Here is a 56102-nt window from a genome sequence, read left to right as displayed (position 1 = left end):
AGTTACTCGTACCGCGCCAATCGCCTTTTTTGGGATGGCGCTGCTCGGAGCCAGGAAATGTCTAATGAATTGACCATGCACGCCACGACCATCGTGACGGTGCGCAAAGGCAACAAGGTGGTGATCGCCGGCGACGGCCAGGTCAGCCTTGGCCAGACCATCATGAAGGGCAACGCCAAAAAGGTGCGCCGCATCGGCAAGGGCGGCAATGTGATCGCCGGTTTCGCCGGCGCCACCGCCGACGCCTTCACGCTGCTGGAGCGGCTCGAGGCCAAGCTCGAACAATATCCCGACCAGTTGACGCGCGCCTGTGTCGAACTCGCCAAGGACTGGCGCACCGACCGCTATCTGCGCCGGCTGGAAGCAATGATGCTGGTTGCCGACAAGTCGGTCTCGCTGGCGCTGACCGGCACCGGCGACGTGCTCGAACCCGAATTTGGCGTCATGGCCATCGGTTCGGGTGGCAATTACGCGCTGGCCGCGGCACGCGCGCTGATGGACAGCGATAAGGACGCCGAGGAGATCGCCCGCAAGGCGATGCAGATAGCGTCCGACATCTGCGTCTACACCAACAACAATTTTGTTGTCGAAACGCTCGATGTCGCCTGAAAAGGCCGATCATGATCCCGAAAAGTGGAAACCGGTTTTCGGAGAAGATCATGGTCAAACAGGAAGATAGAGCCCCATCCCGGTCTCATCGGGATGAATCGGGCTCGCTCTACGATTTTCGGCCGGTGACCGAGAAAGACCTGCCGATGATAGCCGGCTGGTTGGCAGAGCCGCATGTTGCGGAGTGGTGGGACGATCCGGAGACTGAAATCGCTGGGATTCGCCAGCACATCGATAGCATTTCCGTCGAGCCGCTGATCGTCGAGCTCGACGGCAAGCCGATTGCCTATCTGCAAAGCTACGATCCGCATCTGGAAGACGACCATCCCTATGCCGACCAGCCGTTCGGGACGCTCGGCATCGACCTTTCGATCGGCCGGCCGGAGCTGGTCGGGCTCGGCCATGGCTCTGCGATCGTGCGTCAGTTCGTCGAACAGCTTTTCGGGGAAGGCGTCCCGCGCGTCATCATTGACCCGAATCCGGCCAACGGACGGGCCATCCGCGCCTATGAAAAGGCTGGATTCACGCCTATCGACCGCAGGCAATCGATCTATGGCGACGTCGTTCTGATGGCCGTCGATGCCGAAGCGAGCGACGCGGAAGAGGGGAAATGATCCGATGACGACACCGGTCAGGGACGGCAGCTATTCGGCCTATGAAGACAGCTGGCGGATGGGGCTTCTGCTCGTGCTCGCGATGATCATCTTCCAGGCCGGGGCGCTCTACGGCATGGGCCGGACACCGATCTGCACCTGCGGCTACGTCAAGCTCTGGCAGGGTGTCGTGCAGAGTTCGGAGAATTCCCAGCACATTTCGGACTGGTACACCTTTTCGCACCTCATCCACGGCTTCCTGTTTTACGCTCTGGCGCGATTCCTGTTCCCGCGTTCGCCGATCGGGCTCCGGCTGGCCTTCGCCGTCCTCATCGAGGGCGGCTGGGAATTGCTCGAGAACAGCCCGTTCATCATCGACCGGTACCGCGCAGGCACCATCTCGCTCGATTACTACGGCGACAGCGTCATCAATTCGGTGTCCGACACACTGGCCATGGTGCTGGGATTTGTGATGGCGCGAAGGCTACCTATATGGGTGATCGTCAGCCTCGCCATCCTCTTCGAACTCGGTACCGGCTATCTCATCCGGGACAATCTGACACTCAACGTGATCATGCTGCTGCATCCGTTCGAGGCCATCAAGCAGTGGCAAAGTGGAATTTAGTGATATGAGCACATTTTCTCCCCGCGAAATCGTTTCGGAACTCGACCGCTTCATCATTGGCCAGAAGGACGCCAAGCGCGCCGTGGCTATTGCCTTGCGCAACCGCTGGCGCCGCCAGCAGTTGGAAGGCCAGATGCGCGATGAGGTGATGCCGAAGAACATCCTGATGATCGGGCCGACCGGCGTCGGCAAGACCGAGATCTCGCGTCGCCTGGCGCGTCTTGCCGGCGCGCCTTTCGTCAAGGTCGAGGCGACCAAGTTCACCGAAGTCGGCTATGTCGGCCGCGATGTCGAGCAGATTATTCGCGACCTGGTCGAGATCGCCATCGGGCTGGTGCGCGAGAAGATGCGCGAGGACGTCAAGGCGCGCGCCCACGTCAACGCCGAGGAACGCGTGCTGGAAGCGCTTGTCGGCAAGACGGCGAGCCCGGCCACCCGCGATAGCTTCCGCAAGAAATTGCGCGACGGCGAGCTCGACGACAAGGAGATCGAGGTCGAGGTCGCCGACACCGGCAATGGCGGCATGCCCGGCTTCGAAATCCCCGGCATGCCGGGTGCCAATATCGGCGTGCTGAACATCAACGACATGCTGTCGAAGGCGATGGGCGGCAAGAAGACCAAGACGCGCAAGACGACGGTGAAGGAATCCTACGACCTGCTGGTCAATGACGAGTCCGACAAGCTGCTCGACCAGGACGAAGTGGTGCGCCGGGCGCTCGATGCGACGGAGAACGACGGCATCGTCTTCCTCGATGAGATCGACAAGATCGCGTCGCGTGAAGGCGGCATGGGCGCCGGCGTTTCTCGCGAAGGCGTGCAGCGCGACCTGCTGCCGCTGATCGAAGGCACGACGGTGGCCACCAAATACGGACCGTTGAAGACCGACCACATACTCTTCATAGCCTCCGGCGCGTTCCATGTCTCGAAGCCGTCCGACCTGCTGCCGGAATTGCAGGGCCGCCTGCCGATCCGCGTCGAGCTGCGGGCGCTGGAGAAGGACGATTTCGTCCGCATCCTGACCGAGACCGAAGCCAGCCTGATCAAGCAATATATCGCCCTGATGAAGACCGAGGGCGTCGACCTGACCTTCACCGACGATGCCATCGATTCGCTGGCCGGCATCGCTGTCGACCTCAACGCCAGCGTCGAGAACATCGGCGCAAGGCGGCTGCAGACGGTGATGGAGCGGGTGCTGGACGAAATCTCCTACGACGCGCCCGACCGCAACGGAACGAGCGTCACCATCGACGCCGCCTATGTGGAAAAGCATGTCGGCGACCTGTCGCGAAACACGGATTTGTCGCGATTCATCCTTTAAACGACGGCGCCGGGTTGTTCCGGCGCCGGCTCAGGCACATTTTCCGGCAAACAAAATCATGTGTGGCCAGATGGTACCATCTGGCCACCTTTCGTAGTGCCGGGTGAAGGGGTGCTCTCGACTCGACCAAGAGCTTTACCTAGTTTGCGCGACAATTCTCGATCTCTTGGTTTGACGCAATTCCGGACGGAAAACCGTTTCACACTTTCCTGGAATTGCTTGGGCGGCGGCGCATGAAAAAACTGATCTTGATCATTCTCGGCTTGACGCTGGCGGCGACGCTGTTCGCGACTGAGGCGGCAACATTGGTGCCGCCGGGAAACCGCAATGCGGAGCAGCCTGACATTCCCGGCGCCTCCAGCCGGCGCACCCAGGCCACCAACACCACCTTCCAGGCAAAGTACCGCAAGGTTTACGCCCTGCTGCAGAACGACGCCGATCTGCGCGGCAAGATTAAGAAGGCAGCAGCCACCTACGGCATCGATCCGATGCACATAGTCGGCGCCATCGTCGGCGAGCATACCTACAATGTCGACGCTTATGACCGGCTGCAGACCTACTACGTCAAGGCGATCTCCTACCTCTCCAGCAAGCTGTCCTTCGCCTATGACGGCGAGGACATCACGGATTTCGTGCAGCGGCCGGAATTCAAGAAATGCGCCGCAATGTCGGACAGCTATGATCTATGGGAATGCCGCGAGCAGGTGTGGAACCATTCGTTTCGCGGCAAGTCCGTCGGCGGGACAAGCTTTCCCGACGACCGCTTCGGCGCCACCTTCTTCCAGCCATATTATGCCGGCCAGACCTTCGGCCTCGGCCAGCTCAACCCGCTGACGGCCTTGCAGATGAGCGATCTCGTGCACAAGGTTTCGGGCCTGCCGAAGCTTGACGTCGCCGATCCCAATTCGGTCTACAAGACCATCATGGATCCCGACCTGACGCTGCCTTACGTGGCGGCAACGATCAGGAAATCGATCGACGCCTACAAGCGCATTGCCGGCTTCGACATTTCGGGCAATCCGGGGCTGACCGCCACGCTCTACAATGTCGGCAATCCGGAGCAGCGCGCCGATGCGCTAAAGGCGGAGAACGACAGGCGCCGCGCTACCGGCGAGCCGGAAAAGCTGCCCGAGGAGAATTACTATGGCTGGCTGGTCAACGACAAGCTGCCGGAGCTGAAGGCGCTGTTTTAGGGGCTTCGGCTCTCTGTTCCCAGCTGTCGCCGCCTTCGCAAGCTCAGGCCGCCAGCAACGACTTCAGCTTGACGGCCTGCGAACCCAGTGCCTCCGGCGCCGGCTTGGCCCACTTGCCGATCAGCATTTCGGCCAGCCTGATATCGCGGGCGACCGCGTTGCCGGGGCCGATGCCGCTGGCCGCCACCAGCCTGCCGTCCTCGGCCAGGTGAAAGAGAATGAAGGCGCCGTCGTCGAGGTCGCGGCGCACGATGCTGCGGCCTTCGTCGGAAAGCCCGGCAATCTGCAGGGATAGACCATATTGATCCGACCAGAACCAGGGCACCGCCGCGTGAGCCTCGCCGGCGCCCAGCATGTTCCTCGCCGCCAGCGCGCCCTGCTCCTGGGCGTTGCGCCAGGCTTCCAGCCGCACGCGGCGGCCACCATAGACGGCGAGCGGAAACGAGCAGCAATCGCCGGCGGCAAAGATGTCGGGATCGCTGCTGCGCAGTTCGGCATCGACAGCGATGCCGTTGTCGATCGTCAGCCCCGCTTCGGCCGCAAGCCCGGTCACCGGCACGGCGCCAATGCCGACGACGGCGAGATCGGCTGATATCTCCTGTCCGCCGGCAAGCGTCACCCGCACCTCTTTGCCATCGTCGGCGATGGACGCGATGCCGTCGCCGCACAGGATCTTCACGCCTTCGGCGACATGCGCCTCATGGATGATCTCGGCGATCTCGGCCGGAACACCGCGCATCAGGATGCGCGGCTGCGCCTCGATGACGGTGACCGCGGCGCCCAGTTTGCGGGCGGCGGCAGCAAGTTCGAGGCCGATGAAGCCGCCGCCGATAACGGCGATACGGTTGCCGGCGGTGAGATGCGCGCGAATGGCGAGCGCGTCAGTGAAGGTTCTGAGATAGACGCAGCGCGGACCCAGCCCCGGCATCGGTAGCTTGCGCGGCGTCGAACCGGTTGCCAGCAGGAGCTTGTCATAAGGCAGGACCGAACCGTCCGACAGGCGCACCGCATGCGCCGCGCGATCGATCGCCACGGCCTGAACGGAATGGATATGCCGGATCGATTTCTCGGCCAGAATTGCGTCGCTGGCGATCGCCTTGATTTCAGGCGCTTCGCTGACCATCGCGTCCTTGGACAGCGGCGGGCGCTCGTAGGGCAGATGCGGCTCATCGCCGACCAGCGTCACCGCCCCGTCATAGCCCAGCTCGCGCAGTGCCAACGCTGCGCGCCCACCGCATTCGCCGGCGCCGATGATGACCATTCCCCGCGCCATATCAGTCATCCGATCTGGATCAGGACTTTGCCGGCGTCGACCTTGACCGGGTAGGTTTTCAGATTGACGCAGACCGGCGCGCCGCGGGCGGCACCCGTCTTGTAGTTGAAGCGGCCATTGTGCTTGGGGCATTCGATGATGTCATCCATCACCAGCCCGTCGGCCAGGTGCACCTTTTCATGCGTGCACAGGCCGTCGGTGGCGAAGAACTCATCGTCCGGGCTGCGATAGATGGCGAAGGTGCGGCCGCCATGGTCGAAGCGCATCACATCCTCCTCGTCGATGTCGCCGGCGGCACAGGCCTCGACCCAGTCGCTCATTAAGTCCTCCCCTGGAAATCGGATAATCACACGATCATTCCGCCGCGGCAGCGGCGGCATTATCGTGGAATTCTTCGCGGTATGGCCTGGCGGTCAGTGGCAGCTCGCGCTTGAGGAAATAGTCCTCGTTGCGCAGTTGGCGCAGGAAGGCCGGGATCATTTCGCGGTAGCCGGCCAGGATCGACGGTGTCGGCGCCGGCAGATCGTGCTTGATCAGTTCGTGCAGCTTCGGCAGCGCATGATAGGGCACCATCGGGAACATGTGATGCTCGACATGGTAGTTCATGTTCCAGTAGATGAAGCGGCTGATCGGGTTCATGTAGACGGTGCGGCTGTTGAGCCGGTGGTCGGTGACGTTGTCAGCCAGGCCGCCATGCTGCAGCAACCCGACCATGACGTGATGCCAGGCGCCATAGAGCCTGGGCAGGCCGACCAGCATCAAGGGCAGGAACGACCCGGTGTAGAACGCCAGCGCGATGGTGGCGGCGTAGATCGCCGTCCAGATGCGGGCGATGCGGATCGACTTGGGCTGTTCCTGCTCGGGAATGAAGGTTTTTTCCGCCGCGCTGATGTTGCCGGCGGCGTTGCGCAGCATGTCGCTCATCGCATGCCAGGCGTCGAGCAGGCCGACGAAGCCGAGGATGGCTCGAACCAGGTCCGGCGGCCGCATGACCGAGATTTCCGGGTCGCGGCCAACGATGATGGTGTCGGTATGGTGGCGGGCGTGGCTCCAGCGCCAGGTCACCGGATTGCGCATGATCATGAAGCAGGCGATCTGATAGACCACATCATTCATCCACTGCGTGCGGAAGGCGGTGCCATGGCCGCATTCGTGCCAGCGTGAATCCGTCGACGAGCCGTAGAGCACGCCATAGACGAAGAAGAACGGCACGCACCACCAGCTACCCCAGAACCAGGCACCGCCGGCACCGCTGACGATCAGTGCGGCGAACCAGATGATGGTATCGCGGATCGCCGGCCCGTCGGAGCGCTGCATCAGCGCCTTCATCTGCTTGCGCGGAATCTCGGTGTGGTACCATTCGGCCGCCGACAGGCCCGTCTCGACGGCGAGCTTGGCGTCGCGGCCGATCAGGCTGTAGTCACGCCGGGATGGCGCAGCATTCATGGTTGCCTCCCACGGCAAGGCACTCGCCGGAGCGAATGCTGGAATCCCTTCACTTCGAGCCTCAAAATAACGCCGACCGATGATAGACTCAACATCACAAAGATGGTTTCTATCATTTCCTATCATAATGATGTAGGAAACCTCAGGCGATCCAATGAGGCAAGCATGGCGAAACGGCCGACCATATCAGACCTGGCGCGCATCTCCGGTGTCAGCGTCGCCACGGTTGACCGCGTGCTCAACAGCCGCCTGCCGGTCCGCGAGGAAACGGCGCGCCGCGTCTACGAGGCGGCGACCGAGATCGGCTATCACGCGGCCGGCCTGATCAAGCAGCGGATGCGCCATGAATTGCCCGAGTACCGGCTCGGCTTCCTGCTGCTCAAGGGCAATTATGTCTTCTACAGCGAGCTCGCTCGCGAGCTTGAACTTGCCGTGTCGCGATCGTCGCGTTTCCGCGGCGTTGCCACAATCGACTTTGCCGATTCGCTAGCCCCCGACGAGATTGTCGAGCGCGCGCGCAGGCTGGCGGCCAAATGCAGGGCCGTCGCCCTAGTCGGGCCGGATCATCCGACATTGACGGTCGCCGTCGAGGAGATGAAGACGAAAGGGTTGCCGGTGTTTTCCCTGCTGTCCGACTTCGCCGCCGGCATTCGCGAAGGTTATGTCGGCCTCGACAACCGCAAGGTCGGCCGCAGCGCGGCCTGGATGATCTCGAAGGCGGCGAAGCGGCCGGGCAAGGTCGCGCTTTTCGTCGGAAGCCATCGCTTTCACGGCCACGAACTGCGCGAGATCGGCTTTCGCTCTTTCTTTCGCGAGCAGGCGCCGGAATTCACCTTGCTCGAGACATCGGTCAATCTGGAGGCCAACCAGATTACCCAGGACACGCTGCTCGATCTCCTTGGCCGCCACCCTGATCTGGTTGGCTGCTATGTCGCCGGCGGCGGCATGGAAGGCGCTGTCGCGGCGCTCAGGCAGGCAAAGCCGGCCGAGATGCCCGCGGTCATCTGCAACGAGATCAACGCGACATCGCGTTCCGCCCTGGCCGATGGCATCCTGACGATGGTGATCTCCACGCCGCTGGCCGCCCTGTGCCGCGAACTGGTTGACCTGATGGCGCACGCCATCGAGACGGGTGCTGCGAACGCGCCTGGCCAGACCTTCCTGCCGTTCGACATTTATCTGCCCGAAAATATCTAGGCTCTCGAGCTTCGGTTCGGCCGCAGTGCCAGTGACGATGCTGCCAAGCATGGGCTGATCGCCGGCGACCGGCGGCAAGCGCCCGTCATCCGGAAATCGCGCATCGGGTCTTGGAATCTCCCTTGACGTCTCACCGCAAAATGGAATAAATATTTCACCAACTGTGTATTTTGGTTCTTTCGTTCCGGAGCTTCTTTTTCAAACGGATAGCTTGGCGTTCCAGCAAACGGCAAGGCGTCCCCGGAACGAGACGATATTAGGGAGAGATTCCCCGGGGAGATCGGGGATTCCGGATAAATCGGTGAAACCGGACACCAAAATGTGGAGGAGAAACACAATGAAGAAACTGATTTTGGGCCTCGCTTTCGCGGCGCTGATGAGTTCATCCGCCATGGCCGCCAAGATCGGCGTGTCGATGGCCAAATTCGACGACAACTTCCTGACCGTGCTGCGCAACGGCATGATCGAGCAGGCCAAGGGCATGAGCGGCGTGGAACTGCAGGTCGAGGACGCGCAGAACGACGTCGCCAAGCAGCTCGACCAGATCAAGAACTTCGCCGCTTCGGGCGTCGACGCCATCATTGTCAACCCGGTCGACACTTCGGCCACGCAGGCGATGTCGGACGCAGCTGCCGCGGCCAAGATCCCGCTGGTCTACGTGAACCGCGAGCCGGTCAATGTCGACACGCTGCCGGACAATCAGGCATTCGTTGCCTCGAACGAGGCCGATTCCGGCACGCTCGAGACCAAGGAAGTCTGCCGCCTGTTCAAGGAAGCCGGCAAGAAGGAGGCCAATGTCTATGTGATCATGGGCGAGCTCTCCAACCAGGCCGCCGTGCAGCGCACCAAGGACATCGACGACGTGATCGCCACGCCGGATTGCAGCTTCATCAAGATCATCGACAAGCAGACGTCGAACTGGAACCGCGACGAAGCGCAGAACCTGATGACCAACTGGCTGTCGACCGGCAAGCCGTTCGATGGTGTGATCGCCAACAATGACGAAAGCGCCATCGGCGCCATCCAGGCGATGAAGGCCGCCAACATCGACATGAAGACGGTCGTGGTCGGCGGCGTCGACGCCACGCAGGACGCGCTTGCCGCCATGCAGGCGGGCGACCTCGACGCAACCGTGTTCCAGGACGCGGCCGGCCAGGGCGCGGGTGCACTGGACGCGGCGCTCAAGCTCTCCAAGGGCGAGAAGGTCGAGCACAAGGTCTACGTCCCCTTCCAGCTGGTGACGCCGGCGAACATCGACAAGTTCCTGAAGAAGAACTGAGCGGCGGACTACGGAGCGGCGCCCACAGCGCCGCTCCTCTTTCCCTCGGCGCCGGCAAGGCAGCAAGGGGCGACTGCGGCTGACGGAGGACAGAATACGTGGCACAGACATCTCATGGCGTCGGCGGGGCCGGCTATGACGCGAAGAAGCGCGCATGGCCTGCCGAAATCAACGTCTTCCTGGCGCTCGTCATTCTTGTTGTCGTCTTCGAATTGATCGGCCGCATCTTTCTCGGCGACAGTTTCCTGTTCAACACCCGCAGCGACGTCAGCGCGATCTTCAACGAGGCACGCCTGCAGATCATCATCCTGCAGGTGTCGATCGTCGGCATCATCGCCATCGGCGTGACGCAAGTGATCATCACCGGCGGCATCGACCTGTCCTCGGGCTCGATCGTCGGCGCGACCGCGATGATCGCCATGAGCTTCGCCCAAGTGGCGACGGTCAACGGCAACCCCAACCCGAAGGCTATGTTCCTTGCCCAGGGCTGGACCGACCTGCCTGTCATTGTGCCCGTGCTGGTCGCGATCGGCTGCGGCCTGTTTGCCGGCCTGGTCAACGGTGCGTTGATTGCCTACACGCGCATTCCGCCGTTCATCGCCACGCTGGGCATGATGGTCACCGCGCGCGGCATCGCCAAATGGTGGTCCAAGGGTCAGCCTATCTCGTTTCCCACCGAGGGTTTCGCGGCCATCGGCAAGGGCCTGATGCCCGTCATCATCTTCCTGTCGCTGGCCGTGCTGTTCCAGCTGATCATGACCTACACCAGGTACGGCAAGCATTGTTACGCGATCGGCTCCAACGAGGACGCCGCGCGCATGTCCGGCATCAAGATCGCCAACCACAAGATCCTCGTCTACGTCATCGCGGGCGTGCTTGCAGCACTCGCCGCCGTGGTGCTGAGCTCCAAGAACCTGACCGCGCAGTCCGGTATGGGCGTGATGTACGAACTCGACGCGATCGCCATGGCGGTGATCGGCGGCGTCTCCTTGTCGGGCGGCCGCGGCTCGATCATCGGCACAGTGATCGGCTCGCTTATCTTCGGCGTCATCATCTCCGGCTTCACCTTCCTGCGCCTCGACGCCTACTACCAGGAGATGGTCAAGGGCGTGATCATCGTCGGTGCGGTCGTTCTCGACCAGTGGCGCCAACGCCTGCGGGCAATGAGGGCTTGACCATGTCAGACATCGTCCTGAAGACCGAAAACCTGACCAAGCGCTATGGCGGCGTGCATGCGCTGGAAGGCGCCAACTTCGAACTGCGCAAGGGCGAGCATGTCGCCATCATGGGCGACAACGGCGCCGGCAAATCGACCTTCGTGCGCCAGATCACCGCCGTCGAGCAGCGCACCAGCGGCCATATCTGGTTCGACGGCAAGGAAGTGAATTTCACCGGCCCGATCGAGGCCCGCACGGCGGGCATCGAGACCGTGTTCCAGAACCTCGCGCTGGCAGACGATCTCGACGTGCCGTCCAACCTGTTCCTCGGCCGCGAAAAGGTGCTGTTCAACCTCGGGCCATTCTCGATCCTCGACCGCAAGTATATGCGCAAGGCGACCGAAGCGGCGCTGATCCGCACGGCGGTAAAAATCCCCAATCTGTCCAACACCATCCGCCACATGTCTGGCGGCCAGCGCCAGTGCGTGGCGATCGCCCGGACCGCGACCTTCGCCTCCAAGCTGATCATCATGGACGAGCCGACGGCGGCCCTTGGCGTGCAGGAGACAGCGCAGGTCGAAAACATCATCCGTACGCTGAAGGACAATGGCGACCCGCTGATCCTGATCAGCCACAACATGCGCCAGGTGTTCGACCTCTGCGACCGCATCGTCGTGTTCCGGCGCGGCCGCATCGTCGCCAACCTGCGCAAGCAGGACACCGACGGAAACGATATCGTCTCCTACATCACCGGCGCCAAGACTGGCGAGGCCGAACTCGCGGCTTGAGGCCGGGCGCGGAGGCGGTGGTCACCGCCTCCCTGTCGATCTTGTCTTGACCGCAAATCACCCGCGCCGATGACCGGCGCCCCGCTTCGAACCACTCAAAGGACATTCCATGACTCTCCGTTTCGCCCTCCTCGGTGCCGGCCGCATCGGCAAGGTCCACGCCCGCGCCGTCGGCTCCAACCCGCAGGCCAAACTGGTTGCCGTCGCAGATGCGTTCGAGAAGGCGGCAAAGGAACTGGCATCGGCCTATGGCGCCGAAGTGCGCACGATCGACGCCATCGAAAAATCGAGGGATATCGACGCCGTCGTCATCTGCACGCCGACCGACACCCATGCCGATTTGATCGAGCGTTTCGCCAAGGCCGGCAAGGCGATCTTCTGCGAGAAGCCGATCGACCTCAACGTCAAGCGCGTCGAGAAGTGCCTGGCCGTGGTCGAGAAAACCAAGGCGACGCTGATGGTCGGCTTCAACCGCCGCTTCGACCCGCATTTCGCCGCCGTGCGCAAGGCGATCGACGACGGCGCCATCGGCACCGTCGAGATGGTCACCATCACCTCGCGTGACCCGGGTGCGCCGCCGATCGACTACATCAAGCGCTCGGGCGGCATTTTTCGCGACATGACCATCCATGATTTCGACATGGCGCGCTTCCTGCTCGGCGAGGAGCCGGTGGCGGTCAGCGCCCATGCCTCGGTGCTGGTCGACAAGAAGATCGGTGCGGCCGGCGATTTCGACAGCGTCAGCGTTATCCTCGAAACCGCTTCCGGCAAGCAAGCCGTCATCTCCAACTCGCGCCGCGCCACCTATGGCTACGACCAGCGCATCGAGGTGCATGGCTCGAAAGGCATGATTGCTGCCGAGAACCAGCGGCCGGTGTCGATCGAACTTGCGAACGAGAAGGGCTACACCCGCCCGCCGCTGCACGACTTCTTCATGACCCGCTATCTCGACGCCTATGCCAACGAGATCGCTGCCTTCATCACCGCGGCGACGTCAGGCAAGAAGGCGGCGCCGAGCGGCACGGACGGGCTGGTGGCGCTGAAGCTGGCGGATGCGGCGCTGAAGTCGGCGACGACAGGCAAGACCGTTCGTCTCGACAAGTAAGAACCCTTAGGAAGAACCCACAGGAGCAGAGCGATGAGCGGAACTGCCGATCGCAATTCAAAAACACGCGCCATCGTCACCGGCGGCGCGCAAGGCATCGGCTTTGCTGTTGCCGAGGCGCTGGCCGACGAAGGCTGCCGGGTGCTGGCGCTCATCGGCCGGTCGCAGGAGAAGGGCGACAGGGCTGTCGCCCATTTCAAGAAATCGGGGGTCGACGCGATCTTCATCAGCGCCGACGTCTCTAATGTTGCCGACTGCAAGCGTGCGGTCGCCACCGCGATCTCGCATTTCGGCGCCATCAACGCCCTGGTCAATGCCGCCGCCACGTCGGCGCGCGGTTCATTGGTCGAGACGAGCGAAGAGCTTTTCGATACGATTTTCGACACCAATGTGCGCGGGCCGTTCTTCCTGATGCAGGGCGTGGTGGCGCATCTGCTGGAGAAGAAGGCGCCCGGCTCCATCGTCAACGTGTTGTCGATGTCGGCGCATACCGGCCAGTCGTTCCTGACCCCCTATTCGACCAGCAAGGGGGCGCTGATGACGCTGACCAAGAACGTCGCCAATGCCTATCGCTACAACCGCATCCGCTGCAACGCGGTGCTACCCGGCTGGATGGACACCGAGGGCGAGGACATCGTGCAGAAGAAATGGCACGATGCACCCGACGACTGGCTGGCAAAGGCCGAAGCCGCGCAGCCGATGGGGCAGTTGGTCAAGCCGGACCAGCTTGCGCGGCTGATCAGCTACATGGTCAGCCCGCAGTCGGGCGTCATGACCGGGTCGCTGGTCGACTACGACCAGAGCATTGCGGGGTCGTCACCCGAGTAGCATTAGTTGCGTCGCCCCATCAGGGCACGTGACAAACGCCTTCGCATCGACTATATGACCCACATGATCAACCTGACCGCCACGTATTGGTACTTTAGGAGCTCGCTGGCGGCGGGAGGATTGCGCTCGATCTGAAGATTGCAGCAACAAGATCCGAACAGCCGCCATACCTGGCGGCTTTTTTGTTTTCAGCCGGCAGGTTTCCCAAACAGGAGCAGAAAGCCGTGTTGACCACCACAGATGATCTTCGGGTCAAGGAAATCAGGGAATTGAGTACGCCGGACCAGGTGATGCGGGAGATACCGCGCACGCTGACGGCGACGCGCACCGTCACCGCGTCGCGCAACGCGATCCACGCCATTTTGAACGGCACCGACGATCGGCTGCTCGTCATCGTCGGCCCCTGTTCGATCCACGATCCGGTCGCCGCCGTGGACTATGCCAGCCGTCTGGCAGCGCTGCGCGAGAGCCTGTCGGACCGACTCGAGATCGTGATGCGGGTCTATTTCGAAAAGCCGCGCACGACGGTCGGCTGGAAAGGCCTGATCAACGATCCCGACCTCGACGGCAGCTTCAACATCGACAAGGGACTGAGGATGGCGCGCAACGTGCTCTCCGCCGTCAACAATCTCGGCCTGCCGGCAGCGACCGAATTCCTCGACATGACCACGCCGCAATACATTGCCGACCTCGTCGCCTGGGGCGCGATCGGCGCGCGCACGACCGAGAGCCAGATCCACCGCGAGCTTGCTTCCGGCCTGTCCTGCCCGGTCGGCTTCAAGAACGGCACCGACGGCAATCTGCGGATCGCCGCCGAGGCGGTAAAATCCGCCGCCCAGCCGCATCATTTCATGGCGGTGACCAAGGGCGGACGCAGCGGCATCGCGACGACCACCGGCAATGAGGACTGCCACGTCATCCTGCGCGGCGGCGTTCAGCCGAACTATGACGCGGCGAGCGTCGAGGCGGCCTCGGCGGAGCTTGCCCGCATCGGTGTCGCGCCCCGTTTGATGATCGATGTCAGCCACGCCAATTCAGCCAAGAAGCCCGAGAACCAGCCCAAGGTAGCGGCCGATGTCGCCGGCCAGGTCGCGGTGGGCGACGAGCGCATCATCGGTGTCATGATCGAGAGCAACCTCGTCGCTGGCCGGCAGGACGTGGTACCCGGCAAGCCGCTCGTCTATGGCCAGAGCATCACCGATGGCTGCATCGACTGGGCGACCACCGAGACGGTGTTGCACGGCCTTGCCGGCGCCGTCGAGTGGCGCCGCTCAGCGCGCCGCGCCATGATCGAGAGCCGCCAGGGAGCAGCCTGATACGGATGGCGGCATGGAAAGGGCGGCGCGTGCAAGGATCACGCCGCCCTTAGCCCCTCCCACGCAGTGAGCACGGAAACCGCAACCAGAAGCAGCCCCGCCGCCCGGCCGGCAAATGCGGTCGCTCGGGGATTGGCGACCAGCAGATTTCGGCTGCGGCCGGCTGACATGGCAAGTCCGCCGTAGACGGCAAACTGCATGGCGATGGTCATCGATCCCATGATGGAAGCCTGGATCCAGATCGGACCGTAGTCCGGCTTCAGAAATTGCGGATAGACCGCGAAGACGAAGAGATAGGCTTTTGGATTGATCAGGCAGATCACCAGCCCCTGGCGAAACGCCTTCCATGCGGAGCGGCTGCCGGCAGGTCCATCATGGCCGACCTTGATCGAACTGCGCATCAGCGTCAGCCCGATAAAGGCCATGTAGGCGGCGCCGACGATCAGCAGCGGATTGTAGAGGATCGGCACGAAATGCATCAGCAGGCCGACGCCGAGCGCGCCGTTCAGCGTATGCACCATCCCGCCGACCATGATGCCGCCGGTCGCGGCAAGTCCCCTGTTGCCGCCACCGGTCAGCGCATTGGCAAGCACGAAAAGCATATCCATGCCGGGCACGATGATGATGCCGAAGAGGAGGAGACAGAAGAGCCAGAGATTTTCCGCGTAGTCCATGTCAGTTGCCTGTCGCCCTCGCTCGGCCAGGCCGCAGCGGAATGTGTTGATTCTCAACTCGATAGGCGCTCCTATAGGTCAGCCCAACTGACGATGGTGTGTCAGTTGCGATTGGAACCCCGGGGAAAAATGCGCAAGGCGTCACGCCTGTTCGAGATCATCCAGATCGTGCGGCTGGCGCGGCAGCCGGTGACGGCGGCAACGATTGCCGAGCGGCTGGAAGTGACGGTGCGCTCGATCTATCGCGACATCGCAGCACTGCAGGCGATGCGCGTGCCGATCGAAGGCGGGCGCGGCATCGGCTACATCCTGCGTCCCGGCTTCGACCTGCCACCGCTGATGTTTTCGATCGAGGAGATGGAGGCGATCGTCCTGTCTCTCGCGCTGCTGGAGCGCACGGGAGACAGCGAGCTCAAGCAGGCGGCCAAGCGCGTCAGTGCCAAGATCGCCGGCGCGGTGCCGCCGCCCTTGCGACAGGCGTTCGACGCCAATGCGTTGCATGCGTGGGGGTTCGCCGCGCCTTCGACCGGTGCGATCGACCTGGCGCTGGTGCGCCGCGCCATCCGCGACGAGGAGAAGCTCGACCTCTCCTATCGCGACGAAATGGGCCGCGCCTCCGAGCGCCTCGTCCGGCCGATCGCCCTGATCTACTACGCCGAAACCGCCAACATCGTCGCCTGGTGCGAGCTGCGCCAGGCGATCCGCAATTTCCGCAGCGACCGGATCGAGGATTGCCAGGCGACGGGGCTGCGCTTCAAGGGCGAAGGCGACCGCTTGCGGCAGGTCTGGGTCAACGGCTGGGAGACGAACGCCTCGACCGCCAGCTAAAGCGGCCATCGCGAAGCGCGATATCGGAAGCGGATGCGAGGAGAGAAGACTACCGCACATCGACCCAGCGCTTCTCCTCGAATGAGCGCGCCATCGCATGCACGGTGCGTTCGATCTCCAGCCCTTCGGCAAACTCGATGAGCCGCGCCGGCTTGCCGGCAAGCCGCGTCAGCAATTCGTGGCACTCGATGATCTTGAGGTCGTTGAAGCCGAGGCCATGGCCGGGTGCCGGCAGGAAAGCGTCGTAGGGCCTGTGATGCGGCGCCACCAGGATGGTGCGGTAGCCCTGCTCGGTCGGGCGATCTGATGTGACATAGAGCTGGATTTCGTTCATCCGCTCCTGGTCGAACAGGATCGAGCCCTTCGAGCCGAAAATCTGGATGGCAATGCGGCCCTTGCGGCCCCAGGCGGAACGATTGACCAGCAGCGTGCCGGCAATGCCGTTTTCCAGGTGCATCAGCACGCTGGCGATGTCGTAGGTCTCCACCGCGCGACGGCCGCCGCTGGCCACCTTGCGGTCGGCATAGGGTTTGGCCATGTCGCAGATGACGCTGGCGACGCGGCCGAACAGGGCGGAAACCAGCGACAGCGGATGCACGGCGAAATCGTCGAGCGCGCCATAGCCGGAAGCAGCCTCGTGCTTCCAGAAGAACAGCGCTTCGGGATCGGCCATGAAGTCCTCGTCCATCTCGATGCGCAGATGGTTGACCTCGCCGATGATCTTCTCGTCGAGCAGCGCGCCGATATGGCGGATGGCCGGGCTCTGGATGTAGTTGTAGCCAAGGGCTGCGACCTTGCCGGACTTTTTCGCGGCGGCTGCCATCGCCTCGGCCTCAGTAAAGCTCGGCGCCATCGGCTTTTCGCACCACAGATGCTTGCCGGCCTCGAGGACGGCGATGGCCATTTCCGGATGGAACTGGTTGGGCGTGGTCAGCGAGACGATATCGACATCCGGATCGTTGACGACGGCGCGCCAGTCGCCGGACGCCTTGGTGAAGCCGAACTCGCCTGCCTTGCGTTGGGCGAGATCCTCAGTGACCTCGCCGAGATGCACAAGCCGTGGCTTGGCCACGTCGGGGAAGACAGCGCCAACGGCACTCCATGCGATGGCGTGACACTTGCCCATGAAACCCGTGCCGATGAGACCGACGCCGACCATTTTCCGTTTCTCCACTGCCTGAAGCATCAGGTGGATGAATTAGTCCATTTCTTCCTGGAATGGAATGTCTGCCTCATTTTTTATGGCGTTCTTGCGCAGGCTCGGTATGATGAGGCAGAGAGGGTGCCGGCAAATGAACCTGAGCAGACCGACGATGGACGAACGGGTACCTCGCGACTTCGAGACGCTGCGCGCAACGATCCTCGATCGGCGCGAAAGCCTGCCGAAGCGCATTGCCCAGATCGCCGCCTATGCGCTCGACAATCCCGACGACATCGCCTTCGGCACCGCCGCCAGCATCGCCGCTTCGGCCGGCGTGCAGCCGTCGACCTTGATCCGCTTTGCCCAGCAGCTTGGCTTCGACGGATTCACCAGCCTGCAGCAGGTGTTTCGCGAGCGGCTACGCGAGCGCAACTCATCCTATGACGAAAGATTGCAGGCGCTGCGCGCCAAGGCCGAGGGCGGCGCAGGCCACCGGGCGATCTTCGACGGCTTCGTCGCTGCCGCCAGCACCTCGCTCAACGACATTTCGCGCACGCTGGACGAAGCGCATCTGGAAGACGCGATCACCCTGCTGGCGAAGGCAGAGACTATCTATGTGCTGGCCAAGCGCCGCTCCTATCCGGTGGCGTCCTACATCGCCTATGCACTGGGCAAGCTCAAGATCCGAAACCAGTTGATCGAATCGGCGGCCGGGCTGAATGCCGAGATGATCGGCTTCGCCACGCCAGCGGATGCCGTCATCGCCATCTCGTTTTCGCCCTACGCGCCCGCCACCATCGAGGAGGCGCGCGGCATTTCGGAGCAGGGCGTGCCGATCGTCGCCATCACCGACAGCTCGTTTTCGCCGCTCGCCCAGTTCGCCAAGGTCTGGTTCGAGGTTGCCGAGGCGGATTTCGCCGGCTTCCGCTCGCTGTCGGCAACGATGGCGCTGGCCATGGCGCTGACCGTCGGCGTCGGTGAGAAGCGACGGGACACGAGCCGCAAGCGCAAGGCCTGATCCGCCGCCAGAAAAGACACTTTCCATCAAAGGAATGCTCATTCCATATTGACTATGGATTGGAATTATTATTTCATATTCCCGGCGCCACGCTGCCGCTCGCGCGTGTACCCAAAAACAACAAGGCCGACGGGAGGTTCCAATGAGCGAAGCCGTGGACGCGAAACAGGCGCCGCTCGACGTCATCACCATCGGTCGCGCTTCCGTTGACCTTTATGGCCAGCAGATCGGCTCGCGGCTGGAGGACATCACCTCCTTCGCCAAGTCGGTCGGCGGCTGCCCGGCCAACATTTCGGTCGGCACGGCGAGGCTCGGCCTGCGCTCGGCGCTGCTCACCCGCGTCGGTGACGAGCAGATGGGCCGCTTTATCCGCGAGCAGCTGACGCGTGAAGGCGTCAATGTCGACGGGCTAAAGACCGACAAGGAGCGGCTGACCGCTTTGGTGCTGCTGTCGGTAGAGGACGAAGGCGTCTCGCCGATGATCTTCTACCGCTCGGACTGCGCCGACATGGCGCTGGCGCCGGAAGACATCAACGAGGCCTTCATCGCCTCGGCGCGGTCAATCGTCGTCACCGGCACGCATTTTTCCCGCCCCAACAGCGATGCCGCGCAGCGCAAGGCGATCCGCATCATGAAGGCCAAGGGCGGCAAGGTGGTGTTCGACATCGACTATCGGCCCAATTTATGGGGTCTCGCCGGCCATGCCGAAGGGTTCGAGCGCTATGTGAAATCGGACCGGGTCTCGGCCCAGCTGAAGACGGTGCTGCCCGATTGCGACCTGATCGTCGGTACCGAGGAAGAGATCATGATCGCGTCGGGCGCCGACGATTGCCTGAGCGCGCTGAAGACGATCCGCTCGCTGTCGTCCGCCACCATCGTCTTGAAGCGCGGCGCCATGGGCTGCATCGTCTATGACGGGCCGATCAGCGACGACCTCGAAGACGGTGTCGTCGGCAAGGGCTTTCCGATCGAGATCTACAATGTGCTCGGCGCCGGCGACGCCTTCATGTCCGGCTTCCTGCGCGGCTGGCTGGGCGGCGAAGACCATGCCACGGCGGCGACCTGGGCCAATGCCTGTGGTGCCTTCGCCGTATCGCGGCTGCTCTGCGCGCCGGAATATCCGACCTTCGAAGAGCTGCAGTTCTTCCTCAAGAACGGCAGCAAGCATCTGGCCTTGCGCAAGGACGAGGCGATCAACCACATCCATTGGGCGACGACGCGCCGGCGCGACATTCCCTCGCTGATGGCGCTCGCTTGCGACCACCGCGTGCAGCTCGAGGACGTTGCCGCGAAGGCCGGTGCCGATCCCGCACGCATCCATGACTTCAAGGTGCTGGCGGTGAAGGCCGCGGCGAAGGTCGCCGCCGGACGCGACGGCTACGGCATGCTGATCGACGAGAAACATGGCCGCAAGGCGATGTTCGAATTCGCGCATCATCCGTTCAGCTGGCTTGGCCGGCCGGTGGAGCTCCCGGGATCGCGGCCGCTGCGCTTCGAATTCTCGCAGGACATCGGCTCGCAGCTGACCGAATGGCCTGTCGATCACTGCATCAAGTGCCTGTGCTTCTATCATCCCGACGATCCGGCGGCCTTAAAGGACGAACAGCAGCAGAAGCTGCGCGCGCTGTTCGAAGGCGCGCGGAAAGTAGGCAGAGAACTTCTCATCGAGATCATTGCCGGCAAGCATGGCAAGCTCAACGACACGACCATCCCGCGCGCGCTGGAGGAACTCTATGCGCTCGGCATCAAGCCGGACTGGTGGAAGCTCGAGCCGCAGGCGTCGGCCGGCGCGTGGGCGAAGATCGAAGCCGTCATCCTGAAGCACGATCCGTGGTGCCGTGGCGTCGTGCTGCTCGGCCTGGAGGCGCCGCAGGACGAGTTGGAAGCGGCTTTCGCCGCCACCGCCAAGGCACCCATCGTCAAGGGCTTTGCCGTCGGCCGCACCATCTTCGTCCACGCGGCCGAACAATGGCTGGCCGGCAAGATGTCGGACGACGAGGCTGTCGCCGACATGGCCTCGCGCTTCGAACAGTTGACCGAAGCGTGGCTTGCCGCGCGTGGCCGTAAAGCAGCATAAAGGCGCGGTATAGGACTGCGGAGGGAAAACAGCATGAGCAAGACAATCCGCCTGACGATGGCGCAGGCGCTAACCCGCTTCCTCAGCCGCCAGATGACCGACATCGACGGCAATAAAGTCCCGATCTTCGGCGGCGTCTGGGCAATCTTCGGTCACGGCAATGTCGCCGGCATCGGCGAGGCGCTCTATCAGGTGCGCGACGAACTGCCGACCTTCCGCGCCCACAATGAACAGGCGATGGCGCATGCGGCGATCGCTTACGGCAAGGCCAATTTCCGCCGCCGCTTCATGGCGGTGACCTCTTCGATCGGTCCCGGCGCGCTCAACATGGTGACGGCGGCGGCGCTCGCCCATGTAAACAGGTTGCCCGTCCTGTTTCTGCCCGGCGACGTCTTCGCCAACCGCATTCCCGATCCGGTGCTGCAGCAAGCCGAGGATTTTTCGGACGGCACGGCGACGGTCAATGACTGCTTCCGTCCGGTGTCGCGCTATTTCGACCGCATCACAAGGCCGGAGCAGATCATTCCTGCGCTCAGCCGTGCCATGGCCGTGCTGACCGATCCGGCCGAATGCGGCCCGGTGACGCTGTCGCTGTGCCAGGACGTCCAGGCCGAGGCCTATGATTATCCCGAGAGCTTTTTTGCCGAGCGGGTCTGGCACCAGCGCCGGCCGCGTCCGGACCGCCACGAACTTGCCGCTGCTGTCGCCGCGCTCAAGGGAGCAAAAAAACCGCTGGTGATCGCCGGCGGCGGTGTCCTCTATTCGCAGGCCTCGGACGACCTGGCCAAATTCGCCGAGGGCGCCGGCATTCCGATCTGTGAGACGCAAGGCGGCAAATCCTCGCTGCCGGACGATCATCCGCTCAACATGGCGGCGGTCGGCGTCACCGGCACTTCTGCCGCCAACCGGCTGGCCGAGGAAGCCGATGTCGTGCTCGCCATCGGCACGCGGCTGCAGGACTTCACCACCGGCTCGTGGGCACTGTTCAAGCACTCCAGCAAGACCATCATCGGGCTCAACGTACAGCCTTTCGATGCCGGCAAGCACCGCGCGCTGCCATTGGTGGCCGATGCGGCCGAGGGTCTGGCTGAACTCGGCGCGGCTCTGAAGGGCTGGAAGGCACCTTCCACCTGGACCGACAATGCGGCCACCGGCAAGAAGGCCTGGCAGACCGAAGCGGCCAAGGTGACGGCGTCGACCAATGCCGCCTACCCCTCCGACGCGCAAGTGATCGGCGCCGTGCAGCGCGCCATGGGATCCGGCGTGACGCTGCTGAATGCCTCCGGCGGCTTGCCGGGCGAATTGCACAAACTTTGGCAGGCGGGCGCGCCCGGATCGTACCATGGCGAATATGGCTTCTCGACCATGGGCTACGAGATTGCCGGCGGGCTCGGCGCCAAGATGGCGAAGCCCGGCGAGGAGATCGTCGTCATGATCGGCGACGGCTCCTATCTGATGATGAATTCGGAGATCGCCACTTCGGTGATGCTCGGGCTCAAGCTCACCATCGTACTGCTCGATAACAGGGGCTATGGTTGCATCAACCGGCTGCAGATGGCGACCGGTGGCGCCAACTTCAACAACCTCCTGAAGGACTCCCGCCACGAGATCCTGCCCGACATCGACTTCGCCGCGCATGCGGCGAGCATGGGCGCGATTGCCGAGAAAGTGCCGTCGATTGCCGGGCTGGAAAATGCCCTGGCACAAGCCAAGAAGAACACGCGCACAACGGTGCTGGTCATCGACACCGACCCGCTGATTTCTACCGATGCCGGAGGCCACTGGTGGGATGTGGCGGTGCCGGAAGTGTCGGCACGACCACAGGTCAACGCGGCGCGCAAGGCGTATGACGAGAAGCGGAAGATGCAGACCGTCGGCAATTGATATAGGCGTCGCCAAGCCCCTACCTCCCCCTTGTGGGGAGGTCGGACCGAAGGTCCGGGTGGGGGTCCGGCGCCACCCCACCCCGCTGCTTCGCAGCGACCCTCCCCACAAGGGGGAGGGTGAACAAGAAACCGGAGCGACGACTTGAAAGCCAAACTGGGCATGTCCCCCATTGCGTGGTGGAACGACGATCTTGCGGAACTCAGCGATGACGTGTCGCTGGAAGAATGTCTGCGCCAATCGCGCTCGGCCGGTTTCACCGGCATGGAGATGGGCCGGCGTTTTCCCAATGATCCCGATGTCATGCTGCCGATCCTGAAGGCAGCCGACGTGACGCTGTGCGGCGGCTGGTTCTCGGGCACATTGGTGGATGGGGAGATGGCCGACAACAAGGATCGCATCCAGCCGATGATCGACCTGTTCAAGGCCGTGAACGCGCCGTGCATCGTCTATGGCGAGGTCGGCCGCTCGATCCAGGGCGACCGCTCGAAACCGCTGGCCACCAAGCCGAAGCTGTCGGATGACGAGATGAAGGCCTATGGCAAGCGCCTCACCGAATTTGGCGAATGGTGCGCCGAACAGGGCATGCCGCTTTCCTATCATCACCACATGGCGGCGGTGGTCGAGACCGAGCCGGAACTCGATGCCTTCATGAATTATTCGGGAGCCGGCATTCCGTTGCTGCTCGATGCCGGCCACCTGGCCTTCGCCAGCGGTGACGTTCTGCGTGCCATCGACAAACATCACACCCGCATCAGCCATGTGCATGTGAAGGATGTGCGCATGAGTGTCATCGAGAAGCTCGACCGCACGAAGCAGTCCTTCCTCGACGCCGTGGCGCTTGGCGCCTTCACGGTGCCGGGCGATGGTTCGTTGGATTTCGGCGCCATCGTGCAGCGCTTTGCCGACCATGGCTACGAGGGCTGGTTCGTGGTCGAGGCCGAGCAGGATCCGAAGAAGAACCCGCCGCTCAGGATGGCTCAGGTCGGCTACAAGGAATTGATGCGCGTCATGACCGCCGCCGGCTACACGGTCGAGACGCAAGGCTTTCCCAATGTCTGATCAAGGGGGGCCTGATGCGGTGGTTCTCGGCGAAGCCGGGTTGCTGTAGGTTGGTCGGATGAAAGATTCCGAGCACCCCTTCTTCCGGCCTTTGTGGCGGCGTGTCGCCGTCGTCGCGGTCTGCGTCATCTGGTCGATCATCGAATTCGCCACCGGCACGCCGTTCTGGGGCATGATCGCGCTCGGCTTCGCCGGCTACGCCGTCTGGCAGTTCTTCTATCTTTACAAGCCGGCCGAAGAGGGCAAGGCAACGGTCGAGCCCGAACCGAAGGAGTAACCCGATGTCGAAGCTGCTGGTGAAGGCCGACAAGGGCCATGGCCTCGTCGCCCATGTGACGCCGCAAATCGCGGGCTGGACATATGTCGGTTTCGACCTGCATCGGCTCAAGCCCGGTGAGACGGCCTCCGGAAAAACGAATGATCGCGAAGTCTGCTTGGTGTTCGTCACCGGCAAGGGCAATGCGTCAGCCGGCGGCAAGGACCTCGGCCAGCTCGGCGAGCGCATGTCGCCCTTCGAGGGCAAGCCCTGGTCGGTCTACGTCCCTGAGGGATCGGACTGGTCGGTGAGCGCAGACACCGAGCTGGAACTCGCGGTCTGCTCGGCGCCGGGCCTTGGCGGCGGTCTGCCGGTGCGGGTGATCGCACCGGACGATCTCGGCCAGGAGGTACGCGGCAAAGGCACCAACACGCGCTACGTCACCAACATCCTGCCGGAGGGCAAGCCAGCCGATTCGCTGCTGGTGGTCGAGGTCATCACGCCCGGCGGCCACACGTCGAGCTATCCGCCGCACAAGCACGACCAGGATAATCTGCCTGATGAATCCTATCTTGAGGAAACCTACTATCACCGCCTCAATCCGCCGCAGGGCTTTGCTTTCCAGCGCGTCTACACCGACGCCGACAGAAATGGCCATCGCGCGCTGGATGAGGCGATGGCGATCGAGGACGGCGATGTCGTGCTGGTGCCCAAGGGCTATCACCCCTGCGCCGCCTGCCACGGCTATGACCTCTATTATCTCAACGTGATGGCCGGACCGAAGCGAACGTGGAAGTTCCACAATGCGCCCGAGCACGAATGGCTGATGAAGGCCTGACCGATCATGCCTTTTCAGGTGAAGCTATTGGTCCAGCTGGAAAAAATCGTCGGCTAAGGACCCGCAAGGTCGATTTGCCTTCGAAAACCCTTCAAAGCTTCGTCAATCCGTCATGGAAATCACCTATGGCAGCGGAGTTGACGAGGACTTTCCATGCGCTACGCCCTCTATTTCACCCCCCGGCAGGACGAACCGCTGGCGCGGATCGCCGCCAACTGGCTCGGCCGCGACCCGTTCGGCGCCGCGACAAGGCCTGTCGAGGCGGTGGCCGACCTGTCGGCGGCTGAAGTCGCCTTCCACACCGCTTCGGCGCGCCGCTACGGTTTCCACGCGACGCTGAAAGCACCCTTCCGCCTGGCTGCCAACGAGACGGAAGCCTCGCTACGCGCCGCACTCGACCATTTTGCCGAGGCAACGCCGGTGGTGACCATACCGCGTCTCGTCATCAGCCAGATCGACGGCTTCTTCGCACTGGTCCCGGAAGGGCCGCTGCCGGCGCTCAATCGCTTCGCCGATGACGTGGTGCTCGGCTTCGACCGGTTTCGCGCGCCGCTGACCGAGGCGGAAATCGAGCGGCGCAGCCCGGATTCGCTGAAGCCGGCCGAGTTCCGCAATCTCTGCCAATGGGGCTATCCCTATGTCTTCGAAACCTTCCGCTTCCACATGACGCTGTCCGGCCGGACAGCGTCACAGGAAAGCCCTCGTTTGCGCGCAGCAATCGACAGTCTGTTCGCGGACATTCTGCGACAGCCGGTTCTGGTGGATGCGCTGACATTGTTTGTCGAAACCGAACCGGGCGCACCGTTCATGGTGCTCTCGCATCACGCACTCGGGCGCCGCTCCGCCAGAAAAACTGCCTGACACCCTGCCGGAACAAGCACAGCCTGAACAACCAAGGACTGCCTGAAATGACCGCCGAGACTGTTCTCCACAACGCCCGCATCGTGCTTGCCGACGAGATCGTCGAGGGTTCGCTGGTGCTGCGCGACGGCTTTATCGCCGGCATAGAAGCGGGTGCCAGCCAAACCAGTGGAAGCATGGCCGGCGAGGATATGGGCGGCGACTATATCATTCCCGGGCTGGTCGAACTCCATACGGACCATCTCGAAGGCCATTACGCGCCGCGGCCCAAGGTGCGCTGGAATCCGATCGCCGCCGTGCTCGCCCATGACGCGCAGGTGGCGACCGCCGGCATCACCACCGTGCTCGACGCCCTGCGCGTCGGCATGGACGAAGACGCTGACCTGACGTCGACAGACATCCGCAAGCTGGCCGATGCGATCGAGGACAGCGTCCAGCAAGATCGTCTGCGCGCCGACCATTTCATCCATCTGCGTTGCGAGGTTTCGGCGCCGGACTGCCTCGGGGCATTCGCCAATTTCGACGGCGACGAGCGGGTCAAGCTGGCATCGCTGATGGACCATGCGCCCGGCCAGCGCCAGTTCGTCAATCTCGAAACCTATGCCTATTATTACCAGCGCAAGCTGAAGCTGACCGATCGCGACTTCAAGGTGTTCTGCGAAAAGCGGATGGGGGAATCGGCGCGCAATTCGGCACCTAACCGGGCGGTGATCGCCGCCGCCTGCCATGAGCGCGGCATCGTGCTGGCCAGCCATGACGACGCCACCCTTGGCCATGTCGGCGAGGCGATCGAACAGGGCGTGCGCGTCGCCGAGTTCCCGACCACGGAGGAGGCCGCCAGGGCCTCGAAAGAGGCCGGGCTCGGCGTGCTGATGGGTGCGCCCAACGTCATGCGCGGCGCCTCGCATTCGGGCAACGTCTCGGCCCGCACGCTGGCCAGCGACGGCCTGCTCGACATCCTGTCATCCGACTACATTCCCTTCAGCCTGATCCAGTCGGCCTTCTTCCTTGGCGATGTCGTCGAAGGCATTTCCCTGCCGCAGGCGGTCGCCATGGTCTCGAAGAACCCGGCCGAAGCGGTTGGCCTGACCGACCGCGGTGTCATCGAACAGGGCCGCCGCGCCGATCTGGTGCGCGTGCGCGTAGACGACCATGTCCCGGTCGTGCGCACCGTCTGGCGGCAGGGACGCCGGGTGGCATGATGGTGTCGGCGCTGATCGAGCGGGAATTGTCCGCCGAGACGTTTCCGATCCGCGATGGCGTCTTCGTCGCCGTGGTCGGACCGAGTGGCGCCGGCAAGGACACGGTGATCGGCTACGCCCGCGCCCGCTTCACCGACGAGACAAGGCTGGAGTTCGTCCGCCGCGTCATCACGCGGCCCAGCGATGCCGCCAGCGAGGACCACGACACGCTGGCTGACGCCGCCTTCGTCGAAGCCGAAGCCGATGGCGCCTTTGCCATCTCCTGGGAAGCTCACGGCTTGCGCTATGGCATCCCGGCCGATGTCGACTGGTCAGTGGCCAATGGCCATGTTGCTGTCGCCAATGTGTCGCGCGCGATCATCCCCTCCTTGCGCGAACGCTATGCCAATCTGGCCATCGTCGAGATCACTGCCTCGCCGGAGGTTCTGGCCGAGCGGCTGGCAATGCGGGGACGTGAATCGCGCGGCGAAGTTCTGGCCCGGCTGGCGCGCAGCGCCAGTGTGACCTTGTCGGGCCCTGGCGTCACCTCGATCGACAACAGCGGCCCGCGCGAAGCCGCCGGCGAGCGTTTCGCCGAGGTGCTGCGCAAGGCCATGGCCTTCTCCGACATGTCGGGCCTGATCTAGGCTTCCAGCGTTTATCGAGCGCATTCCAGGGCCGATGCTGGTGGCTGGTGGTCGATCTCGAGCCGCCGCGCGTGCGGCTCGACTCCGCCGGTTGGTGCTTCGCTTGCTTTTTCCCTGCCAGCGGAGCGCTGTGTGGCGCTGACGGCATGGTGATCCTGGACCGCGACCCTGGGGAAGCGACCTTTCAAACAGATCATGGTAGAACGACACAATACAGGAAGCCTCGATGCACAGCCTGACACCCATCCTTTCGACGATCACCGCCTCATTTCTGGCGTCGTTCGTCGAGGTCGTCGAGGCCTTCACCATCGTGCTCGCGGTGGGGGTGACGCGCGGCTGGCGCCCGGCATTGACCGGCGCGGCCCTGGCGCTGGCGCTGCTGGCGGCCCTGGTGCTGGCGTTTGGCCCGCTGCTGGCGCTCGTACCCATCACCACGCTGCAATTCGTCGTCGGGGTGCTGCTGATCCTGTTCGGCATGCGCTGGCTGCGAAAAGCCATCCTGCGCAGTATCGGCGTCATCGCCCTGCATGACGAGGAGGCGGCCTTCTCCAAGGAAACCGCCGTCTTGCACCAGCAGGCCAACGGCCGCCGCGCCGACTACCTCGCCGGGCTGGCATCCTTCAAAGCGGTGCTGCTCGAAGGCGTCGAGGTGGTGTTCATCGTCGTTGCCGTCGGCGCGGCACACGGGCAGACGCTTTACGCCAGCCTCGGCGCGCTGGCGGCGTTCATCCTGGTGATGCTGATCGGACTCGCGGTCCACCGGCCATTGGCGCGCGTGCCTGAGAATGCACTCAAATTCGTCGTCGGGCTGATGCTGACCAGCTTCGGCATCTTCTGGACCGGCGAAGGCTTAGGTGCCGACTGGCCGGGCGCCGATCTCGCTCTGCTCGCCATCTTCGCCATCGTCGCGCTGGCGTCCTTTGTCATGGTGCGCTGGCTGCGCGGTGCCTACCCCACACTCTCCGGAGAGCTTGCCCGATGAACGTCATTCGTCTCGCGGCCAAGGAATTCCTCGGCATGTTCGTCGATGACGGAAGTCTGGCGCTGCTGGCGCTGGTGCTGGTGGCCGTTGTCGCGGCGGCGGTGAAACTGCTGGCGCTGCCGCCGCTGCTCGGCGGCGGCTTGCTGCTGATCGGCTGCCTCGCGATCCTGTTGCAAAGCGTTCGCCGCGCCGCGCGCGCGACCAACCGGTAGCGCTCGATATCGGCGCGGCCGGCGTCTATTCCGCGGCCGCGCCGGCGGCGCTCTTGCGGGTCGCGTCGACCATCAGCCGCCGTGCCCGGAACACGCCCCATTGCTGGTCGACCAGCACGCCGATGAGGATGACGCCGCCCATCACCGCGAAGTTGAGCGAGGACGGGATGCCGAGCAGGTTGACAAGGTTCTGCAGTTCCTGCAGCAGCACCGTGCCGAGGATGACGCCGATCAGCGAGCCCTCGCCGCCGCGCAGCGAAAAGCCGCCGAGCACCGCCGCGGCGATGGCGTAGAGCTCGTAGAACTGGCCGTGGCTGGCTGGCGAAATCGAGCGGGTGTACATGGCGAAATAGATCGCCGACAGCGCCGTCAGCACGCCGCAGATGACGTAAGCCGCCATGACGACGCGGCCGGTGCGGATGCCCGAATATTTCGCCGCCTCCTCGTTCTTGCCGATGGCGTAGAGATAGCGACCGAACACCGAGCGGTGCAGCACCACCCACATGACGATGGCAATGACGATCAGCGCGATGAAGCTGTTGGGAACGCCATAGGAGCGTCCGGCGGTGAGGAATTCGAGGTCGGGAAAATTCTGGCCAAAGGCGAAGCCGGCGGTGCCGTCGGCGGTGTAGAAGCGGGCGACGCCGCGGTAGATCAGGAGGCCGCATAGCGTGACGACGAAAGGCTGCAATTTCAGCCTTGTGATCAGCCAGCCATGCACCAGGCCGATGATGGCGCCGAGCACGAGGATCAGCACGAAGGCCAGCGGCCACTCCATCTCGCGCACGGCGATGAAGTCGATGAACAGCGTTCCCAGCAGCGCGACCACCGAGCCGACCGACAGTTCGATGCCGCCGGTGATGATGACGAAGGCCTGGCCGATCGACAGGATGCCGAATAGTCCGATCAGATTCGAGGTGTTGGCCAGGTTGATCGGCAGCAGGAAGCGCGGATTGATGATCGCAACGATGGCGCCGACCACCAGAATCAGGATCAGCAGGCCGAGATCTTTCTTGCTCATCGTCTTCTCCCCAATGCCTGCCCGAGCGGGATCGCGCTTGCGCGAAATGCGAGGCAAAAACCTATTTCGGCAGCTTGCCCACCGCCAGCAGCAGCACGTTTTCCTGGCTGAACCGGTCCTTGTCCAGAATGCCCGAGATCTGGCCCTCATGCATGACGGCGATGCGGTCGGACACACCGATTACCTCTTCCATGTCGGAGGAGATCATCAGCACGGCGACGCCGGCATCGGCGAGCGCCCGCATCAGCCCGTAGATTTCCGCCTTGGCGCCAATGTCGATGCCGCGCGTCGGCTCGTCCAGGATCATCACCTTCGGATTCATGGCCAGCCATTTGCCGAGCACGACCTTCTGCTGGTTGCCACCCGACAGCGTGCCGGTGCGCGTCTGCACCGACGGCGCCTTGATGCCGAGATCTTTCTTTTGCTTCTCGGCGGTGGCGGTCTCGGCGCTTGTGGACACCAGGGAGCGGCGCGCATGCGCCGGCAGATTGGGCAGCGAAATGTTCTGGGCGATCGACAGGTCGAGCAGGATGCCGGTCAGCTTGCGGTCTTCCGGCACCAGGAAGATGCCATGCGCGACGGCGTCCGCCGCCGAGCCCAGCGCAAGCGGTTTGCCGTCGAGTTCGAGCGCGCCGCCAAGGCTTGAGTCGATGCCGAAGAACACCCGCGCCAGTTCGGTGCGGCCGGAGCCGACAAGCCCGGCAAGGCCGAGGATTTCGCCGCGCCTGACGTCGAGATCGACGGGCCGGGCGGGATAGGCGGGGGTGCGGATGGCCTTGGCGGAAAGGGCTGTGGCGCCGGGCGCACGCGCCGCCTCGGAGGCTTTTTCGCGCTCCTTCAGCATGCGGCCGATCATCAGCTTGACCATCTGGTCGTGGCCGATGTCGTGCTTGCCCAGCGTGCCGGCCAGCATGCCGTCGCGCAGCACGACGACGCGGTCGGCGACGCGCTCGACCTCGTGCAGCCGGTGCGAAATGAAGATGACGCTGATGCCGTCCGCCTTCAGCGCCTTGATGACGTCGAGCAATTTGTCGGTTTCGGCGAGCGGCAGGCTCGATGTCGGCTCGTCGAGGATGACCAGCCTTGCCTCGATCGACAGCGCCTTGGCGATCTCGACCATCTGCTGCTGGGCCAGCGACAGGGTCGCGACCGGCGTGTCGGCGGAAAAATTGGCGCCGACGCGCTTCAACAGCGGCGCCACCATGGTGCGCAGTTTTGCGCGGTCGACGAGCTTGAGCGGCCCGGCGCGCAACGGCTCGCGGCCGAAGAAGATATTGGCGGCGACATCGAGATTGTCGAACAGGTTGAGTTCCTGGTGGACGAAGGCGATGCCCGATCCCAGGCTGCCTTCGACGGTCAGCCCCTTGTGGGCGGTGCCGTCGACGGTGATCGTGCCGGTGTCCGGCGTGGTGACGCCGCCGAGGATCTTCATCAAGGTCGACTTGCCGGCGCCGTTTTCGCCGACGAGGCCGATGACCTCGCCCGGCCTGACCTCCATGGAGAAGCCATCGAGCGCGACGACGCCCGGATATGTCTTGCGCACGTTCTCGAGGCTCAGGAATGGAGCAACCGTGGACGCAACGATGGATGTGTCGGAATAATTCATCATGCCTGACAGCAGCCGGTGGGCCGTTTTTGGTCCATCTTCAGACTGACGATCCACGCGCGGTTCGTCAATGCGAGCAGCCGGCCCAAGCGACGTTGAGCCGGCTGAACTGCGTCAAGTCTTACTTTCCGGCCATCGCCTTCAAATTGGCGGCATAGGCGTCGACGTCATCCTTGCCGATGATCTTGGTCGGGATGATGATGAGACCGCCGGCCGGGATGCCCGACTTGTCGCCCTTGAGATAGGCAGCCATCAGCTTCATGCCCTGATAGGCCCATTCGAAGGGCTGCTGCACGACGGTCGCGGCAATGGTGCCTTCCTTGACGCCGCCCAGCGTGATCGGATCGTCATCGAAACCGACGACGGTGATCGAGCCGAGCTTGCCGGCATCGCGCAGCGCTTCATAGATGCGCGGCGTGTTGTAGGAATAGAAGCCGACCATGCAGGTGACGTCGGGGCTGGCGACCAGCGCGTCCTCGACGTTCTTCTTGGCGCGAGCCTGGTCGATGTCGTCGCCGCGCACGTCGATCAGCTCGATCTTGGTGCCGGCCAGGCCGTCCTTCATGCCCTGGATGCGCTCCTTGGCATTGTCGGCGCCGAGCAGGCCGACGAAGCCGAGGCATTTTCCGCCATTGGGCATCGCCTTCTTGGCGATTTCGGCGGCCTGCTTGCCGGCATCGACGTTGGACGAGCCGATATAGGCGACACGCTTGGTCTGCGGGGCGTCCGAGTCGGTGGTGAACAGCGCCGTTTCCGAAGCGATCTTGTTGAGACCATCGGTCGAGGTCTTCGGATCAACCGCCGAGACCATGATGCCCTTCACGCCGGCCGTCACCAGATCGTCCATGAGCCGCTGCTGGATGGCGACCGAGGACTGCTCGGGATATTTGAGCTCGAGATTGTAGTCCGGCAGTTCGCCCTGCGCCTTCTTGACGCCGGCTTCGGCGGCCTTCCAGAAATCGGAAGCGCCGTTGACGACGAAGGCCAGCGTCGGCTTGTCGTCGGCGCGCGCGATTGCCGTGGCCGACAGGCCAAGCAGCAGCGCCATGGCGGCTACGGATGCATTTCGTATCAAGGATTTCATGTTCAACCTCCCGTTTGGTTCAGTCGTCAGACTGACCGATCTTGCACTGACCTGATTTTGCCGTTTGCAGCTTGGACGCCCTCCTCCTCAAAGGGGTTCGCGGCACCGAAAGAATGGCGCCGTTCCAGCCACGATCATGGACCTTAGAGACTCATCCTTCGTTCGTAAATAGTCCGATTTGTCTGACATATCACATATCCGAGACAAGGCTTGCGGAGGTAAGATCCGCCCGCCTTCGAGCCATTTGCGTACACTCCCGCCACCCCGAACCCAACCGGCCGGACGCGACAGATTGACGGTACAGCGCATTTTTGTATTAGTAAACAGTATTAGTTTCGAGGCGATGTCCGTGGGTATGGTTGCGGTTTCAGGCAAGCTGCCGCCCCGGACGCGCCAAAGCCCAAGTCCTATGGCGCTCGCGCTCCGGGCTGTATGGAGCCGCATGGCGGATGGACGTTGAAGGTACTAATAGATATAAATGCTCGTGACGACCTATAACGATACGGCGTCACGCCATCTTGCCGGCCTGACAGGCTGCCGCTAGACAGACCGGAATTTGGGGGTGCCATGAGCGAGACGACGGACCCGACCATCGATACGGCGAGGCGACGCAAGACGGCGGCGAAGAGCGCCAGGGGTCGCGTCACCATGACCGACATCGCCAGGGCCGCCGGCTGCTCGCAGGCAACCGTTTCCTTCGTGCTCAACAATTCACCCGGCATCCGGCTGTCGCAGCAGACCCGCGAACGAGTGATCGAGGCCGCGCGGGCGCTCGGCTATTCGCCGCCGGCCTTCTCGGCCTTGCAAAAACCTCCCACCGCCTTCGAAGGACTGGACGGGGTGATCGGCTTCGCCGTCGACCAGCTCGCCACCAGCCCGGAAGCCGTGGTCGCCATCGAGGGCGCGCGGCAGGCCTCGTGGAATGCCGGCAACGTGCTTCTGGTGGCGCAGACGCTTGGCGATTCCGTCATGGAGCCGCGCGCCATCGCAGCGCTCACCAAGCGAGGCATTTCGGCGCTGATCTACATGACCATCTTCACCCGCGAGATCACGGCGCCCGACTATCTCTACGGCCTCGACATTCCGGTGATCCTGCTCAACTGCTATACGGCGGACTACGCCTTCCCGGCCGTGGTGCCGAGCGAGATCGCCGGCGGCCAGAACTCGACCCGCCATCTGATCAGCCACGGCCACCGCCGCATCGCCACCATCACCGGCGAACCGTGGATGCAGGCCGCTCAAGACAGGCTGAAGGGCTATCGCCGCGCGCTCGCCACCGCCGACATCCCGTTCGATCCCGAACTGGTTGTCGAGGGCGACTGGTCGGCAAGTGCGGGCTATGCCGCGACCGTCAAGCTGCTGGCGCTGAAGGACCGCCCGACCGCCATCTTCTGCCAGAACGACCGCACCGCGATCGGCTGCTATGAGGCGCTGAAGGAAGCAGGCCTGCACATCCCGCAGGACATTTCCGTCGTCGGCTACGACGATGAAGAAATCGCCCGCCACCTCTTCCCGCCGCTGACGACCTCGATCCTGCCGCACATGGCGATGGGCCAATGGGCAATCGAGCAGCTCGAAGCGCCGGCGCCGCCTGGACGGGGGCGGTACCCGATTACCAAGCTGGAGTGCCCGCTGGTGGAGCGAGAGAGCGTACGGGCTGTGGTCGGCTCGTCCGCGAGTTCGAGCGAAGCGTCGGTGAGTTAAAGCGTCCGCTCGCGGGCCGGCGCCTTATCCGCCAACCATCGGCTTGACGACTTCGTCGTGGTTGGTTTCCGAGATCTTGCGCTCGCCGGCCTGGACGCCGCGCCGCAGCACGACGATGTGATCCGAAACCGCGAAGATGTCCTGCAGATTGTGCGGGATGAAGATCACGCCGCGCCCTTGCGCCTTGAGCTGGTGGATGAGCGAAATCACCTTGCGTTGCTCTGGCGCGCCAAGTGCCGCGGTCGGCTCGTCCATGATCAGGACCTGCGCGTCCCAGTAGACGGCGCGGCCGATGGCGACAGCCTGCCGTTGGCCACCGGAGAAATTGCTGACCGGGGCATCGACTGCAAAGCAGCGCAGCTAGGACAGACGGGCGCCGCCACTTGCCCACGGGCATTGACTCGCCGGGGCTTTCATCGTGCCAGGTTTCCCTAGTCGCGTGCCACCCCGCACGAGCGAACATCAGGATGCGACGCGATTCATCAAAATCTGCGGACTTGAGCAGGCTGCCTATCGCCCTCGAACATCAGAGTTGACGTCGATAACGCGCACGCGCCTGGAAACTCTGTGATGGCGCCAGCACGTCGCTCGGACCAATCGAGACAAAGCAAACGTTTCAGGCTCTTTTGAGCGCCCGACGGATGTCCTTGGCGAATTCGTTGATCGTGAAGCCCTCGGGGAGCGAGTCGATCAGGACGAGGTCGGAGATGGCGTTGCGGACACGCAAAGGCGCGATCGCCTGATACGCGGCTGAATTGTACCAAGCGCTCGCAGTATCCCGGCTTGGGAACTCCATCAGCACGACCGAGCCCGGCCAGGCTCCCTCGAGCACGTCGACTGATCCCTGCGCCAGCCACTTACCGCCATAGGGTGCAACGGTAGCCTCAACCTGCTCGAGATAGGACAGACCTTCATCGTTGGGTACATCGCCAGGGATTCGCAGGTGGTTGATTAGATAGGTCGACATGGAAAATCCTCAATGGAACACATGGTGCCGCGGCAAGGAAGAAGGGGAGGGCGTGCGACATAGCCCCCGCGCCGCTTGCAGATCAGTCAGGGGCTTGCACCGGAGGGGGTGCGACGCGATGCTTTGCAACTGGATGGTCTGTCTCGGAGTCGCTATGGGCTCGAGCTCGAAATCTGTCGCTGCCAGGAGCAGCCGGATCCGAGGACGGCCTTACGAACAATAGTGCAGGCGTCCATCGCTGCCGATATAGGCGCCCGTATAGGGATTGTAGGTGGAATGGATGCGCGCGCAGTAAGAACTGTAGTAATCGTAGGCGGAATCGTCATCATTTTCGTAAGATGGAGAATATGGGAAGTATGGACGGTACCCGCCGCCGTGATAAAAATGGGGATGGGAGTAGCCACCAAAATGATCTCCATAGGACATGTCGGAGCCTCCAAATCCTCCGCCGTGCATCGCGAACGGCATTCCGCCAGAATGGCCGCTGCCAAAGCCGCCATCCCCACCGCCGTGGCCGCCGCCATGCGCGGCCAGACCCGCGGTTGCCGAGCCGGCCACGACCGCCGCACCCAAGACAATAGTAGCTAACATTGTTCCTGCCGGTTTCATGTTATTCTCCTCTCGAACGACAACCTCTATGCGTTCTGGCAGAGCAGCGTGCCCCCGGTCCACGTTAAACGAAACTATACTTTGGTTTACATCGGACTATATCTAATGCGGCCGAATGATCCCCCATTGTGTGCAAGCAGGTCGATCCGGCGCCGGCGAGAAGTCAGAGAGCCGCCAGCATTAAATCAATCCGAGAGCGGCTTTGGAAGCACGTTCAAGAGCACGCCGAGTTGGCGCTAGGGAGCATGAAGCGGCTAGCGACGCAGCGGATGGTGAAGCCGGTTTTGATCGGCCGTGTGAGGCACCTGCGCGGCAAAGAAAGATCTGCGCCATCCATTCTGCGGGACTTCAGTGAGGAAGGCTGAAGAGACTCTTGAACGCCGCGGCAGCACTCGTCATGGCACGGCCAATCAGCAACAGTCTTTCAGACAAAAACTAGTGGTTGGAGAAAATACACCAGTCGGGTTGGGGGTTATTCCTCTACCCATCAACGCAGTTTGTCGTTGGTACCACCTTTGAACCAGGGAAGGACCATGCCCCATGAACATCAAAGCTATCTGCCTCGGTGCCGCAATTGCGCTTTTCCCGTCTGGCGGCATTGCATTTGCCGGCACTCTAGGTGAGCCGGACACTATGAAACCGTTCTTTACGGATGCCAGCATGAAAACCATGAAGCCGCTGAAGGAATTCAAGAAAGTTTTCATGGCTATGCCTGCCGAAAAGCAAGAAGCGATGAAGAACGAGTGCGCGGGCATGAGGCAGCCGTACACCGACTTCTGCGCGAATGTGAATACGCTCGGCGGCCATAACTAAGACCTAGTCAGTCACGCTCAACACCGGCCGCCGCGGCGTGGAAGACCAAGCCTAGTTGGGACATCGTCGCCGGCAACGACTAAACCATCAACCTCGAGCGCTTCCACCATGAGCGCCTAATGCATATCGCCCAAAAGTGACCTCAGTTTTGGGAGAACGACATGCATAAAGGCAAGGACTTAAAGCGGGCCGCTTGAATCCGTTCAGACGCGACACGCTTTAGGCACCCTTCATCGTCGTGACAGGTGTCAACCACTCGGTCTACGAAGCTCATCCCGCGCAGGTTGCCACCCTCATCGAGGAGGCCGCCCACAGGGCCGGCGAGGCGACCGAATGGGAAAGACGCAAGCCGTCGCGCGCGAAGGCGCGGCGCTCCCTTCCCGGCGCATGAGGTTCGTCCATGAATGCCCGATCGAGCGGTCCATCGCAACGCGCTTGGGATACGGCCCGACAATCGCGCGAGCAGCGCCTGGCCGCCGCCGCCCGCTACGCCAGGGACAAGCTGGTCTTCCACGAGGACGTGACGAAGCTGCTGGAGGCCTTGGTCCGTTCCGGTGACCGGGTCTGCCTCGAAGGCGATAACCAGAAGCAGGCCGACTTCCTCGCCGCCCGGCTCGCCGAGGTCGACCCCGTCGTGGTGAAGGACCTGCACATCGTGCAGTCGGGCGTGGTGCTGGCCGAGCACCTCGACCTGTTCGAAGCCGGCATCGCGAAGAGGCTCGACTTCTCCTATTCCGGCCCGCAGGGAGCCGCGATCGCGCGCGCGCTCAAGGCCAGCAAGATCGAGCTCGGCGCGGTTCATACCTATCTCGAGTTGTTCTCGCGCTACTTCGTCGATCTGACCCCGCATGTCGCGCTCACCGTGGCGCGCTGTGCGGATCGCGAGGGCAATCTCTACATGGGCCCGAACACCGAGGATTCGCCCGTCGTTATCGAGGCGACCGCGTTCAAGCAAGGCATCGTCATTGCGCAGGTCAACGAGTTGGTCGACAAGGTGCCGCGCGTCGACGTACCGGGCGACCGGGTCGATTTCGTCGTGGTGGCACCGTCGAATTTCTATGTCGAGCCTCTGTTCACCCGCGACCCGGCGCAGATCACCGAGACGCAGATCCTCACTGCCATGCTGGCGATCAAGGGCATCTACGAACCCTATGGCGTGAAGCGGCTGAACCACGGCATCGGCTTCAATACTGCCGCCATCGAGCTGATCCTGCCGACCTATGCCGAGCGGCTCGGCTTGAAGGGCAGGATCGCGACCCATTTCGCGTTGAACCCGCACCCGACCCTGATCCCGGCCATCGAGAGCGGCTGGGTCGAACAGGTCTACAGCTTCGGCTCGGAAGTAGGGATGGACGACTACATGCGCGCTCGGCCGGACATATTCTTCACCGGCCGCGACGGCTCCATGGCCTCGAACCGCATGTACTGCCAGTCTGCGGGGCTCTACGCCACCGACTTGTTCATCGGCTCGACCCTGCAGATTGACCTCGCAGGCAATTCCTCGACCTTTACAAAGGACCGCATCGCTGGCTTCGGCGGCGCGCCGAACATGGGCTCCGATCCGCGCGGCCGCCGCCATGCGAGCGATGCCTGGCTGAAGGCGGGCCGCGAGGCCGCGGGCGAACCGACGCGTCTGCCGCGCGGGCGAAAACTCGTGGTGCAGATCGTCGAGACCTTCGGCGAGAAGCTCAGCCCGACCTTCGTCGAGGGCCTCGACAGCATCGAGCTGGCGAAGTCGCTCGATCTCGCTCTCCCCCCGGTGATGATCTACGGCGACGACGTCAGCCACATCGTGACGGAGGAAGGCATCGCCAATCTCCTGCTCTGCCGCACGCCCGCCGAGCGCGAGCAGGCGATCCGGGGCGTTGCCGGCTACACGGATGTCGGCCGCGCTCGCGACGCCAGGGCTGTGGAGGAACTGCGCGCCCGCAAGGTGATCCAGCGCCCCGAGGACCTCGGCATCAACCCTCTCGACGCCAACAGGAGCCTTCTGGCCGCCCGCTCCGTCAAGGAGCTGCTGCGCTGGTCGGGCAATCTCTACGATCCGCCCCGCAAGTTTCGCAACTGGTGAGACCGCAGCCCATGGAAAACCTCAAGCTTCGCTTCACGACACGCGGCCCGGCCCCCGGCACGGCGTGCTCGGCGATCGTCGGCGTCGTCGCGTCTGGCAATCTCGAGGTCCTGCTGGAGCGCGTGCTCGCACAGAACGAGTGCGCCGTGGAGATCACCACGCCGGTGCGCGGCTATGACGAGGTGTGGAAGGCCGTCGTCGCCGATTTCGTCGAGCGCACCTCGCCGGGTGGCATGCGCATCTCGATCAACGACGGCGGAGCCCGGCCGGATACGGTCGCGCTCCGTCTCATGCAGGGCGTGCGGACCATGGAGATGGACGATGAGTGAGACCGGCCGTCCCTTCGGCGCGTCCGCGAGCTGGTTCCTTTCCACCGCGCGAGAGCGCCTCGCAAAACTGCTCGACGCGGGCAGCTTCACGGAGTTCGTGCCGCCGTCGGAACGCGCGCAGAGCCCGCATCTCGCCTCGTTCGACCTGCCCGCCGCCTTCGACGATGGCATGATCGTCGGGTGCGGGCGCCTCGACGGGAACAGCGTTCTGGTTGCCGCGCAGGAAGGCCAGTTCATGGGCGGAACTTTTGCCGAGGTGAGCGGCGCCAAGCTGCTCGGCCTGATCCGCGCCGCGCGCGATGACGAGAAGCTGCCGCGCAGTATACTCCTGCTGCTCGACAGCGGTGGAGTGCGGCTGCAGGAAGCCAATGCCGGCGAGCTCGCCGTCGCCGAGGTGATGCGGGCGATCGTCGAGGCACGCGCCGCCGGCGTGGCGGTCATCGCCCTTGTCGGCGGACGCGCCGGGGCGTTCGGCGGCGCTGGGCTCATCGCCGCGACCTGCTCGGCGATCGTGATCTCTGAACAGGGGCGTACCGGCGTGACGGGGCCAGAGGTCATCGAGACCAACAAGGGCGTCGAGGAGTTCGACTCGCGAGACAAGGCGCTGGTCTGGGGCGTCACCGGCGGTCGCACGAGGCGCCTTATCGGCGGCGCTGACGCCTATGCCGAGGACACGGCGGCGAGCTTCCGCGAGGCCACCCTCGCGCTCATGGGCAAAGCGCGCCCCTTCGATCTCGCCACGCTTCGCGCCGAGCAGGCACGTTTGGCCGGGCGGGTCGGGCGGCTCGGCGGCTGCGACCGCGCGGCCGCTATGTGGAAAGCGCTCGGCGTCGCCGACCCGCGGGCGGCCGGAGACATGGACGACCCGGTGTTCGTCGCCCTCGTCGCGGATGTGAAGGGAGCCGGCGATGACGCTCGATGAGATACTGGCCGGTCTGTTCCCCTCCGGCCACGACGTCGTCGTCGGGCCCGGCAAGCTGCTGCTCGGCACCGGCAGGCGCGTTTGCGGCCGTGCGGTCGAGGTGATCGGCATCGCGGAGGGCGAGCCGCTCGGCATCGACGGCGTCCTGCCGCTCGCCGAGCGCGTGCTCGACATCGCCGCCGCCGGCGGGGACGCGCCGATGCTCGTCGTCGTCGACACGCAGGGCCAGCGCATGGCGCGGCGCGACGAGATGTTGGGGCTCAACGAATATCTCGCCCATCTGGCGAAATGCCTACTGCTGGCGAGCCGCAGCGGTCATCCCACCATCGGACTTAACTACGGCAGGGCAGCAGCCGGCGCGTTCCTCGCCACCGCGCTCGCAACCGACGTCCTCGTCGCCCTTCCCGGAGCCGAGCCGGCGGTGATGGACCTGCCCTCCATGGCGCGCGTGACCAAGCTGCCGCTGGAGAAGCTCGAGGCCCTGGCGAAGACCACCCCGGTCTTCGCGCCGGGGTTGGATTCGATGACCAAGGTCGGCGCGATCGCGCAGGTCTGGGACCCAGCGAAGCCGCTCGACGTCCAGATCGAGACGACGCTCGCGACCATCCCGGCGCACGATGTGCGCGACGCACTGGGTGCCGAGCGCGGCGGGCGGCTCCTCGCCACCGGCATCGCCTGGCGCGTGGCGGACCAGGCGAGCCGATACCGCCGTGTATAGCCGCCACCAACTCCTGTGCATCCGGCCGGAGGCATGGTCGAGCGTGCTCGACCATGCCTCCGTCATCTGGGAGCTTGCGAGCGATGAGCGGGAGCTTCTCGTCGGCTGGGCGGAGCGTGGCTGGCCGGTGATCGTGCGCCGTCCGGCGCCGGGCGAGGCGCGCGGTATCGCGGTTGGCCTGGCCATGCCCCCCGCGCTGGGCAAGCGGCGCGTCGGTCTCACGGTCCCGGTCCCGGCCGTCGCGCGGACGCTGCCCCTGGTCGCACTGGAGGAGGCCACCGCATCGGCGGCGCCCAGGCTGCGGCCCCAGATCGACGCAGTCCTTGCGCTCGGTCGGCACCTGGCGCTGCGGCCGGCCGTGTTCGGTGCGCTGCTCTGGCAGCACCTGACCGGGCTTTCCTATCTGCGGCCCGCCTCCGACCTCGACCTGCTCTGGCCGGCACCGGACCGCGACATCCAACCCGATCTGCTGGCCGGACTCGCGCGGATCGACAGGCACGGCCCCGCCCGGCTCGACGGCGAGGTTCTGTTCTCCGGCGGGGCAGGGGTGAACTGGCGCGAACTCCATGCCGAAATCGGCCGGCCCGCAGGCGCGGTCCTTGTGAAATCCATGAAGGGAACGGAACTGAGATGCGCGCGCACCCTCTTCACCTGACCGCTCCCACCACTGGCCCGGCCGGCCCCGAGCCGGTTCGCGAGGCCGCCTTCGCATGGATCGGCGAGGCGGCGGCACAGGCGCTGACCGACGAGCTGGAAACCTGGCCGAAGCCCGGCCTCGTCAGCCTCGTCGATGCCGGCAGCCATGATAACATGGATGCTGGCACCTTCCGGCGCAGCATCGCCGCGCTTCGGCCGTTCTATGTCGAACTCGCGCAGGCCGGTGCGGCAGGCGCAGGCATGGACGCGCTGCGGTGGACGGGGCTGCGGGCGGAAGCGGCCATGCTAGCCGCGACCGGCGGGGTGAATACTCATCGGGGGGCCATCTTCGCGCTCGGCCTGCTCTGCGCCGCAGCGGGTGCAACCCTTGTGGAATGTGCAGCCGGCCTGACAGCGGCGCGGCTCACCTCCATGGTTCGCGACAGATGGGCCGCAGCGATCCTGCGCGGCCCGATTCCATTGAACAGTCATGGCAGCGGCGCGCTACGCCGGTTCGGGGCCGGTGGCGCGCGTACCGAGGCCGCGAACGGCTTCCCGCACGCCGTGCGGGTCGGACTGCCTGCCCTTCACGCCGGGCGGAGCCTCTCCGGGAATGAGGAGGCCGCGCGCGTGCACGCCTTCTTCGCGCTGCTGGCGACGATGGAGGACACCAACCTGCTGCATCGCGGCGGCGCGAAGGGCCTCGGGGATGCCCGCGAGGCGGCGCGCGACTTCCTCCTCGGCGGCGGCGTCGGCCGGGCGGGCTGGCTCGCCCATGCCGTCGCGGTGCATCGCCGGTTCGTCGCGCGGCGCCTCAGCCCGGGCGGCTCGGCCGACCTGCTGGCCGCGACGATCTTCCTCGATCGCCTAGGGAACGGGCCGTGAGCACCGCCATATTGTGCTCAGGCCAAGGCCGCCAGAACCCTGAGATGTTCGACCTCGTCGCCTTCGAGCCGGCGGCGGCGGCGATCTTCGCCGCGGCCGCCCGAGCGCTCGGCGGGCGGGACGCGCGCGACCTCGTGCGGGAGGGCGGCAGCAACATCCAACGCAACGACGTCGCCCAGGTACTGTGCTGCACGGCGGCGCTAGCCACCTGGGCCATTATAGAGCCATCAACTCCACGCCCGCTGATCATCGCCGGCTACAGCGCGGGCGAAGTGCCAGCCTGGGCTGTCGCCGGCGTCATCGACGCGTCGATCGCCTTCGACCTCGTGACGCGCCGCGCCGCACTCATGGACGAGGCGACGCGTGAGCCCTCTGGGCTCGCCGCCGTCGTCGGCTTGCAGCGCGATGTCGTCGACGGACTTTGCCGCGCCTATGGGCTCGACGTCGCCATCGTCAACGGTCCGCTGCACGTCATCGTCGGCGGGCGCGCGACGGGGCTCCGGCAGGCACTCACGGACGCCGCGGCACGCGGCGCCATCCGCGCGACTATACTGCCGATCCACGTCGCCTCGCACACGCCGGCTCTTGAGGCCGCGGCCAGGCGGTTCGGCGGGCTGCTGAGGGAAACCGTCGCGGACGCCCGTTTGCCGCGCGAGGTGCGGCTGATCAGCGGGATCGACGGGACGCCGGTTCGCCGGATCGCCGATGGTCTCGACAAGCTCGCTGCGCAGATCGCGACAACCATCGACTGGGCGACGTGTATGGATGCCTGTTGCGCCTTCCGTCCCGCCCGCGTGCTCGAACTCGGGCCTGGCGATGCCCTGGCGGGGATCATGGCCGAGTTCGAGCCCGGGATACCAGCACGCAGCGCCGCCGATTTCCGCTCCGTCGCTGGCCTGCGCCGGTGGATGGAAATGGCGTCCTAAACACCCCCACAGACGCGAGACCAAACCGCTCATGAAGGAAGTTAACGCATGACTATTCTCTACTCGACCAAGGTCACCGCAACGGGCGGCCGCAAGGGAATGATCCGCAGCGAGGACGGCATTCTCGATCTCAAGCTTGCCATCCCCAAGGAACTGGGTGGCATGGGCGGCGGCACCAATCCCGAACAGCTCTTTGCCGGCGGCTATGCCGCGTGTTTTGAGAACGCGCTGTTGCGCGTTGCTCGGCAGTCGGGGCATCGCTTCGCCGATGGCGATGTCGATGTGGTCGCCGAGATCGGACTCAGCCGCAACGTGGCCGACGCCTTCGTGCTGCACGCGACGCTCGCGGTCAGCATCGCCGGCGTCGACCAGGCGACCGCCGAGCAACTGGTGCGCGGCGCCGATGCGATCTGCCCCTATTCCAATGCGATCCGCGGGAACGTCGATGTCGCCAGGACGGTCGTTGCACTGTGACATTGATGAGATTGGACCAGCCAGCTCCCACGACCGGCACCCGGCCTGATCGCGGCCGACAAAGCATACCAAGGAATGTCTGGACCTAAATCAAGCGCTTAGTCTGGTTGCCCTGCGTAGAATGTCGCAGCGAAATGCCGTCGGCTATCCAGTCCTGGTTGGCGACGCACGGAGACGTGCCTGACCCGGAAGGACAGTGATCATGAACGACAGCCTCTCACCGCTCGAAATCGCGCGGGCAATGGTGGATCTCGGCGCCGCCAAAGCCGCTCACGGCGTTCTCGATCTTTTGATCCGCGGCATGCTTTCCGGCGCACTCCTCGCCTTCGCGACGAGTCTGGCCCTGCAGGGTGCGCTTCAGACAAATGTCGCGCTTGTCGGCGCTCTCATCTTCCCGGTGGGATTTGCCATCATCATCATCCTTGGCCTCGAACTCCTGACCGGGAATTTTGGACTGGTACCACTGGCCGTCCTGGCTCGCCGCACGACGGTCGGCCGGATGTTGGCCAACTGGTTCTGGGTTTTTGTCGGCAACATGCTCGGCTCGCTCGCCTTTGCCGGGCTGTTCTATGTCATCCTGACCGATGTCGGCAATGTCGGGGCGGGTGCGCTCGGAGATCATCTGCGCGCGCTCGCCGAAGCCAAGACGATCGCCTATGAGCCGTATGGATATGATGGACTGGTGACCGGTTTCGTCAAGGCCATGCTCTGCAACTGGATGGTCTGCCTCGGCGTCGTCATGGGAACGAGTTCGAAATCCGCCGTCGGCAGGATCGTCGGATGCTGGTTGCCAATATTCGCCTTCTTCGCGCTCGGATTCGAGCACTGCGTCGTCAACATGTTCGTCATTCCCATGGGGATGATGCTCGGGGCCAAGATCAGCTTCGCAGACTGGTGGTACTGGAACCAGATACCCGTGACCTTGGGCAACATTGCTGGCGGATTCCTGTTCACGGGGCTTCCCCTTTATTGGACCTATCTGAGGGGCGGCGCAGAAGGCATGCCCGCCCCCGCGGCGAGGATGTCATTCGGCCCGGCCGAGTGATCTGCCTGGCACTCCCGCGAACACCTCCTTCCTCAACATCGAGCCGCCCACATTGCATCGCGAAAGAATGTAGTCGTTTCGAAAAGAAGCCCTCTGTCCGGTCCGCCATGATAGCGCCGACGGCATCCCAGCAGACAGCGTCGATTGGATGCAGCAAAAGCCAGGAGAGGCAGGCGCACATGTATTGGAGACCAGACATGCAGTGTCGAACTACCGGATGGTTGTGGCTGTCCGGTTCGTGCCCGACCGGCTTCAGTCCGGATGGCGAGTTGCAGTCGCCGCCATTGCGCACCGCCTGATGACCATGAACACGACCCATCTCGAACTTCCGCCCGGTGTTTCGTTGCAGCCGCATTTCCGCTCGGTTGACGCGGCAAGTGTCGCGGAGACCGAAATCGCCGACGAACGCAGGCGAGCGATCGTCGACGAGATTCCACGGCTGCGCGGCTATGCGCGCGCGCTGCTGCGGGACCGCGATGCCGCCGATGACCTTGTGCAGGACAGCCTCGAACGGGCGCTGTCGAGGATGGCAAATTGGACGGCAGGCGATACGCCGCGCCGTTGGCTGCTCACGATCATGCACAATTTGTTCATCGACCAGTTGCGGCGCGCCAAACGCCATGCCCGGGCAGTGGCCACGATCTCAGAAACGATAGATGTGATCGCGACGTCGCCACAGGCCGACAGGCTGGTATCGGTCGATGTATTCTCGGCGCTTCAGCAGATCAATCCCGAACGGCGCGCAGCACTCGTGCTTGTCGCGGTCGAAGGCCTCTCCTACGACGATGCCGGGAAGGCGCTGGGCATTCCAGCGGGCACGCTGACGTCGCGGATCGCCAGAGGCAGGGAGGAGTTGCGATCGATCCTCGAAGGTGTCTCGCGGCCAGGACGACCAGGGTGAGCGAAGAATGAACCGGGGCCGTTTTCATGACGAGCCCAAGGCACCGGCCGTCCACGCCGGCGCGGCGTCCCCGGGGTCATATCCGGCGAACGGCGGAGACAGTGTTTGGCCGGACCGCGGCAACCGCATCGAGAACTGCTGGAGCGAGCGGGCGGGATCGAAATATTTTCGCACGATACCGGATGACGACTTTGCCATCGCTAGTCGCTTCGGAGGCCCAACCGTTCAGCAATCCGTACTAGGTCGGGCAAGGTTCGGACCGCCATCTTGCGCATGAGATGCCCGCGATGGATCTTGACCGTAATTTCGCTGAGGCCCATCTCGCCCGCGATCTGCTTGTTCATCAAGCCCTTGGTCACGAAAAACATGACCTCCTTTTCGCGAGAAGTCAGTGTTTGGTAGAGGGCTGATATCGTTGCCGCTTCCCGGTCGGATTCCCACCTTATGCGGTCGTTCTCGAGTGCGCCGAAGACCGCATCAAGCATGTCCTGGTCCCGGAACGGTTTGGTCAGAAAATCGATCGCCCCGGCTTTCATCGCGCGCACCGACATCGAGACATCGCCGTGTCCGGTCATGAAGACAACCGGCATTTGAATGTTCGACTTTGCAAGATGAGCCTGGAAATCAAGGCCGCTTACGCCGGGCAACCGGATATCGAGCACGAGGCAGCTTGGCGTTTCCGGCAGTTTGCCCTGCAGGAATTGGCTGGCGGAGGCGAACAGCTCGACATGCAGCCCCACAGATCTGAACAAGCCGCTCAGGGCATCCCGCACAGCGTTGTCATCATCGATGACATAGACGGTCGACGCAAAAGCGGTCGACGCGGTTCGGCCTGGATTGGAACCTGCTGTCACGATAGCGGTACACCTCTCACGATTCCTGCTGCGGGATGGCCCAGCGCCATCTTAGCATATTAATTCGGCAACGAGGCCCACCAGGGCGAGACTGTCGGCAATGCCGAAGGAGATCGGACCGCTTCCGCCATGGTTCGTTCAAATACACCATCAACACCACCGATCCACCGCGCCGATGCTCCACAGTCGCGCCCCTTGCGCAGCAATGCCAGACAGGCGATCACCGAAACCTGCTTGGAATTCAACCGCACAGGTTGGCGGCAATCTACCCGGAACGAACGCAAGTGCCTATTTGGAACGCACGCGACTTTGCTCCAAGAGCATGGAGGTGGCAGCGCTCGGATTACCACGAAGAGGTCATTCCGGCTTGTTCTCGCGTGGCCAGTTCAGCGCATCGGCGATGCACCGGATCATGGCGGCGGCGTCAAAAGGCTTGTAAAAGAAGCCTGCGGCCCCCGCAGCGAGGGCATTTTGCCGGGTGCGTTCGTCAGGATAGGCTGTGATAAGGATCACCGGAACGGTGTGGCCACGTGCCAGGAGCAACGTCTGCAATTCCAAACCGTTCATTCCCGGCATCTGCACATCGGTGATGACACAGCAGGCGTCGGCGAGCCGGGGCGAATGCAAGAGTTCCTCGCCCGAGGCAAACAGGTTCGCGGCAAAGCCGAAGGAACGCATCAGATTCGCGGTGGACGTGCGGATCGCCTCGTCGTCGTCAACAATGGCAACCATCGGAATTTTCGGCACCTCGGTGTCCCCCCGGAGACTGTATCGCCCGGCGTCGCCCCGGCCCGATGTCATCTCGGCACCAGCATACAGCGTAGGACCAGGACCGAAACTATACAGAGGTTTGAGCGAGATGAGGTTCACAGGCAGCGATGCCGTGACCTGGCGACCGGTCGTAAAACCGTACGGTTACGCTGCGGCGTCGCGGTTCAATTGCACCGTGAGATATCATTATCGCCCGGCGCCGGCGGCCTCCCTGCCCAAGGTTGCTGTCATCGCCAGAGCCCAAGCCGCCGTCGCCAATAGTAGATACCATCGTATATGCCGCATAGCAGATGATATGATCCATTCAGACTGCCATTCAATGGAGCAGGTTTCCCACCCGTGTACCTTGACCCAGCAAGCAGAAGAAAATTCTGAGGGCAGAGGAGCATGGTCCAATGCAGTTCCACTCATTGTCTGTATACGAATATTACGATCGGCAGCCGGGAGAGGATCGGCCCGTCCTCCCTCGACGCGACGGCACGGCCCGACCGATGCACGCCGCCGGCCCGCCGCGAACGCCTGAATTCGGCTCGTCATTGTTCGACCCGTTCGACGCAAGCCGCGGCACCTACCCGGTGGCGCCAGATTCCGGCATGATTTCGATCCCCCTCACTCATATGAATGTCGTTCTCTCGATGTCCGCGACAGCGATGCTGCAACCCCGTCGCGGCGGTCTGACGATGCATGCAAATGCAGCGGCAGACCCTGAGCCCGCAGCGGTGCCCAGAGGGACCATGGCGCAATTCGCCGAAGCAGGCCAAATCGCGATCGACGGGCTGAACATCTTGCACGCGCCTCGGGACCTCGGCCTTGCCGAACTGGTCCCGGAACGGCACTCCTCCGATCCGGTCGTCGAGCGTCTTTCCAGGGCGCTCGAGGCGGCCGAAAGCAGTCATGATGGATTTGGCAACCTCTATGCCGACGCAGTCCGCCTTGCCATCGTAACCCGCTTGCTCACGCTGCGCTCAGATCCGGAGCCAGATCTGGATCAGCCGACAGCACGTGCTACGGCCGCCCTGCCGAGATGGCGATGGAAGCGCGTCGTCGAATACGTCGATTCACATCTCGATGAGAAGATTGCACTCGCCGACATGGCAGCAGTGGCGGGGCTCAGCCGAATGTATTTCGCTGCACAGTTCCGGGCGGCCACCGGCATTCGCCCGCATGTATTCCTACTGCGGCGACGGATTGACCGCGCCAAGCAGATGCTCATCGAGACCGAGATGACCCTGGTCGATGTGGCACTGAGCGTTGGCTTCCAGAACCAAGCCCATTTCACCACGGTCTTCAGACGTTTTGTTGGCGAGACCCCCTATCGCTGGCGTTGCGGCAATCGCACGGATGTCGCGGATCGCCCTTCCGACAGCGATCCCGCCTGTTGGCGCTACCCGTCTCGTGGGTCGGATACGCGGCCCATTCAGCTGGCATCTCCGGGAGAGTTGTCGCCCCGCAGCGCTGCCGCCGCAACATAGTCGACATCGCCGGCAGCACCACTGCCATGGAAAGATGTTGCTTCCCGGAATGCTCCCTTGCCTAGGGAGGATTCCTCCGCTCTCCGTAAAGGCATATCCGATGGCCAATGATATCCGTCCCTACAATGCCCCGGCCGGCGGATGGGGAGCACTCAAGGCGCTGGGCGAACACCTTGTCGAGCAAGGAATCCCGATCAAGGGGGCGGCCACTCTGGGGCGCATGAACCAACCGGAGGGATTTGATTGCCCCGGCTGCGCCTGGCCGGACCCCAAGCACACTTCATCCTTCGAGTTTTGCGAGAACGGAGGCAAGGCGGTTGCCTGGGAAGCCACGGCGAAACGCTGCACGCCGGAGTTTTTCGCCGTCCATACCGTTGCCGAGCTTTCAAGCTGGAGCGATTTCGATCTCGAGATGGTTGGGCGACTGACCCATCCGATGGCCTACGACGCCGCATCTGACCACTACGTGCCGGTCGGTTGGGACGAGGCCTTTGCAATCGTTGCCCGCCACCTCAACGGATTGCCGTCTCCCAACATGGCCGAGTTCTACACATCCGGCCGCACCTCGAACGAGGCAGCGTTCCTCTACCAGCTCTTCGTGCGCGAGTTCGGCACCAACAATTTCCCTGATTGCTCGAACATGTGCCACGAGGCCACCAGCGTCGGCCTGCCGCACTCGCTCGGCGTCGGCAAGGGTACCTGCCTGCTTTCCGATTTCGACAAGACGGACTGCATCTTCATCTTCGGACAGAATCCGGGAACGAACAGCCCTCGCATGATGACGAGCCTGCGCAACGCCTCGCGGCGCGGCGCAACCATCATGTCCTTCAATCCGTTCCGCGAGCGCGCTCTAGAGCGATTCCAGTCGCCCCAGAGCCCGATCGAAATGGCAACGCTTACGTCGACGCCGATCAGCGCCAAGCTTTATCAGGTGCGTGTCGGCGGCGACGTCGCGGTCGTCAAGGGACTCATGAAAGTTCTCATTGAGGCAGACGATGCGGCGCGCGCAGACGAACTGCCGGCGATCCTCGACTGGGATTTCATCAAGGGCCATACGACGGGTATCGAAGCTCTCACCGCCGACCTGCGGGCGACGCGATGGGAAGACATCGTGTCTCAGTCAGGACTCGCTCGCGACGACATCGAATACGCCGCTCGCGCCTATATGCAGGCCGAACGAGCGATCATTGTCTATGGCATGGGCATCACGCAGCACCGGCGGGGCGCACAAAGCGTGCAGCAGCTGGCGAATCTCTCGCTGCTGCGCGGTCATATCGGCCGTGAGGGCGCCGGGCTTTGCCCCGTACGCGGCCACTCCAACGTCCAGGGCGATCGCACAGTCGGCATCACCGAAACGCCGACAAAGGAATTTCTCGATCGGCTTGAGCGCCGCTTCGGCTTCGAGCCGCCGTCCCAGCACGGCCACAACGTCGTGACCGCGCTGGAGGCCATGAAAGACGGCAAGGTGAAAGTGTTCTTCGCCTTAGGTGGCAACTTCGTGTCCGCAATCCCCGACTGGGAAGTGACACGCGCTGCCTGGCGCAAGCTCGACCTGACGGTCCAAGTGTCGACCAAGCTCAATCGCAGCCATCTGGTACACGGGCGCGACGCGTTGATCCTGCCTTGCCTCGGGCGCACCGAAGTCGACGTCCAGGCAACAGGGCCGCAGTCGATCACGGTCGAGGATTCGATGTCGATGGTGCACGCGTCGGCGGGCCGCAATGTTCCGGCGTCAGAGCACCTGAGGAGCGAACCTGCAATCGTCGCAGGCATTGCGCGGGCAACAATGGGTGCACGTTCCGTCGTCGACTGGGAAAGCTTTACCGCCGACTACGACCTTATCCGCGACGCGATCGAAGACGTGTTCCCGATCTTCCAGGGCTACAATGCCCGCATTCGCATCCCGGGCGGCTTCCATCTGACATCAAACGCGCGCGAACGCATCTGGGCGACAGCTTCTGGCAAGGCGAATTTCCTTGTCTTCGACGGCCTCGGCGAGGATCCGCGCCAGGACAGTCTCGACGTACTATGGCTGACGACGGTGCGCAGTCATGATCAGTACAACACCACGATATATTCGATGTCCGACCGCTATCGCGGTGTCTTCGGTCAGCGCGACGTGGTCTTCCTCAATGAACAGGAGATGGAAAGGCGTGGCCTCCAGGCCGACGACCGCGTCGACTTGATCACTCTGTCCACCGACGGCGTTGAACGCCGCCTGTCCAATTTTCGGGTCGTCCCGTATTCGTTCCCGAATGGCAGCTGTGCTGCCTACTATCCCGAGGCAAACCCTCTCGTGCCGCTCTATTCGCACGATCCGATGAGCTTCACGCCCTCCTACAAAGCTATTCCGATTCGCATTTCGCGTTCGCGTACCGAGGCGGGCTGATCATAGGTGCGAGCTCGCGTGCCTTCGGTTCACCCCTCACGATGAACTTTTTCCCTGCCGCTTCGAGATCGTGCGCATCTTTCCGGCGAACGTTCCTTCACAAAAGCGAACGGGCCCAATGGCAATACTTTTCGAGGTGTTGGTCGTTCACTGACGTCCACAAGATTTGCTTCGAAAGGAAATCGGAGTGGCAAAAATGAGTTCCCATGACCAATGCCGGGCCTACCCTTGGCGGCTCGACCGCGGAGATCTTCGAGCTGCGTCGCGCTGGGTCGCAGCCAAGTGGTTTGACGGGCTCGGCCGCGGCCCCGAAAGCGCGAGCGGCGGTGACGAGCTGGCACAGTTTGGGATTCTGGAACCCTATCTTGCCGAAGCGGTGGTGCTTGAGCGGGGAGCCGACTTCATGTTTGCGAGGTGGGGCGCGGCGCTGGACGCGCTTTGTGGGGGGGACCGGAGTGGTCACAGACTGTCTGCGCTCCCCCAACCAAGCCGCGGGCAGCTGCGCCGGCTGTGCGTGCGGGCCGCGGCGGAGCAGTTGCCGCAAGCGCGACACGCGACCTGGGCGTTCGATGGACGGATTTGGGAGTGTGCGATGCTGGCGCTGCCGACGGCCGGCGACGAGCTTTCCGCCACGCGACTTCTCGTCGCCCTGTTCTTTGCCCCTCACCCAATGTTTGCCGCCCAACCTCTTCCACGCGGCGAAGCGTTGCGTTGGAGGCGAAGCTCCCGCGCACGCCGCGCACGCGCCATTCTGCCGAACACCTGAGGCGCCCGTCCGCTCCTCCCGCGGGCGCCCGAACTGGCGGTGGATCGCACCAGCGATCCGCCGCCCTTTTGGTGGTTTCGGTCGCTGCGGACGCGCGCCCGTCACGTTCGCCACCGGACCTGTCCGTGCGTGGCGAGAAAGGCAGGGGCGTTTCTGAAAGACGCCGAACCGCGAAATCGAGATTGTCGCAACGAGCTGCCTCCGCAAACGCCTCGGCAACGGGGCCGCCCGCAGGATTTTCTACCGCATCGTCGGCCCTCATATCGGTCATCGGCGCGTTCGATTGTTTGCAAAAAGTAAAGGAAGAGACCGTGCGCGAGATCATCAATGCCATCGCAATTGCCATCACTCTCGGCCTGTCGGGAGTCGCCGTGGCGGACGCGGCCGAAAATCCCAAGCCCGCGCCCAAGCCCGCGCATACCGTGGCGCGCAACGTCGTGCTCGTGCACGGAGCATGGGCGGACGGATCGAGCTGGGCCGAGGTAATCCCGCTCCTTCAGGCAGCCGGCCTGAGCGTAACCGCAGTGCAGAATCCACTGACATCGCTGGCAGACTCGATCGCGGAGACGCGCCGGGCGCTGGCGCTGCAGGATGGACCAACCGTGCTGGTAGCGCATTCCTGGGGCGGCACCGTCATCAGCGAAGCGGGGGCTGATCCCAAGGTCACATCGCTGGTCTATGTGGCCGCGCGAGCACCGGATGCCGGTGAGGATTTCGTCGCTCTCTCCGCAGAATTTCCCGCAGGACCCGTCCGGGCCGGCATCCAGGTGAACGATGGTTTCTCCAGATTGTCCGAAGATTCATTCCTGAAATACTTCGCGAACGGTGTCGCGCCCAGGCAAGCGAAGATCTTGTATGCGGTTCAGGAGCCCACCGCAGCGACTATCTTCGGCGGACGAACCAGCGAAGCTGCATGGCATTCCAAGCCATCGTTCTATGCGGTGTCGAAGCAGGACAAGACGATCAACCCTGACCTCGAGCGGTTTCTCGCGAAACGCATGCACGCGACAACGGTGGAGATCGATGCGGGCCACCTGTCGCTGGTTTCCCATCCCAAGGAGGTGGCTGACCTCATTCTGGCTGCCGCGGGCCGATGACATTGGATTTGAAACTGCCCCGGCGAAGCGATGCGGACGGGCCTGACGGCCTGGGCGGGCCGTCCCGGCGACGACCCGCCTGCTGCGCGCTGCATCCACATGCTGGCAGGATTGGTCTCGCTCGCCGCACTGATGTGCCCAAACCAGTTCGTCCCCAGCAAAGCTGACGATGACTGACCGGTCGCGCTGGCCATGGGGCGGATTGCGCCCGGTCATGAGCCTGGCGGCGTCACAGGGCAACGCTCGGCGCCGGACATTCAAAGCAATGGGCGCAAAGTCATTTCGGAGACACTCACCAAAATCCGGCAATACGGCGACGTTCATCGCTCGAGCCGTTCCGACTAATGTCGCCAGGAAGGTCGTCGGCTGAGACATGGGCATCGTTCGGTTCGCGCTTCGATTTCCGCACACGTTCTATGTGCTGGCTGCCTTGATTCTCTTTCTCGGCGCCGTCGCAAGTCGCGAGATGCGATTGGACGTCTTTCCGGAAATCAACATTCCGGTGGTGACTGTAATCTGGAGCTATAGCGGCCTCAGCACGCCGGAGATGGAACAGCGCGTCACCACGTACAGCCAGTATGCGATCAGCTCCAACGTCAATGGCATCAAGAACATCGAGGCGCAGACCCTGGGGGGACTGTCGGTCCAGAAGATCTATTTTCAGCAGGATGTGAATCTCGATCTCGCTATCGCGCAGATCGTTTCGGCGACAAACGCCATTCGCGCCCTCCTGCCACCGGGAATCCAGGCACCGCTCGTGGTGCAGTTCAACGCCTCCAGCGTGCCGGTCCTGCAGATCAGCCTGAGCTCCGACACCCTCAACGAACAGCAGCTCTACGACTACGGCATCTATCGGATCCGCCAGCAACTGGCCCCGATCCCAGGTGTCACGCTGCCAACACCCGCGGGCGGGAAATATCGCCAGATCATGGTCGACCTCGACCCGTCGAAGCTCCTGGCCAAGGGCCTGACGCCGCTCGACGTCGTCGGCGCGGTCAACGCCCAGAACCTGACCTTGCCGTCGGGCACCGCCAAGATCGGCAACACGCAGTATGTCGTGCGCACCAACGCCACGCCGGCAACCATCGACGAGCTCAACAACATTCCGGTCAAGGTCGTGAATGGCGCCACGGTGTTCGTCAAGGATGTCGGCCAGGTTCATGACGGATGGCTCGTTCAGCAGAACATCGTTCGCGAGAACGGCCGACATTCGGTTCTGCTCAGCATCATCAAGAACGGCAATGCCTCGACGCTGGAGGTGGTCGATGCCGTTCGGGATGCCTTGAAGACGGCGCGTGCCGCGGCGCCTCCCGGCATGGAAATCAGAGAGCTCTTCGACCAGTCGGTGTTCGTCAAGCAATCGATCGCCGGCGTGCTGCGTGAGGGCGTGCTCGCGGCCGCGCTCACCGCCCTGATGATCCTGCTGTTTCTCGGATCGTGGCGATCGACGCTGGTCGTCATGATCTCGATCCCGCTTGCGATCCTGTCGTCGGTCGTGGCGCTGTATTTCCTGGGCGAAACGCTCAATACGATGACGCTGGGGGGCCTGGCGCTGGCAATTGGCATCCTCGTCGACGATTCGACGGTGACGCTCGAGAACACCCATCGCCTGCTCACCGAGGAAGGACAGATGCTGCCGCAGGCGACGCTGCATGGAGCAGCCGGCATCGCCGTGCCGACCCTGGTGTCGACGCTGGCGATAAGCTGCGTGTTCACATCGGTGGTCTTTCTGGAAGGTCCGGCAAAATATCTGTTCACGCCGCTCGGTCTTGCCGTCGTGTTCGCGATGCTCGCATCCTATGGACTTTCGAGGACGCTCACTCCAATCACCATCGGGTTGCTGCTCAAAAGGGAGCGCCACGGCGCCTCGACGGGCTGGTTCGGCAGGTTTCACGCCAGGTTCGAACGTGGTTTCGAGGCCATGCGCCTGCACTATACCGAGTTGCTGGCCGTACTCCTCAGGCGCCGGTTCATCGTTCCCGTCATTGCAGCCGTGGTGCTCGTGTTGGGCGCCGTGCTGTCGACGCTCGTCGGTCGCGATTTCTTTCCCGCGATCGACGGCGGCCAGATCCAACTCCATGTGCGGGCTCCCGCGGGAACCCGGATCGAGGAGACGGAGAAGATCTTCCAGGCTTCTCTGATTGGGGTTGTTGAGGTCAAGCTCCTGTTGCGTTTTTTTCGGACCGTGTCGCCCCGCGGGTCACTCGCTTCTCTTCGCGGTCGGCGCNCAGGCTTCTCTGATTGGGGTTGTTGAGGTCAAGCTCCTGTTGCGTTTTTTTCGGACCGTGTCGCCCCGCGGGTCACTCGCTTCTCTTCGCGGTCGGCGCAGGGCCGCCGCATGATGGGGTCAGGAGAGCGAGGCGTCTCAATCTGTTGAACGACCTTGGGAAAGTTCGCCCCAGGATCGTGCCTGCTAACGAGATCGCCTTGCCCATCGTCCCCACGGGAACGATCCAGGATCACCCTTGTGGGCGAAACTCTTTCTTCATTTGTCCGTTGTCCATTTCATGCCGATACGAGACCGGGTTCCTTGCCGAAGCGGAACTCGGACGCGTCGCTCCACATGCGATGTAGGATGACGGCGAGCTTGCGGGCAACCGCGACACGGGCTCGCGCCATACCGCGCCGCTTGGCGACGTTCATGCCCCACGCGCGCAGGCTCGACCATTTCTTGCTGCGCACGAGCAGTGTATGAGCTGCTTCGTAAAGCGCTGTGCGGGCCAGTTCGTCCCCGCAGCGGCTGACTTTRCCCTGGATATCGGTCTCACCGGACTGGTAGCGCGCCGGGGTCAGTCCCAGATGCGCGCCGACATCCCGCGAGCGGCGAAAGCGGTCCGGCCGGTCGATCGTGGCGCGGAAGGCGAGCGCGGTGATCGGCCCGACACCTGGAACGCTCATCAGCCGCCGACAGACCTGTTCCTTGCGAACGAGCCCGAGAACCTGCTTCGTCAGGCGGACGAACTCTCCCAGCATTGTGGCCAGGATCGTTAGCAGCGGCTCGACCAGCGGCATTACAACCGGATCTGTGCCGGCCAACTCGCGCACACGACCGGCGAAGGCGGTTCGCGACGGCCTGCCCAGCTTGATGCCGGCCTCCCGCAGGATCGCCCGGATCACGTTCTCGATGGTTCGCATTTCATTCAGCACCGTGCGGCGGGCGACGAGGAGGGATCTCCAGAGCCGGCACTGCCGGTTCTTCACATGCACCTGCCGAYACCAGCCGGTGCGCATGATCTGCGCCAGCGCCCGGGCGTCATTCCGATCCGTCTTGTTAGGCATCGTCTTCATCGCCGCATTGGCCCGCCGCGTCTCGATGCAGATAGCCGGCAGGCCGCCGGCGCACAGCCCGTCGTGAAGCCAGGCCGTCAGCGAACACGCTTCCAGCCCGATCCGCTCCAGCGGCAGATCGACTTTCCGCAGGACGTCGCACAACGCCTCCGGCTCGCTCGCCGCGCGCGTTTCCTTCACGATCCGCCCGGCCGCGTCGACCACGCAAATCGCGGTATCTTCCAAAGACACGTCAAGTCCGGCAAAATACTTCATGGCTGCTCCTTCCCGATGTTTGTGGCGATTCACATCGACCACGTTCTCACATCCCGACAGGAGCAGCCGCCCTCAGTTAGGCTCGACCGAGACCCCAATCACCCCATCTGT

At 63.5% G+C, this 56102-nt stretch carries 53 protein-coding genes and 2 pseudogenes; 41 read left to right on the top strand and 14 right to left on the bottom strand.

The genetic code is table 11. From position 1 onward, the window contains the following. Nucleotides 1-57 precede the first annotated feature (57 nt). From hslV to ASD12_RS18865, 5 genes are all read left to right on the top strand, one after another. Nucleotides 58-609, top strand: a complete 552-nt coding sequence (gene hslV, locus ASD12_RS18885; protein ID WP_056589273.1) for an ATP-dependent protease subunit HslV — start codon at nt 58-60, stop codon at nt 607-609. 50 nt (nt 610-659) lie between these two features. After that, the gene (locus tag ASD12_RS18880) at nt 660-1223 is read left to right on the top strand and encodes a GNAT family N-acetyltransferase (protein WP_056590093.1); all 564 of its coding nucleotides are present in this window, start codon (nt 660-662) and stop codon (nt 1221-1223) included. Between the two features lie 4 nt (nt 1224-1227). After that, complete coding sequence (locus ASD12_RS18875) at nt 1228-1827, top strand: DUF2585 domain-containing protein (RefSeq protein ID WP_056589270.1); 600 nt, start codon at nt 1228-1230, stop codon at nt 1825-1827. A 4-nt stretch (nt 1828-1831) separates the two neighbouring features. Then, nucleotides 1832-3145: an ATP-dependent protease ATPase subunit HslU gene (gene hslU / locus ASD12_RS18870; protein ID WP_056589267.1), complete on the top strand. Its 1314-nt coding sequence runs from the start codon at nt 1832-1834 to the stop codon at nt 3143-3145. 233 nt (nt 3146-3378) lie between these two features. Next, nucleotides 3379-4338, top strand: a complete 960-nt coding sequence (locus ASD12_RS18865) for a DUF1402 family protein (RefSeq protein ID WP_056590089.1) — start codon at nt 3379-3381, stop codon at nt 4336-4338. Between the two features lie 43 nt (nt 4339-4381). Here ASD12_RS18865 and ASD12_RS18860 read toward each other — a convergent pair whose 3' ends face one another. From ASD12_RS18860 to ASD12_RS18850, 3 genes are read right to left on the bottom strand one after another with little or no spacing between them, the layout of a single operon-like run. Next, the gene (locus tag ASD12_RS18860) at nt 4382-5620 is read right to left on the bottom strand and encodes an FAD-dependent oxidoreductase (protein WP_056589264.1); all 1239 of its coding nucleotides are present in this window, start codon (nt 5618-5620) and stop codon (nt 4382-4384) included. Continuing rightward, nucleotides 5617-5931, bottom strand: a complete 315-nt coding sequence (locus ASD12_RS18855) for a MocE family 2Fe-2S type ferredoxin (RefSeq protein ID WP_056589261.1) — start codon at nt 5929-5931, stop codon at nt 5617-5619. The genes ASD12_RS18860 and ASD12_RS18855 overlap by 4 nt, the downstream gene beginning before the upstream one ends. Nucleotides 5932-5965: 34 nt before the next feature. Beyond that, on the bottom strand, nt 5966-7057 hold the full coding sequence (locus ASD12_RS18850; protein ID WP_056589258.1) for a fatty acid desaturase family protein: 1092 nt from the start codon (nt 7055-7057) through the stop codon (nt 5966-5968). A 165-nt stretch (nt 7058-7222) separates the two neighbouring features. Here ASD12_RS18850 and ASD12_RS18845 point away from each other — a divergent pair, with 165 nt between their 5' ends. From ASD12_RS18845 to ASD12_RS18815, 7 genes are all read left to right on the top strand, one after another. After that, nucleotides 7223-8254: a LacI family DNA-binding transcriptional regulator gene (locus ASD12_RS18845; RefSeq protein ID WP_056589255.1), complete on the top strand. Its 1032-nt coding sequence runs from the start codon at nt 7223-7225 to the stop codon at nt 8252-8254. 337 nt (nt 8255-8591) lie between these two features. Then, a complete protein-coding gene (locus ASD12_RS18840) occupies nt 8592-9533 on the top strand; it encodes a sugar ABC transporter substrate-binding protein (protein ID WP_056589252.1) in 942 nt (313 codons plus the stop codon). Nucleotides 9534-9631: 98 nt separating this feature from the next. After that, nucleotides 9632-10708 (top strand): ABC transporter permease, encoded by a 1077-nt coding sequence (locus ASD12_RS18835; RefSeq protein ID WP_056589249.1) that lies wholly within the window; start codon nt 9632-9634, stop codon nt 10706-10708. A 2-nt stretch (nt 10709-10710) separates the two neighbouring features. Further along, nucleotides 10711-11478, top strand: coding sequence for an ATP-binding cassette domain-containing protein (locus tag ASD12_RS18830; RefSeq protein WP_056589246.1), 768 nt, complete (start codon nt 10711-10713; stop codon nt 11476-11478). 109 nt (nt 11479-11587) lie between these two features. Then, nucleotides 11588-12583 (top strand): inositol 2-dehydrogenase, encoded by a 996-nt coding sequence (gene iolG, locus ASD12_RS18825; RefSeq protein ID WP_056589242.1) that lies wholly within the window; start codon nt 11588-11590, stop codon nt 12581-12583. A 33-nt stretch (nt 12584-12616) separates the two neighbouring features. Then, nucleotides 12617-13411 (top strand): SDR family oxidoreductase, encoded by a 795-nt coding sequence (locus tag ASD12_RS18820; RefSeq protein ID WP_056589239.1) that lies wholly within the window; start codon nt 12617-12619, stop codon nt 13409-13411. A gap of 224 nt (nt 13412-13635) precedes the next feature. Next, nucleotides 13636-14727, top strand: a complete 1092-nt coding sequence (locus ASD12_RS18815) for a 3-deoxy-7-phosphoheptulonate synthase (RefSeq protein ID WP_056590088.1) — start codon at nt 13636-13638, stop codon at nt 14725-14727. Nucleotides 14728-14765: 38 nt separating this feature from the next. Here ASD12_RS18815 and ASD12_RS18810 read toward each other — a convergent pair whose 3' ends face one another. Beyond that, on the bottom strand, nt 14766-15401 hold the full coding sequence (locus tag ASD12_RS18810; RefSeq protein WP_056589236.1) for a LysE family translocator: 636 nt from the start codon (nt 15399-15401) through the stop codon (nt 14766-14768). 129 nt (nt 15402-15530) lie between these two features. Between ASD12_RS18810 and ASD12_RS18805 the strand changes: the two genes are divergently transcribed. Beyond that, nucleotides 15531-16229 (top strand): YafY family protein, encoded by a 699-nt coding sequence (locus ASD12_RS18805; protein WP_056589234.1) that lies wholly within the window; start codon nt 15531-15533, stop codon nt 16227-16229. A 49-nt stretch (nt 16230-16278) separates the two neighbouring features. On the opposite strand, the gene ASD12_RS18800 is transcribed toward ASD12_RS18805, so the two are convergent. Beyond that, nucleotides 16279-17388, bottom strand: coding sequence for a Gfo/Idh/MocA family oxidoreductase (locus ASD12_RS18800; protein WP_056589229.1), 1110 nt, complete (start codon nt 17386-17388; stop codon nt 16279-16281). 154 nt (nt 17389-17542) lie between these two features. Between ASD12_RS18800 and ASD12_RS18795 the strand changes: the two genes are divergently transcribed. The 11 genes from ASD12_RS18795 to ASD12_RS18745 all read left to right on the top strand — a co-directional run bounded on the left by ASD12_RS18795 (nt 17543) and on the right by ASD12_RS18745 (nt 28388). Next, the gene (locus ASD12_RS18795; RefSeq protein WP_056589225.1) at nt 17543-18388 is read left to right on the top strand and encodes a MurR/RpiR family transcriptional regulator; all 846 of its coding nucleotides are present in this window, start codon (nt 17543-17545) and stop codon (nt 18386-18388) included. Between the two features lie 142 nt (nt 18389-18530). Next, nucleotides 18531-20465 carry a 5-dehydro-2-deoxygluconokinase gene (gene iolC, locus ASD12_RS18790; protein ID WP_056589221.1) on the top strand — a complete coding sequence of 645 codons (1935 nt, stop codon included), beginning with the start codon at nt 18531-18533 and terminating at the stop codon, nt 20463-20465. Between the two features lie 33 nt (nt 20466-20498). Next, nucleotides 20499-22349 (top strand): 3D-(3,5/4)-trihydroxycyclohexane-1,2-dione acylhydrolase (decyclizing), encoded by a 1851-nt coding sequence (gene iolD, locus ASD12_RS18785; RefSeq protein WP_056589217.1) that lies wholly within the window; start codon nt 20499-20501, stop codon nt 22347-22349. 144 nt (nt 22350-22493) lie between these two features. After that, on the top strand, nt 22494-23411 hold the full coding sequence (gene iolE, locus ASD12_RS18780; RefSeq protein WP_056589214.1) for a myo-inosose-2 dehydratase: 918 nt from the start codon (nt 22494-22496) through the stop codon (nt 23409-23411). A gap of 58 nt (nt 23412-23469) precedes the next feature. Then, nucleotides 23470-23688, top strand: a complete 219-nt coding sequence (locus ASD12_RS18775; RefSeq protein WP_056589211.1) for a hypothetical protein — start codon at nt 23470-23472, stop codon at nt 23686-23688. Between the two features lie 4 nt (nt 23689-23692). Next, entirely contained in the window at nt 23693-24505 is an 813-nt protein-coding gene (gene iolB / locus ASD12_RS18770; protein WP_056589209.1) for a 5-deoxy-glucuronate isomerase, read from the top strand. Between the two features lie 153 nt (nt 24506-24658). Further along, nucleotides 24659-25366 carry a DUF1045 domain-containing protein gene (locus tag ASD12_RS18765; RefSeq protein ID WP_056589206.1) on the top strand — a complete coding sequence of 236 codons (708 nt, stop codon included), beginning with the start codon at nt 24659-24661 and terminating at the stop codon, nt 25364-25366. Nucleotides 25367-25413: 47 nt separating this feature from the next. Next, nucleotides 25414-26568, top strand: a complete 1155-nt coding sequence (locus ASD12_RS18760; protein ID WP_056589203.1) for an alpha-D-ribose 1-methylphosphonate 5-triphosphate diphosphatase — start codon at nt 25414-25416, stop codon at nt 26566-26568. Continuing rightward, entirely contained in the window at nt 26565-27194 is a 630-nt protein-coding gene (gene phnN, locus ASD12_RS18755; protein WP_056589200.1) for a phosphonate metabolism protein/1,5-bisphosphokinase (PRPP-forming) PhnN, read from the top strand. Before ASD12_RS18760 ends, phnN begins: the two co-directional genes overlap by 4 nt. 226 nt (nt 27195-27420) lie before the next feature. After that, the gene (locus ASD12_RS18750) at nt 27421-28176 is read left to right on the top strand and encodes a COG4280 domain-containing protein (RefSeq protein ID WP_056589197.1); all 756 of its coding nucleotides are present in this window, start codon (nt 27421-27423) and stop codon (nt 28174-28176) included. Continuing rightward, nucleotides 28173-28388: a hypothetical protein gene (locus tag ASD12_RS18745; RefSeq protein WP_056589194.1), complete on the top strand. Its 216-nt coding sequence runs from the start codon at nt 28173-28175 to the stop codon at nt 28386-28388. Before ASD12_RS18750 ends, ASD12_RS18745 begins: the two co-directional genes overlap by 4 nt. Nucleotides 28389-28413: 25 nt before the next feature. Here ASD12_RS18745 and ASD12_RS18740 read toward each other — a convergent pair whose 3' ends face one another. From ASD12_RS18740 to ASD12_RS18730, 3 genes are all read right to left on the bottom strand, one after another. Next, nucleotides 28414-29409 carry an ABC transporter permease gene (locus tag ASD12_RS18740; protein WP_056589192.1) on the bottom strand — a complete coding sequence of 332 codons (996 nt, stop codon included), beginning with the start codon at nt 29407-29409 and terminating at the stop codon, nt 28414-28416. A gap of 61 nt (nt 29410-29470) precedes the next feature. After that, nucleotides 29471-31015: a sugar ABC transporter ATP-binding protein gene (locus ASD12_RS18735; RefSeq protein WP_082525559.1), complete on the bottom strand. Its 1545-nt coding sequence runs from the start codon at nt 31013-31015 to the stop codon at nt 29471-29473. Between the two features lie 121 nt (nt 31016-31136). Further along, complete coding sequence (locus ASD12_RS18730) at nt 31137-32099, bottom strand: sugar-binding protein (RefSeq protein WP_056589188.1); 963 nt, start codon at nt 32097-32099, stop codon at nt 31137-31139. A gap of 567 nt (nt 32100-32666) precedes the next feature. Here ASD12_RS18730 and ASD12_RS18725 point away from each other — a divergent pair. Further along, the gene (locus ASD12_RS18725; protein ID WP_056589185.1) at nt 32667-33803 is read left to right on the top strand and encodes a LacI family DNA-binding transcriptional regulator; all 1137 of its coding nucleotides are present in this window, start codon (nt 32667-32669) and stop codon (nt 33801-33803) included. Between the two features lie 24 nt (nt 33804-33827). Here the strand turns inward: ASD12_RS18725 and ASD12_RS18720 are convergent. The 3 genes and pseudogenes from ASD12_RS18720 to ASD12_RS18710 form a co-directional block, all read right to left on the bottom strand. Beyond that, nucleotides 33828-34148: pseudogene (locus tag ASD12_RS18720) on the bottom strand (ATP-binding cassette domain-containing protein); the annotation flags it as partial. Between the two features lie 271 nt (nt 34149-34419). Further along, on the bottom strand, nt 34420-34770 hold the full coding sequence (locus ASD12_RS18715; RefSeq protein ID WP_056589182.1) for a DUF1330 domain-containing protein: 351 nt from the start codon (nt 34768-34770) through the stop codon (nt 34420-34422). Between the two features lie 210 nt (nt 34771-34980). Further along, the gene (locus ASD12_RS18710; protein WP_156388901.1) at nt 34981-35379 is read right to left on the bottom strand and encodes a BA14K family protein; all 399 of its coding nucleotides are present in this window, start codon (nt 35377-35379) and stop codon (nt 34981-34983) included. Nucleotides 35380-35919: 540 nt separating this feature from the next. On the opposite strand from ASD12_RS18710, the gene ASD12_RS18705 reads away from it, so the two are divergent. From ASD12_RS18705 to ASD12_RS18655, 11 genes are all read left to right on the top strand, one after another. Then, nucleotides 35920-36192 carry a hypothetical protein gene (locus ASD12_RS18705; RefSeq protein WP_056589176.1) on the top strand — a complete coding sequence of 91 codons (273 nt, stop codon included), beginning with the start codon at nt 35920-35922 and terminating at the stop codon, nt 36190-36192. A 400-nt stretch (nt 36193-36592) separates the two neighbouring features. Beyond that, entirely contained in the window at nt 36593-38263 is a 1671-nt protein-coding gene (gene mdcA / locus ASD12_RS18700; protein WP_056589173.1) for a malonate decarboxylase subunit alpha, read from the top strand. A gap of 11 nt (nt 38264-38274) precedes the next feature. Continuing rightward, nucleotides 38275-38592 carry a malonate decarboxylase acyl carrier protein gene (gene mdcC, locus ASD12_RS18695; RefSeq protein ID WP_056589170.1) on the top strand — a complete coding sequence of 106 codons (318 nt, stop codon included), beginning with the start codon at nt 38275-38277 and terminating at the stop codon, nt 38590-38592. Further along, nucleotides 38585-39514, top strand: coding sequence for a biotin-independent malonate decarboxylase subunit beta (locus tag ASD12_RS18690; RefSeq protein WP_056589166.1), 930 nt, complete (start codon nt 38585-38587; stop codon nt 39512-39514). Before mdcC ends, ASD12_RS18690 begins: the two co-directional genes overlap by 8 nt. Next, nucleotides 39501-40232 carry a biotin-independent malonate decarboxylase subunit gamma gene (locus tag ASD12_RS18685; RefSeq protein WP_056589163.1) on the top strand — a complete coding sequence of 244 codons (732 nt, stop codon included), beginning with the start codon at nt 39501-39503 and terminating at the stop codon, nt 40230-40232. The genes ASD12_RS18690 and ASD12_RS18685 overlap by 14 nt, the downstream gene beginning before the upstream one ends. Then, nucleotides 40225-40887 (top strand): malonate decarboxylase holo-[acyl-carrier-protein] synthase, encoded by a 663-nt coding sequence (mdcG, locus tag ASD12_RS18680; protein ID WP_348271727.1) that lies wholly within the window; start codon nt 40225-40227, stop codon nt 40885-40887. Before ASD12_RS18685 ends, mdcG begins: the two co-directional genes overlap by 8 nt. Beyond that, nucleotides 40863-41753, top strand: coding sequence for a triphosphoribosyl-dephospho-CoA synthase MdcB (gene mdcB / locus ASD12_RS18675; protein ID WP_082525526.1), 891 nt, complete (start codon nt 40863-40865; stop codon nt 41751-41753). Before mdcG ends, mdcB begins: the two co-directional genes overlap by 25 nt. Continuing rightward, nucleotides 41750-42679 (top strand): acyltransferase domain-containing protein, encoded by a 930-nt coding sequence (locus tag ASD12_RS18670; RefSeq protein ID WP_280139570.1) that lies wholly within the window; start codon nt 41750-41752, stop codon nt 42677-42679. The genes mdcB and ASD12_RS18670 overlap by 4 nt, the downstream gene beginning before the upstream one ends. Before the next feature lie 48 nt (nt 42680-42727). Then, nucleotides 42728-43153, top strand: a complete 426-nt coding sequence (locus ASD12_RS18665) for an organic hydroperoxide resistance protein (protein ID WP_056589155.1) — start codon at nt 42728-42730, stop codon at nt 43151-43153. A 202-nt stretch (nt 43154-43355) separates the two neighbouring features. Continuing rightward, nucleotides 43356-44198, top strand: coding sequence for a formate/nitrite transporter family protein (locus tag ASD12_RS18660; protein ID WP_056589152.1), 843 nt, complete (start codon nt 43356-43358; stop codon nt 44196-44198). Nucleotides 44199-44496: 298 nt separating this feature from the next. Beyond that, on the top strand, nt 44497-45099 hold the full coding sequence (locus tag ASD12_RS18655; protein ID WP_244482896.1) for a sigma-70 family RNA polymerase sigma factor: 603 nt from the start codon (nt 44497-44499) through the stop codon (nt 45097-45099). A gap of 200 nt (nt 45100-45299) precedes the next feature. Here the strand turns inward: ASD12_RS18655 and ASD12_RS18650 are convergent, their stop codons facing one another. Together ASD12_RS18650 and ASD12_RS18645 are read right to left on the bottom strand one after the other, a co-directional pair. Then, complete coding sequence (locus ASD12_RS18650; protein WP_056589148.1) at nt 45300-45953, bottom strand: response regulator transcription factor; 654 nt, start codon at nt 45951-45953, stop codon at nt 45300-45302. A 357-nt stretch (nt 45954-46310) separates the two neighbouring features. Beyond that, nucleotides 46311-46685, bottom strand: a complete 375-nt coding sequence (locus ASD12_RS18645; RefSeq protein WP_056589145.1) for a response regulator — start codon at nt 46683-46685, stop codon at nt 46311-46313. A gap of 434 nt (nt 46686-47119) precedes the next feature. Between ASD12_RS18645 and ASD12_RS18640 the strand changes: the two genes are divergently transcribed. From ASD12_RS18640 to ASD12_RS18620, 5 genes and pseudogenes are all read left to right on the top strand, one after another. Further along, nucleotides 47120-48196: an AraC family transcriptional regulator gene (locus tag ASD12_RS18640; RefSeq protein WP_244482895.1), complete on the top strand. Its 1077-nt coding sequence runs from the start codon at nt 47120-47122 to the stop codon at nt 48194-48196. A 100-nt stretch (nt 48197-48296) separates the two neighbouring features. Further along, the gene (locus ASD12_RS18635; RefSeq protein WP_082525525.1) at nt 48297-50585 is read left to right on the top strand and encodes an FdhF/YdeP family oxidoreductase; all 2289 of its coding nucleotides are present in this window, start codon (nt 48297-48299) and stop codon (nt 50583-50585) included. Between the two features lie 196 nt (nt 50586-50781). Further along, nucleotides 50782-51351, top strand: coding sequence for a hypothetical protein (locus ASD12_RS18630; protein ID WP_056589140.1), 570 nt, complete (start codon nt 50782-50784; stop codon nt 51349-51351). 371 nt (nt 51352-51722) lie between these two features. Then, nucleotides 51723-52448, top strand: coding sequence for an alpha/beta hydrolase (locus tag ASD12_RS18625; protein WP_056590075.1), 726 nt, complete (start codon nt 51723-51725; stop codon nt 52446-52448). Nucleotides 52449-52821: 373 nt separating this feature from the next. Beyond that, nucleotides 52822-54582, top strand: a pseudogene (locus ASD12_RS18620) (efflux RND transporter permease subunit); the annotation flags it as partial. 371 nt (nt 54583-54953) lie between these two features. Here the strand turns inward: ASD12_RS18620 and ASD12_RS18615 are convergent. Next, complete coding sequence (locus tag ASD12_RS18615) at nt 54954-55991, bottom strand: IS110 family transposase (protein ID WP_056589136.1); 1038 nt, start codon at nt 55989-55991, stop codon at nt 54954-54956. Between the last annotated feature and the right edge of the window lie 111 nt (nt 55992-56102).

It is taken from the genome of Mesorhizobium sp. Root102 (assembly GCF_001425625.1).
Lineage (GTDB): Bacteria > Pseudomonadota > Alphaproteobacteria > Rhizobiales > Rhizobiaceae > Mesorhizobium.
This window is presented reverse-complemented; position numbering and strand designations above follow the sequence as displayed.

What these genes read in the sequence shown, in the direction of transcription:
- hslV (WP_056589273.1), top strand. Translation starts at nt 58, where the DNA reads ATGTCTAATGAATTGACCATGCACGCCACGACCATCGTGACGGTGCGC.
- ASD12_RS18880 (WP_056590093.1), top strand. Translation starts at nt 660, where the DNA reads ATGGTCAAACAGGAAGATAGAGCCCCATCCCGGTCTCATCGGGATGAA.
- ASD12_RS18875 (WP_056589270.1), top strand. Translation starts at nt 1,228, where the DNA reads ATGACGACACCGGTCAGGGACGGCAGCTATTCGGCCTATGAAGACAGC.
- hslU (WP_056589267.1), top strand. Translation starts at nt 1,832, where the DNA reads ATGAGCACATTTTCTCCCCGCGAAATCGTTTCGGAACTCGACCGCTTC.
- ASD12_RS18865 (WP_056590089.1), top strand. Translation starts at nt 3,379, where the DNA reads ATGAAAAAACTGATCTTGATCATTCTCGGCTTGACGCTGGCGGCGACG.
- ASD12_RS18860 (WP_056589264.1), bottom strand. Translation starts at nt 5,620, where the DNA reads ATGACTGATATGGCGCGGGGAATGGTCATCATCGGCGCCGGCGAATGC.
- ASD12_RS18855 (WP_056589261.1), bottom strand. Translation starts at nt 5,931, where the DNA reads ATGAGCGACTGGGTCGAGGCCTGTGCCGCCGGCGACATCGACGAGGAG.
- ASD12_RS18850 (WP_056589258.1), bottom strand. Translation starts at nt 7,057, where the DNA reads ATGAATGCTGCGCCATCCCGGCGTGACTACAGCCTGATCGGCCGCGAC.
- ASD12_RS18845 (WP_056589255.1), top strand. Translation starts at nt 7,223, where the DNA reads ATGGCGAAACGGCCGACCATATCAGACCTGGCGCGCATCTCCGGTGTC.
- ASD12_RS18840 (WP_056589252.1), top strand. Translation starts at nt 8,592, where the DNA reads ATGAAGAAACTGATTTTGGGCCTCGCTTTCGCGGCGCTGATGAGTTCA.
- ASD12_RS18830 (WP_056589246.1), top strand. Translation starts at nt 10,711, where the DNA reads ATGTCAGACATCGTCCTGAAGACCGAAAACCTGACCAAGCGCTATGGC.
- iolG (WP_056589242.1), top strand. Translation starts at nt 11,588, where the DNA reads ATGACTCTCCGTTTCGCCCTCCTCGGTGCCGGCCGCATCGGCAAGGTC.
- ASD12_RS18820 (WP_056589239.1), top strand. Translation starts at nt 12,617, where the DNA reads ATGAGCGGAACTGCCGATCGCAATTCAAAAACACGCGCCATCGTCACC.
- ASD12_RS18810 (WP_056589236.1), bottom strand. Translation starts at nt 15,401, where the DNA reads ATGGACTACGCGGAAAATCTCTGGCTCTTCTGTCTCCTCCTCTTCGGC.
- ASD12_RS18805 (WP_056589234.1), top strand. Translation starts at nt 15,531, where the DNA reads ATGCGCAAGGCGTCACGCCTGTTCGAGATCATCCAGATCGTGCGGCTG.
- ASD12_RS18800 (WP_056589229.1), bottom strand. Translation starts at nt 17,388, where the DNA reads ATGGTCGGCGTCGGTCTCATCGGCACGGGTTTCATGGGCAAGTGTCAC.
- ASD12_RS18795 (WP_056589225.1), top strand. Translation starts at nt 17,543, where the DNA reads ATGGACGAACGGGTACCTCGCGACTTCGAGACGCTGCGCGCAACGATC.
- iolC (WP_056589221.1), top strand. Translation starts at nt 18,531, where the DNA reads ATGAGCGAAGCCGTGGACGCGAAACAGGCGCCGCTCGACGTCATCACC.
- iolD (WP_056589217.1), top strand. Translation starts at nt 20,499, where the DNA reads ATGAGCAAGACAATCCGCCTGACGATGGCGCAGGCGCTAACCCGCTTC.
- ASD12_RS18775 (WP_056589211.1), top strand. Translation starts at nt 23,470, where the DNA reads ATGAAAGATTCCGAGCACCCCTTCTTCCGGCCTTTGTGGCGGCGTGTC.
- iolB (WP_056589209.1), top strand. Translation starts at nt 23,693, where the DNA reads ATGTCGAAGCTGCTGGTGAAGGCCGACAAGGGCCATGGCCTCGTCGCC.
- ASD12_RS18765 (WP_056589206.1), top strand. Translation starts at nt 24,659, where the DNA reads ATGCGCTACGCCCTCTATTTCACCCCCCGGCAGGACGAACCGCTGGCG.
- ASD12_RS18760 (WP_056589203.1), top strand. Translation starts at nt 25,414, where the DNA reads ATGACCGCCGAGACTGTTCTCCACAACGCCCGCATCGTGCTTGCCGAC.
- phnN (WP_056589200.1), top strand. Translation starts at nt 26,565, where the DNA reads ATGATGGTGTCGGCGCTGATCGAGCGGGAATTGTCCGCCGAGACGTTT.
- ASD12_RS18750 (WP_056589197.1), top strand. Translation starts at nt 27,421, where the DNA reads ATGCACAGCCTGACACCCATCCTTTCGACGATCACCGCCTCATTTCTG.
- ASD12_RS18745 (WP_056589194.1), top strand. Translation starts at nt 28,173, where the DNA reads ATGAACGTCATTCGTCTCGCGGCCAAGGAATTCCTCGGCATGTTCGTC.
- ASD12_RS18740 (WP_056589192.1), bottom strand. Translation starts at nt 29,409, where the DNA reads ATGAGCAAGAAAGATCTCGGCCTGCTGATCCTGATTCTGGTGGTCGGC.
- ASD12_RS18735 (WP_082525559.1), bottom strand. Translation starts at nt 31,015, where the DNA reads ATGAATTATTCCGACACATCCATCGTTGCGTCCACGGTTGCTCCATTC.
- ASD12_RS18730 (WP_056589188.1), bottom strand. Translation starts at nt 32,099, where the DNA reads ATGAAATCCTTGATACGAAATGCATCCGTAGCCGCCATGGCGCTGCTG.
- ASD12_RS18725 (WP_056589185.1), top strand. Translation starts at nt 32,667, where the DNA reads ATGAGCGAGACGACGGACCCGACCATCGATACGGCGAGGCGACGCAAG.
- ASD12_RS18715 (WP_056589182.1), bottom strand. Translation starts at nt 34,770, where the DNA reads ATGTCGACCTATCTAATCAACCACCTGCGAATCCCTGGCGATGTACCC.
- ASD12_RS18710 (WP_156388901.1), bottom strand. Translation starts at nt 35,379, where the DNA reads ATGAAACCGGCAGGAACAATGTTAGCTACTATTGTCTTGGGTGCGGCG.
- ASD12_RS18705 (WP_056589176.1), top strand. Translation starts at nt 35,920, where the DNA reads ATGAACATCAAAGCTATCTGCCTCGGTGCCGCAATTGCGCTTTTCCCG.
- mdcA (WP_056589173.1), top strand. Translation starts at nt 36,593, where the DNA reads ATGAATGCCCGATCGAGCGGTCCATCGCAACGCGCTTGGGATACGGCC.
- mdcC (WP_056589170.1), top strand. Translation starts at nt 38,275, where the DNA reads ATGGAAAACCTCAAGCTTCGCTTCACGACACGCGGCCCGGCCCCCGGC.
- ASD12_RS18690 (WP_056589166.1), top strand. Translation starts at nt 38,585, where the DNA reads ATGAGTGAGACCGGCCGTCCCTTCGGCGCGTCCGCGAGCTGGTTCCTT.
- ASD12_RS18685 (WP_056589163.1), top strand. Translation starts at nt 39,501, where the DNA reads ATGACGCTCGATGAGATACTGGCCGGTCTGTTCCCCTCCGGCCACGAC.
- mdcB (WP_082525526.1), top strand. Translation starts at nt 40,863, where the DNA reads ATGCGCGCGCACCCTCTTCACCTGACCGCTCCCACCACTGGCCCGGCC.
- ASD12_RS18665 (WP_056589155.1), top strand. Translation starts at nt 42,728, where the DNA reads ATGACTATTCTCTACTCGACCAAGGTCACCGCAACGGGCGGCCGCAAG.
- ASD12_RS18660 (WP_056589152.1), top strand. Translation starts at nt 43,356, where the DNA reads ATGAACGACAGCCTCTCACCGCTCGAAATCGCGCGGGCAATGGTGGAT.
- ASD12_RS18655 (WP_244482896.1), top strand. Translation starts at nt 44,497, where the DNA reads ATGACCATGAACACGACCCATCTCGAACTTCCGCCCGGTGTTTCGTTG.
- ASD12_RS18645 (WP_056589145.1), bottom strand. Translation starts at nt 46,685, where the DNA reads ATGGTTGCCATTGTTGACGACGACGAGGCGATCCGCACGTCCACCGCG.
- ASD12_RS18640 (WP_244482895.1), top strand. Translation starts at nt 47,120, where the DNA reads ATGCAGTTCCACTCATTGTCTGTATACGAATATTACGATCGGCAGCCG.
- ASD12_RS18635 (WP_082525525.1), top strand. Translation starts at nt 48,297, where the DNA reads ATGGCCAATGATATCCGTCCCTACAATGCCCCGGCCGGCGGATGGGGA.
- ASD12_RS18630 (WP_056589140.1), top strand. Translation starts at nt 50,782, where the DNA reads ATGAGTTCCCATGACCAATGCCGGGCCTACCCTTGGCGGCTCGACCGC.